The following is a 56,851-nucleotide window of genomic DNA, read 5'->3' as shown; positions in this document are numbered from 1 at the left end:
CGGCGGAGGCCGCCGCGGGCACCACGACACCCTCGCCGCTGCGCCAGCCGTGGCGACGCAGATAGTTGGCCACGCTGCCAATACCATCCACCGGGTTATTCCAGATATCAATGCGGCCATCAGCGTCAAAGTCAATGGCGTAACTCCGATAGCTGCTGGGCATGAACTGCCCGTAACCCATCGCGCCGGCATAGGAGCCCTGCATCGCCAGCGGGTCCAGCTGCTGTTCGGCGGTCAGGATCAGATAGTTCTTCAGCTCCTTGCTGAAATACGAGGAGCGACGGGGGTAGTCGAAGGCCAATGTGGCAAGCGCATCCAGCACGCGATAACTGCCGGTGATGCGGCCATAGGACGTTTCAACACCGAGGATGGCCAGCACAATCTCGGGCGGAACACCCAGTTCCGCCTGCACGCGGCGGAATGTGGCCTCGTGTGTGCGGTAAAACGCCAGGCCTTCGGTCACCCGCTGTTCGTTCAGGAAAATCTGCCGGTACTCATACCAGGGCTTGACCCGCTCCGCAGGCCTCGACATGGCCTCCAGGATGCGTTCCTGGCGCTCTGCGCTGGCCATCACCTGAAGCAGGTGATCGCGATCCAGGCCGCGCTCTTCCACCAGCTCGTCCACCAGTGCCCGCGCGGCCGGGAGGTCCCCGTAGCCCGCGCTGGCAGCTGCCGCCTGCCACCCACACCAAAGGGCCAGCAGCCGAACGGCCATCGCTTTCGTCATGCGCTGATTCTCACCAATACACTGCCTTGTCATCGCCGGCCCGAATCGCTGGTAGCCACGGCCATCAGCACGCCAAAACCGGCCATCAGTGTGACCACGGACGTCCCTCCGGCGCTGACCAGGGGAAGCGGCACACCCACCACCGGCAGCAGGCCGGCGACCATGCCCATGTTAACAAAGATGTAGACGAAAAACGTCAGGGTGATGCTGCCCGCAACCATACAGCCGAAATTGCTCTTCGCGTTCACGGCAATCCAGAAACCGCGCAGGACGATCAGCAGATACAGCGCGATCAGTACCAGCACGCCGCGCATGCCGAACTCTTCCGCAAGCACCGCAATGATGAAATCGGTATGGCTTTCCGGCAGAAAGTCGAGTTGGGACTGGGTGCCGTTGAGCCACCCCTTGCCCTCCCAGCCACCGGAACCTATGGCGGTTTTCGACTGGATAATATTCCAGCCAGCGCCCAGCTTGTCGCTCTCCGGGTTGAGCAGGGTGAGGATGCGCTGTTTCTGGTAGTCCTTCAGCACATACATCCACACCGGCCATGCGGAGAGACAGGCCAGGACGAAGGCCCCCACGATGTAAGCCCAGCCTATGCCCGCCATGAACAGCACAAAAAGCCCGCTGGCGGCTATCAGCAGGGCGGTGCCGAGATCCGGCTGCAGCAGGATCAGCACCGAGGGCAGGGCCACCAGCAACAGGCAGGCCAGCACGTACTTGAAACGCGGCGGTAACGCGCGGGATGACAGGTACCAGGCCACGGTCAGCGGCATCACCAGCTTGAGGATTTCCGAGGGCTGAAAACGGAATCCACCCACCGACAGCCAGCGCTGGGCTCCCTTGGCCCCCACGCCAAAAAATATCACCCCCACCAGCAACAGCACACCCAACAGATAAAACCAGGGGGACCAGCGCTGGTAGCGCTTGAGGTCGATCTGCGCCGCCGCGAACATGACACAGTAGGCGAGCAGGAAGTACTGCCCCTGGCGGATAAGCGCCGGCATTTTCTGGCCCGACGCACTGTAGAGCACAAACAGGCCGAAGCCGGTGAGCAGCGCCAGCAACAGCAACAGCGGCAGGTCCAGGTGCAGGCGCAGGGCCAGGGGCTGTCTGCGTGAGAAATCAGAACTCTCACCCGGGAGCTGTAGCTGGCGGACGTAATCACCCATCGGTCTGCTCCTCTGCCACCCCGTCGACTGGCTCGGGGTCATCGACCAGCCAGGCGTCCAGCACGGCCCGGGCGATGGGCGAGGCCGCGGAGGCCCCGCCGCCATTCTCCACAATCACTGCGACGGCAATGGTGGGCGCCTCGTAGGGCGCGAAGGCGATGAACAGCCCGTGGTTGCGGTGCCGTTCGGCCACATCGGCCTCCACGTAAATCGCATTCTGCGCAATGCCGATGACCTGTGAAGTACCCGTTTTACTGGCCATTTCGTAGCGTATACCCTCGCCGATCTTGCGCGCCGTGCCCCGGGCACTGTGCACGACTGCCCGCATGGATTCGTGCACCGCCTCCCAGTAGGCCGGGGGGGCCGATAGTGTCTCGACAGGTTCATTCGGCAGTTCCTGGCCCGCCACGCTGCGCAGCAGGCGCGGCGTGCGCCACTGCCCACGGGTGGCGAGAACACTGGTCGCCGCCGCCAGTTGCATGGGTGTCGCCAGCATGTAGCCCTGACCGATCCCGGCACTCAGGGTTTCTCCCGGGTACCAGGGCTGGTTCATGGCGTCACGCTTCCAGCGGGTGGAGGGCAGCACACCGGGGCGCTCGTTGGTTGTGTCCACCTGGGTGCGCTTGCCGAGGCCATAACCAGAGAGGTACTCGTGCATGCGGTCTATCGTGAGACGCCGGGCGAGGTCGTAAAAGTAGACGTCGCAGGACTCTGCAACGGCCATGTGCATGTCCACACGGGGGGCATGCCCTGTGCCACGGATCTTCAGGATCCAGTCGCGATAGCGGCGGGAGTCTCCCGGGAGGCTGTACCAGCCGGGGTCCGGGACGGTGGTTTCCGGCGTCACCAGCCCCGCCTGCAGCCCTGCCATGGCCATCATTGGCTTCACCGTGGAGCCCGGCGGGTACTGGCCCTGTATGGCGCGGTTGAACAGGGGCACGTCCGGGGAATTGCGCAGCGCCTGGTAATCCGCAGAACTGATGCCGTTGACGAACAGGTTGGTATCGAAGCCCGGGGTGGAAACCAGTGCCAGCACGCCGCCGGTCCAGGGATCGATGGCGACCACGGCGCCGCGTTGTTCACCCAGCGCCTCCAGCGCGGTCTGCTGCAGCTCAAAGTCCAGGTGCAGCGTGATATCCGCACCCGGTACCGGGTCGAAGCGCTCCAGCACCCTCAGCACACGTCCATGCGCATTGGTCTCCACATTCTGATACCCCACCTCCCCGTGCAGCAGGTCTTCGTAGAATTTCTCCACGCCCACCTTGCCCACATGAAAGGTGCCGCGGTAGTCGCGCTCATCCAGGCTTTGCGCCTCCTGCTCATTGATCCGCCCGACATACCCCACCGCATGGGAGAACAGGGGGCCATGCGGATAGTGCCGCACCAGCTGCGCATCCACTGTGACACCCGGCATGCGGTGCCGGTTCACCGCCAACAGGGCGCGCTCTTCCTCGGTCAGCCGAAAACGCAGGGGCACCGCCTCGTAGGGACGACGACGCTGCAGCTTCTGCTGGAAGTTTTCGAGGTCGGACTCCGAAATGGGCAGCAGCGCCTGCAACTCCGCCAGCGTGGCATCGAGATCCTCCACGCGCTCGCGGACGATGGACAGGATATGGCTGGGCCGGTTGTCGGCCAGCAGCACGCCGTTGCGGTCGTAGATCAGGCCGCGTTTGGGGGGCAGGGGCTGCAATTGCACCCGGTTGCGGTCGGACTGGGTACGATAGATCTCGTAATCATTGATTTGCAGGTCGTAGTACCGCGCCAGTATCACGCCCAGCAAGGCCAGCACCAGCAGCACTGAAAACAGGATCCGGGTAATGAACAGGCGGGCTTCACCGCCGGGGTCCTTAAGAGGAATGTGCTGTGGCATGTCGTGCAGGGCCCGCGAGGTGGCTGGCTGGTGCGTCAGGCGCGATGATACGGGTGCCCGGCAGTGATTGTCCAAGCCCGGTACAGCTGTTCTGCAAGCACCACGCGCACCAGAGGGTGCGGCAGGGTGAGCGCGCTCAGTGACCAGCGCTGCTGAGCGCGCTGCAGGCAGTCCTGCGACAGACCGTCTGGACCACCAATCAGCAGGCTGACATGGGTCCCCGCCATCTGCCAGTCACTGAGTTCCTCTGCGAGTTGCTCAGTGCTCCACGCGGCGCCACGCACATCGAGTGCAATGACCCGGTCGCCCTCGGGCAGCGCCTTGAGAATCTGTTCGCCCTCGCGCAGCCGGAGCTGCTCCGGGCTGGTATCGCGTCCACGCCGGGCCAGGGGCAACTCACGCCACTCCAGGCGAATCTCCCGAGGCAGCCTGCGGCTGTAGTCCGCGACACCTTCGTTGACCCAGGCAGGCATTTTGCCGCCCACGGTAATGACCGTCAGACGCATCAACCACTCTGCCCGGTATCGACCCAGAGCCGCTCAAGGTCATAGAAATCGCGGGTCGCGGGCAGCATCACATGCACCACCACATCACCGAAATCCACCAGAACCCATTCGCCCGGGTTTTCGCCCTCAACCCCCAGCGGGCGGATGCCTTCTTTTTTGGCTTCCATGCAGACATTATCCGCGAGGGACTTGACGTGCCGGTTGGAGGTGCCACTGGCGATGACCAGGTAATCCATGACGTCAGTCAGGTCTCTCACATCCAGGGTGACGGTGTTGACCGCCTTCAGCTCATCCAGGGCATTGATGACGAGTTCTTTCAGGTTTTCGGCTTGCATCCGGTGTTGTTCTCTCCAGTTCAGAAATCGATGCCAGCCGCGTACAGCTGGTGCTTTTCAATATAGTCCAGTACCGGCTCAGGGAGCAGGTAACGCGGGGAACGCCCCGCAGCGCACAGGGCACGAATCTCGGTTGAGGAAATGTCCAGGGGCCGCAGTTCCAGCACCAGCACCGCTCCGGCAGGGTGTTGCTGCACTGCCGAGGGCTCCGCCGCCCTGTGCCGCGTCAGCCAGTCTGCCACCGCACCCTGCTCGGGCAACTGCCAGCCGGGCCGCGCGATCACCACAATATGCGCAAAGTCGAGCAGCGCCTGCCAGCGATGCCAGCGGTCCAGGCCGAGCAGTGCATCGCAGCCCAGCACCAGGCTCAGGCTGCGCTGTGGCCCGTATTCGGCACGCAGTTCCTGCAGGCTGTCGACCGTCCATGAGGGCCCGCTGCGCGCCAGCTCACGACGGTCACAAAACAGGCGGGGTTCGCCCAGAATCGCCAGCTCCACCATGTCGGCGCGGCGCGTCGCCGGGCAATCCGGCGCATCGCGATGCGGCGGTGTGGCACAGGGCATCAGGTGCAGCCGGCCAAAGCCGAGGCGCTCAACCAGCTCCAGCGCAGAGCGCAGGTGCCCGTTGTGTATCGGGTTGAAAGTCCCGCCAAGGATGGCAACCGGAGCGACACTGGCCTCGGGCAGCGTCAACAGCGAACCTGCCCCTCGCCAAATACCACGTACTTGCGCGATGTCAGGCCTTCCAGGCCGACCGGCCCGCGGGCGTGCAGCTTGTCGGTGGAGATGCCGATCTCCGCACCCAGCCCGTATTCGAATCCATCGGCAAAGCGCGTTGAAGCGTTGATCATGACCGAGCTGGAATCCACTTCACGCAGGAACCGCATGGCGCGTCCGTGGTGCTGCGTGACGATGCTGTCGGTGTGCTGCGAACCGTAATGATTGATGTGCGCAATGGCGTCATCAAGCCCGTCAACGATGCGCAGGGCAAGCACGGGCGCCAGGTATTCCTCAAACCAGTCCTGTTCGGTGGCCGCCTGCACGCCCGGCAGGAGGGCGCAGCTGCGGGCACAGCCCCGCAGTTCGACACCTTTGGCGGCGAAGGCCTCGGCCAGGCGCGGCAGCAAGACCGGCGCCTCTCCCGCCGCGACAAGCAACGTTTCCATGGTGTTGCAGGTGCCGTAGCGGTGGGTCTTGGCATTCAGGGCAATGGCCACCGCCATGTCGTGGTCTGCGCCGGCATCGATGTACACATGGCAGACGCCGTCGAGGTGCTTGATCACCGGCACACGGGCGTCGCGGCTGATGCGCTCAATCAGGCTCTTGCCGCCGCGGGGGATGATCACATCCACGTACTCGGGCATGCCGATCAGCGCACCCACCGCAGCCCGGTCGGCGGTTTCCACGACCTGCACCGCGGCAGCCGGCAGACCCGCCTGCCCGAGCCCCGTGGCGATACAGGCGGCGATCGCCCGGTTGGAGGCCAGCGACTCGGACCCGCCCCGCAGGATGGTGGCATTGGCCGACTTCAGGCAGAGGCTGGCCGCCTCCACAGTGACGTTGGGACGCGACTCGTAGATGATGCCGATCACCCCCAGCGGTACCCGCATGCGGCCCACCTGGATGCCGCTCGGCATGCGGTTGACGTCACTGATGCTGCCCACCGGATCGGCGAGCGCGGCCACCTGCTGCAAACCCTGCAGCATGGCGTCGATACGCGCCGGGGTCAGCTCCAGACGATCCAGCAGCGGCGCATCGAGCCCGCGCTCGCGACCGCGGGCGAGGTCTTCGGCATTGGCTTGCGCCAGGCTGTCGCGGGCGGCATCCAGCGCCTCGCAGGTCGCCAGCAGGGCGGCATTGCGCTGCGCCGTACTCGACGCCGCCAGCTGCCGCGAGGCGGCGCGCGCCGCGCCCCCCAGCTCCTGCATGTAATGCTCAATGCTCATTCCGCTTCCCGTGCCTGTTTCGCCGCCGATTATACCTGAAGCCCGGGGCGGGTGTGCTAATCTGCTGACAGACCGCACAGGAGCCCCCATGAACGACCTGCCCACTCTCGAATGCTTCTACGACTGTTCCAGTCCCTGGACCTATCTCGCCTTCCACCGCCTGCAACCCCTGTGCCGCGGCCTGGGCGTCGCGATCGACTGGCGCCCGATCCTTGTCGGCGGGGTGTTCAATGCGGTCAACCAGGGGTTGTATGCGGCCCGTGAAAGCATGTTCAACAATCCCCGCCGCCTGGGCCACTACCAGAAAGACCTCGCGGACTGGGCGGAGTATTGTGGCCTCACCATCCGTCACCCGGACGTTTTCCCGGTGAACTCGGCGGGTGCCATGCGCGGCGCCCTGTTCGCTGCCGAACAGGGGCTGCTGGTACCCTGGTCAGAGGCCGTATTCGCCGCCTACTGGAGCGATAACCGGGACATCTCGCAGCAGGACGTGCTCGCGCAACTGGCTGCGGATGTGGGCCTGGACCCGGAGGCAACACTGGCTGCCACCCGCGACCCCCACTACAAGGCGCTGCTGCGCGCCAACACCGATGAGCTGGTGGAACGGGGTGGCTACGGCTCGCCGACGCTGTTCATCAACGGGTCGGACATGTATTTCGGGAACGACCGCCTGCCACTGGTGGAGTACCGCCTCAGGCAGTGCCTCGCCGGTGACGGACGCTGAGGCCCGGGGGCCGGGCCGCGCGCGGCGTCAGCTGGCGCTCTGGGCGGCAGCGGCTTCCTTGACCAGCGCCAGCAGTTCACCGCTGGCGTGCATCTCGGTGACGATATCGCAACCACCGATGAGTTCGCCGTTGATCCACAACTGCGGGAAGGTCGGCCAGTTCGCGTACTTGGGCAGGTTGGCGCGAATATCGGGGTTGGACAGTACATCCACGTAGGCGAAGCGCTCACCGCAGGCCATCAGGGCCTGTACGGTCTGCGCGGAAAACCCGCACTGCGGCTGGTTGGGGGAGCCCTTCATGTACAGCAGAATGCTGTTGCTCTGAATCTGCTCCTTGATCGTGTCGAGAATATCCATAGTGTTCCATGCCTGTGTTGGGGGTGCGTGTTGGACCCGTTGCGAGGGCGGAAGTTTACCCGATTCGGGGAGAAAACGCAGGCATGATGCGGGCAGCTTGCACAGGCCGCGGGAGGCTGACCGTGTCGCGGCAAGGCAATTGCCAAGCTCTCGCAATGCCGCTAATATCAGAGGTCTGACAGGCAGCTAGCGCTGCCTTTTTGCGTTTCTGGGCCCCTGGGTGGGCCCTGCCATTGGGGAGAAAAGCCGGTGTCCGCGTTGATGCAAACCTATGCAAGGCTGCCCGTGACCTTCAGTCACGGCGAAGGTGTCTACCTGGTGGACACCGATGGCCGACGCTACCTGGATGCATTGTCCGGCATCAGCGTCACCAACCTGGGGCATGCACATCCCGCCGTGACCGAGGCCGTCCAGCGCCAGGCGGGGCGCCTGCTGCACACCTCGAACCTCTACCGCATTGCTGCGCAGGAGGCGTTGGCCGACGCCCTGACGGCCGTCTCCGGCATGGAGACCGCCTTCTTCTGCAATTCCGGCGCGGAAGCCAATGAAGCCGCCATCAAGCTGGCCCGGCTGTACGGCCACCAGCGCGGGGTGGAGAAGCCGGCAGTCATCGTGTTCGAGAACGCCTTCCACGGCCGCACCCTCGCCACCCTCAGCGCCACCGGCAACCGCAAGATCCAGGCGGGCTTTGAACCGTTGGTGTCGGGCTTTATACGGGCACCCCTGAACGACCTGGCGGCCGTACAGCAAATCGCCGCCAACAACCCGGACGTGGTAGCGATACTGGTGGAGCCGATTCAGGGCGAAGGCGGTATCAGGGTGGCGGACACGGCGTTCATGCAGGGCCTGCGCGCACTCTGCGACGCTCGGGGCTGGCTGTTGATGCTCGACGAGGTGCAGTGCGGCAACGGCCGTGCCGGCCACTATTTCGCCTGCCAGGGCATGGGCGTGGTGCCGGATGTGATCACCACCGCCAAGGGGCTGGGCAATGGCGTGCCCATCGGCGCCTGTCTGGCCCACGGCCCGGCGGCAACCGTGTTCAGGGCAGGCCACCACGGCTCCACTTACGGCGGCAACCCGCTGGCCTGCGCGGCCGGGCTTGCCGTGGTGAATACGGTGGTCAATGAAGGGCTCGCAGAACGGGCCACCGCGGCGGGCACACACCTGCGGCAGCGGCTGGAAACGGCGCTGCAGGGTTGCGACAACCTGGTCGAGATACGCGGTCGCGGCCTGATGATCGGCGTGCAGCTGCGCCGTGAATGTGGCGACCTGGTGCAACGTGCGCTGGCAGCGGGGCTGCTCATCAACGTCACAGCGGGCGACACCATCCGCCTGCTGCCGCCGCTGATCTGCAGCGACGCACAGCTGGACGAACTGGCCGCTGGCCTCAATACATTGATCCGGGACTTCGATTGAAGCCCGGACCAGCGCTTTAGCAGGAAACTCTCATGGCGTCACCCCGGCACTTCCTCACCCTGCTCGATTTCAGCCCCGACGAGCTGCAGTCACTGATCAATCGCGCCAGCGAATTGAAACAGGGGCACCGCGCGGGCGCCGACCAGCGTCGCTTCCCGGGCAAGGTGCTGGCGATGATCTTTGCCAAGTCCTCGACCCGCACCCGCGTCTCCTTCGAGGCCGGTATGGCGCAGCTCGGCGGGCATGCCATGTTCCTCTCGCCCCAGGATACCCAGCTGGGTCGCGGCGAACCGGTGGAGGACAGCGCACGGGTCATCTCCTCCATGGTGGATGTGGTGATGATCCGCACCTTCGGTCACGACATTGTCGAACGCTTTGCAGCCCACTCCTCGGTGCCGGTGATCAATGCGCTCACCGACGACTTCCACCCCTGCCAGCTGCTGGCGGACATGCAGACCTGGCAGGAGCACCGGGGCCCCATGGCGGGCAAGACCGCGGCCTGGGTCGGCGACGGCAACAATATGTGCCAGTCCTATATCAACGCCGCCCGGCAGTTCGATTTCAAACTGCGCATCGCCTGCCCCCCCGGATTTGAACCCCGCGCCGACCTGCTGCGCGACAACCGCAACCGGGTGGAGCTCAGTCATGACCCGGTTACGGCAGTGCGCGGCGCCGACCTCGTGGTGACGGATGTCTGGGCCTCGATGGGCCAGGAAAAAGAACAGCAGACGCGCGCACGCCAGTTCGCACCCTACCAGGTGAACGAAGCCCTGATGGCGCACGCCGCCAGCGATGCCCTCTACCTGCACTGTCTGCCGGCCCATCGCGGTGAGGAGATCAGCGCGGGGCTCATGGATGCGCCGGATACGGTGATCTGGGACGAGGCGGAAAACCGCCTGCACGCCCAGAAGGCCCTGCTGGAGTTTCTGCTGCAGGGGGCCTAATAACCGGGGCGCCTAAACGCTAAAATTCTTAGAAGAATTTAATTGCCAGTGCCCCTGAACCGCACTGCCGCCCACTGCGCAGGGACAACTTCAAGCTCATTGCGGCCTGCGGGGTAAGTGGGTACAGACCTACCGCTTCACCCACAACTTATCCACAACATAAACCCAGCCTTGCGGCCTTGCAATGACGGCAGGGTCGCTTTATCTTGTGCTTTATCCCCCCGGATACCCCAACATGTGGGGCCTCGACAACAAAATAAGGCTGCTCGCCCCGCGCCGTACGGAGACGCTATGCACACCGAAACCACCCTCACCAGCACCACCGGCACCCAGACCGGTGCCGAGACCACCCCGGTTCCTGCCAGTATCGCGGCCACCGCCCCGGGCCAGCTGCGCGTCATCAAGCGCAACGGCATGGTGGTGTCGTTCGAGGAGAGCAAGATCTCCGTCGCCATCACCAAGGCCTTTCTCGCCGTTGAGGGCGGCACTGCGGCGGCGTCCAGCCGCATCCACGAAACCGTGGCGAAGCTGACTGACCAGGTGGCGGCCACGTTCCGCCGCCGTATGCCCTCCGGCGGCACCGTGCACATCGAGGACATTCAGGATCAGGTGGAACTGGCGCTGATGCGGGCCGGAGAGCACAAGATCGCGCGCGACTACGTCATTTACCGCGAAGAGCAGGCGCGCAAGCGGGCCGCGCGCAAGGCACTGTCGCCGGCGGCCCAGGAAGCGGCCGGGAATATCACCGTAATCCAGGCCGACGGCAGCCGTGCTCCGCTGGATCTGGAGCGTCTGCACACGGTGGTCACCGAGGCCTGCAGCAACCTGACCGACGTCAGCAGCACACAGATCATTGATGAGGCGCTGCGCAACCTGTACGACGGCGTCACCGCTGCGGAACTGGCCACGTCCCTGGTGATTACTGCCCGCACCATGATCGAGAAGGAGCCCAACTACACGTATGTCGCCGCGCGCCTGCTCTGCGACAACCTGCGCGCCGAAGCCCTCAATTTCCTCGGCGTTGCACAGTCTGCGACCCAGGGCGACATGAACCAGCTCTACGCCCGGGCACTACCCGCCTACATTCAACGCGGGGTGGACTTGGAACTGCTGGACCCGAAGCTTGCCCAGTTCGATCTGGAGCGCCTCGGTCAGGCCCTGTTGCCGGAGCGCGACCTGCAGTTTACCTATCTCGGCCTGCAAACCCTCTACGACCGCTACTTCATACACAGCAACGATGTGCGTATCGAACTGCCCCAGGTGTTCTTCATGCGCGTTGCCATGGGACTCGCCGTTGCCGAGGCCGACCGGGAGGCACGGGCCATCGAGTTCTACCAGTTGCTGTCATCCTTCGACTACATGAGCTCCACCCCGACCCTGTTCAATGCGGGCACATTGCGGCCGCAGCTGTCCTCCTGCTACCTGACCACGGTGCCGGATGACCTGCACGGCATCTTTGGCGCCATCCAGGACAACGCCATGCTGTCCAAATTCGCCGGCGGGCTCGGCAACGACTGGACGCCGGTGCGTGCACTCGGCTCCTACATCAAGGGCACCAACGGCAAAAGCCAGGGCGTGGTGCCGTTCCTGAAAGTGGTGAACGATACGGCGGTGGCGGTCAACCAGGGCGGCAAGCGCAAGGGCGCAGTGTGCGCCTACCTGGAAACCTGGCACCTGGACATCGAGGAGTTCGTCGAGCTGCGCAAGAACACCGGCGACGACCGCCGCCGCACCCACGACATGAATTCCGCCAACTGGATTCCCGACCTGTTCATGAAGCGGGTCTTCGACGATGGCGAGTGGACGCTGTTCTCGCCCAACGATGTGCCAGACCTGCACGACCTGTATGGCCGCGCCTTCGAAGAGCGCTACACGTGGTATGAAGAGCAGGCGCGCGCCGGCAAACTGAAACTGCACAAGACCCTGCGCGCGCAGAACCTGTGGCGCAAGATGCTGGCCATGCTGTTTGAAACCGGCCACCCCTGGATGACCTTCAAAGACCCTTGCAACCTGCGCTCACCGCAGCAACACGTGGGTGTCGTGCACTCGTCCAACCTGTGCACGGAAATCACGCTGAACACCAGCAAGGACGAGATTGCCGTGTGCAACCTCGGCTCCATCAACCTGCCACAGCACGTCGGCGAAAACGGCCTCGACCTCGACAAGCTGCGCAGGACGGTGCGCACCGCCGTTCGCATGCTGGACAACGTGATCGACATCAACTACTACTCGGTGCCGCAGGCGGAACGCTCCAACCTTCGCCACCGCCCGGTGGGCCTGGGCCTGATGGGCTTCCAGGATGCACTCTACCGCCAGCATATCGCCTATGGTTCCGAGCAGGCCGTCACCTTTGCCGACCGGTCCATGGAAGCCATCAGCTACTACGCCATCGAGGCCTCCAGTGAGCTGGCGGCCGAGCGCGGTGCCTACTCCAGCTATGAGGGCTCGCTCTGGAGCCAGGGCATTTTCCCCATTGACTCCCTGGATATCCTCATTGAACAGCGCGGCGCCGATTACATACAGGTCGACCGCAGCACATCCCTCGACTGGGACAGCCTGCGTGCAGCGGTGAAGGAGCGCGGCATGCGCAACTCCAATGTGATGGCCATCGCACCCACCGCGACCATCGCCAACATCACCGGCGTGTCGCAATCCATTGAGCCCACGTACCAGAACCTGTACGTCAAATCCAACCTGTCCGGCGAGTTCACCGTGGTCAATCCCTACCTGGTAAACGACCTGAAAGCACGCGGACTCTGGGATGGCGTCATGGTGAATGACCTCAAGTACTACGACGGCAGCGTGCAGGCCATCGATCGCGTACCGGCGGACCTGAAAGCCATTTACGCCACCGCGTTCGAGGTGGAGCCTCGCTGGCTGGTGGATGCGGCCAGCCGCCGCCAGAAGTGGATCGACCAGGCCCAGTCGCTGAACCTGTACATCAACAACGCCAGTGGCAAGAAGCTCGACGTCACTTACCGCATGGCGTGGTACAGCGGCCTGAAGACCACCTATTATCTGCGTTCGCTGGCGGCCACGGGGACCGAGAAGTCCACCATCAGCACCGGCAACCTGAACAAGGTGTCCTCCGGCAGCCAGACCGTGCAGGCGGCACCCGCCGCGGTGCCCACGGCGTGCTCCCTGGACGACCCGGACTGTGAAGCCTGCCAGTAGGCAGGGCCCGCAGATATCCTGAAACAACAGAGACGGCAAAAGGACAACAGTACATGCTGAGTTGGGACGACTACCACCAGGACGAGACGCAAACTGCACCGGCACCGGCCAAGGCACCACCACCGCCGCCGGCGCTGGAGGCCACGCCCGTCGCCGCTGTGGAGGACACGGCACCTGTCGTGGCGCCGACGGCCGCGGCCAACGTGGCCGCCGCCGCGCGCGCCGTGGAGGCGCTGGACGTCGCACCCGGGCTGGAAGAGCTTGAGATGGGTGCAGCGCGGGTGTCAGTCGATGAGAAGGCCATGATCAACTGCCGAGCGGACCTCAACCAGCTGGTGCCCTTCAAGTACGACTGGGCCTGGCAGAAGTACATCGACGGCTGCGCCAACCACTGGATGCCCCAAGAGATCAACATGACGGCGGATGTCTCCACCTGGAAGAGCGCCGACGGTCTGTCCGAAGACGAGCGTCGCATCGTCAAACGCAGCCTCGGCTACTTCTCCACGGCCGATTCGCTGGTCGCCAATAACCTGGTGCTCGGCATCTACCGACTGATCACCAACCCGGAGTGCCGTCAGTACCTGCTGCGCCAGGCCTTTGAGGAAGCGATCCATACCCACGCCTACCAGTACTGCATCGAGTCACTGGGCATGGACGAGGGCGAGGTGTTCAACATGTACCGCGAGGTCCCCTCCGTGGCCAAGAAAGCCACCTGGAGCCTCAGTCACACACATCACCTGTCGGACCCCAGTTTCAAGACCGGCACCGTGGAGAACGACCAGACCCTGTTGCGCAACCTGATCGGGTTCTACGCCGTCACTGAAGGCATCTTCTTCTACTGCGGTTTCACCCAGATCCTGTCGATGGGCCGGCGCAACAAGATGACCGGCGTGGCGGAGCAGTTCCAGTACATCCTGCGCGACGAGTCCATGCACCTGAACTTCGGCATTGACGTGATCAACCAGATCAAGCTCGAGAACCCCCATCTGTGGACCGAAGCCTTCCAGCAGGAAGTGATGCAGATGATCCTGGAAGGCACGCAGCTGGAAATCGAATACGCGCGGGACACCATGCCGCGCGGCGTGCTGGGCATGAACGCGGCCATGATGGAAGAGTACCTGCACTTTATCGCCAACCGGCGCCTCTCGCAGCTTGGCCTGCCAGAGCAGTTCCCGGGGGTGCAGAATCCCTTCCCGTGGATGAGTGAAATCATGGACCTGCGCAAAGAGAAGAACTTCTTTGAAACCCGTGTGATCGAGTACCAGACCGGCGGCGCGCTGAACTGGGATTGATCACCCCGGGGGCGGCCCGCCTGCGACTCGCCCCTGTACCCGAGGACTGCCAATGGACCAGCAAGACGAAGCACAGCGCGACAGCGAAAAAGTCCTCATGGCACTGGATCAGATCAGCCAGACCATTGATGTGATGAGCAGTGTCGTGACCCGGCTGCGCAAATACGTACAACAGCAGTCAACGGCCAAGCAGGGCGAGTTGCAGGCCGAGATGCGCCCGGATCGGGTGCTGCACTGACGTCAGGCGGCATCGGGCAGCCACTCGCCAGACGCCCTAACGCATGGCGCGCCGGCGCAGGATCTCCAGCTGCTCGTCATCGTGGCGGAAACAGGGCACGCACTCCGGGGGCCCTTCCAGGGTGACGATATCGGCCACTTCACCCAGCACCACCTCGGTAATCAGCGGCAGGTCCAGGCTGCAGGCCTGCTCCAGGTCGATCCACTGTAATTCTGACAACTCGTCAGAGGCGCGTGAAAAATCGTCCGGGTCACCTACAACGGCGCTGGCATCAACCAGAAAAAAACGGGCATCAAACCGCCGGGGCGCGCCCGGCGGGGTAATTGCCCGAAACACGTAACGGAAGTTGCCGGCACAGGGCAGATGCGCCCTGGCACTGAAGTCGGCCCAGTCCGGGGGCACTGTGCCCTGCCAGTCACCGGGCGCGCCCAGCAGCAGGCCGGATTCCTCCCACACTTCCCGCACGGCAGCAGCCTGCAGGGCGTGCACCCGCTCCGGCGGTGCAGCCTCGGCCAACCGGCGTGCGCACACCGGCCCCACCCGGCCCGCCATGGGCACACGGGCATCGGCGGGGTCCACGGCACCGCCCGGGAACACGAATTTGCTTGGCATGAAAACGGCGCGGGAGCCTCGCTTGCCCATCAAAACCCGCGGCTGTGACAGGCGATCACGCACCAGAATCACGGTGGCCGCATCGCGTATGGGCACCTGTGGCTTGCCCGCTGCAGGCTGCCCTTCTGGCATTCTCGTCAATTCACTGGTCTCCTGTAAGCCTCGCCCCTCGAGTATAAACGCTTGCTCACGCCGGGTCTGCCGCGGCGGACCCTGAAGTCGCCCCGCAGAGGGAAGCACACACTCTCCTTACCCGGGCGGCGGTTTTTGCCTATACTCAGAGCGGAATTCATCCCGCTAAGGATACGACATGCTGACTTCACGATTGCTTGTACTGTTGCAGATTACCGCGTTTCTGGTGGCAAGCACGGTGGGAACGGCGCAGGCCGCCATCATCGGTACGGCAGAACACCTGGCCGACCAGAGCCGGAGCGAGCAGCTGGCGCAGATCAGCGCCACGCTGGCCAGCGACACCGTTCAACAGCATATGCTGGAGATGGGCGTGAGCCCCGCAGACACCCTTGCGCGCATCAACGCCCTGTCCGATGCCGAATTGCAGCAGCTGGCGCAGCAGCTGGACGCGCTGCCCGCCGGCAGCGGTGCGCTGGGCGTGCTCGGTGCCCTCTTCCTGGTGCTGCTGGTATTGGAACTGATCGGGGTCACCAACGTCTTCAGCAAGCTTTGATTCGCGGTGCGGCGCTCGCGCTGGCAACCCTGCTCAGCGCCTGCGCCACGATCACCACCCAACCGCCAGACGAGGCTGCGAGCGAACTCACCACGGTGCCGTTCTTTCCCCAGGAAACGTATCAGTGCGGTCCGGCTGCACTGGCCACCCTGCTGGTGCACAGCGGTGTGGCCATCACCCCGGAAGCCCTGGTCCCGCAGGTCTATCTGCCCGGCCGCGAGGGTAGCCTGCAAGTGGAACTGCTGGCCGCTACGCGCCGTTCCGGGCGTATCCCCTTCATCCTGCGGGGAGGGGCCGAGGCTCTGTTCGAGGAGCTCGAGGCCGGCAACCCGGTACTGGTGCTACAGAATCTTGGGCGGGCATGGCTGCCGCGCTGGCACTACGCGGTGGTCGTCGGCTACCAGCCCGACACCCAACGTGTTTTGCTGCGCTCGGGAACCGAACAGCGCCGGCTGGAGCGCTGGAGCCGGTTCATCGCCAGTTGGGCCCATGCCGAATACTGGGGCCTGGTCATTCCCCGTCCCGGGGAGATTCCGGCCAGCGGCCCCGCCGACGACCTGGCAGGTGAACTTGCCGGGCAGGAGGCGCTGCTCGAGCCGGCGCTGGTCGCGGCCACCTGGGACGCGGCACTGGCACGCTGGCCCGACAATCCGAACCTGCTGTTCGCGGCGGCCAATGCCCGCCGCGCGAACGCAGACACCAAACGCGCTGCGCAGCTCTACCACACACTGCTGATGCAAGCGCCACAGCATATGCCGGCGCGCAACAATTTTGCCGACCTCCTGGTGCAGGCGGGCTGCCCGGTCAGCGCAGAAAGGCTGATCGCCCCGGCACAGCAGGCAACCCCGGCGCTCTCTCCCGCCGTTGCGGAGGCCGTAAGGCAAACCGCGGCGGACATCGCGCGCCAGCGCGCGCAGGTCAGCAACGACCCGGGCCATTGCCGGGCGCTCACACAGGATCCAACGCTGCCATGACTGACGTTCTACGCACGCCCGATCACCGTTTCGACCATCTCCCCGGCTTTCCCTGGGCACCGAATTACCGGATGGTGTCTGATCAGCACCACGGGCAACTGCGCATGCACTACCTGGATGTGGGCCCGCGCGACGGACGCGTCGTGCTCCTGCTGCATGGGGAGCCCAGCTGGTGCTTTCTCTACCGGCACATGATCCACGCACTCAGCAGCCGTGGGCTGCGCTGTATTGCCCCGGACCTGATTGGCTTTGGGCGCTCCGACAAACCGACGGCACGCAGTGCCTACAGCTATGCCGGCCACGTCGCACAGGTTGGTGAGCTGTTGTGTGCGCTGGATATCACCGGCGCGGTATTGGTCTGCCAGGACTGGGGAGGCCCTATCGGGCTGTCCCTGCTGGCGCAAATGCCAGAGCGTTTCTGCGCGGTGGTGGCCGCGAACACCCTGCTACCCGGCTGTGAGCCACCCCCCAACGGGGTCGCACCCTGGCCGGGCGAGATCGTAGAGCAATGGGTTGCAGCCACCCGGGACGCCGATGACCTCGATGTGTCCGGAGTGATAGCCGCCGTCTCCTGTACCCCACTCAGCCCGGACGTGCTGGCGGCCTATGATGCGCCGTTTCCCGACCCGCGCTACAAAGCCGGTGCACTGGTGTTCCCCAGCCTGATACCCACTCACGCCGAGATGGCCGGCGCGCCTGAGAATCGCCAGACCTGGGCTTTCCTCAGCCAGTGGCAGCAGCCCTTCATCACCGCTTTCAGCGACAGCGACCCGGCGACCGCCGCCTGGGCCCCGGTATTCCAGCAGCGAGTGCCCGGCGCCCGCGGCGTCGAGCACCCGGTAATTGCCGGTGCCGGACACTTTCTGCAGGAGGAACAGGGCGAGGCCCTGGCCGCCGTCGTGGCGCAGGCCGTCGACCGCCTGCCTCCCCGGCAACCCGGCGGATGAGCCACGCCTCGCGATGAGCGTCGACCAGGGCCTGATACTGCTGATACTGCTGACCTCGGTGGGCATGTTCCTCTGGGGCCGCTGGCGTCATGACATGGTCGCCCTGGGCAGCCTGCTGGCCTGTGTGCTCGCCGGCCTGGTAACGCCGGATGCGGCATTCAGCGGCTTCGGTCACCCCGCTGTCATCACCGTAGCCTGCGTGCTGGTGCTGAGCCGCGGTCTGCAGGCCACGGGAGCAGTGGACGTCATCGCCCGGCGCGCACTGCCCGCCAGTGCCGGGCCCCTGGCCAGCCTGGCAGCACTGGTCGGGTTGGGTGCGCTGCTTTCCGGGTTCATGAACAACGTGGGCGCCATGGCACTGCTGATGCCCGTCGCCCTGCAGATGGCCCGCCGCCACAACCTGCCACCGGGGCAAACACTGATGCCGCTGGCGTTCGGCACCATACTCGGCGGCATGACCACCATGATTGGCACACCACCCAACCTGATCGTCTCCGGTTTTCGCGCCGAGGCCGGCGGCAACGCCTTTGCCATGTTCGACTTCACACCCGTGGGGTTGGCGGTCGCCCTCTGCGGGTTGGCGTTTATCGTGCTGCTGGGCTGGCGTCTGGTACCGGCACGCAAGCACCAGGCCGCGGGCGATTTCGACACCGGGGCCTACCTCACGGAGGCGCGTGTACCGGAAAGCAGCAAGGCAGTGGGCATGAGCCTGCGGCAGGTGGAAGCGGAGCTCGACGATGCCGGCGCCCAGGTGGTCGGTCTGGTTCGCAATGAGGTGCGCCTGCACACCCCCTACGGCGGCCGGCAAATCCGCGGGAATGACATTCTGGTGCTGGAAACCAACGCCGACACCCTGGGGGAGGTACTGGCGCGGTTGGACCTGAAGCTCGAGGAATCGGTGAAACCGGCAGCCACAGAGTCCACAACCGGTGACAGCGGCGGGCCGGAAGCCGCCGCACCCAGCAGCGAGGCGCAGGAGGACGTTGAGCACGAGGGCGAGCAAGGGGACAGGCGGGAGGAGATTGTACTGACGGAACTCGCCGTCATGCCGGCCGCCGCAGCCGTCGGGCGCTCTGCCAGCGACATACAGTTGCGCACGCGGTACGGCCTCAACCTGCTGGCGGTATCCCGCGAAGGCCACCGCTCGCGGAGTCGGTTGCGCGCCCTGCCCCTGCGCCCGGGCGACCTGCTGTTGATCCAGGGTCCGCTGAACGCCACATCGGAATTCGCCAGTGACTTCGGCTGCGTGCCACTGGCCAAGCGTGACCTGCGCATCCCCAGCCCGCGCAGGGCAATCATGGCAGCGGTCATCATGACGCTCGCCGTGGGCGGCGCAGCCTTCGGGCTGCTGCCCGCGGCCATCTCTTTCGCCCTCGGTGTACTCGCCTCCATGGCGCTGCGCACCGTGCCACCGCGCTCGGTCTACAGTGCCATCGACTGGCCCGTGATTGTGCTGCTGGCGGCCCTCATACCGGTTGCGGGCGCCATGGCCTCGACCGGCACAGCAGACCTGATCGCGCGCTTCCTGCTTACGTCGGTGGCCCAGGGCAACGCCATACTGGTGCTGGGGATCATACTGGTGACCACCATGTTCCTCTCCGACCTGATGAACAATGCGGCCACCGCCGCCGTGATGTGCCCGATTGCGCTGGGCACCGCGGCTGCCCTCGGGGTCAACCCCGACAGCTTCCTGATGGCTGTCGCCATCGGCGCCTCCTGCGCCTTTCTCACGCCCATTGGCCACCAGAACAACACCTTGATTCTGGGTCCGGGCGGCTTTCATTTCGGCGACTACTGGCGCCTGGGGCTACCGCTGGAAGCCCTGGTGGTCGCCGTCAGCCTGCCGCTGCTGCTCATCATCTGGCCGTTGTAGCGCCGCGGGATGCCCGGCAAGCGGCCCCTGCGGGGGCGCGAGAGGCGATGGCTTTTCAGTGTTATCAGCGTTAACATTGCGGTTCACGCCTGCGGCTTTCACCGCTACAATGGCGCCTCGCTTCGACTCTGGCCCGGCGCCGGAAAGGCCCAGCCAGCCCCGTTCATCCCACACAGGACAGCGACATGATCTACCAGAGTGACGCGCTCACCGTGACCCGCCTTGACGGCGACATCGCCGAGCTGCATTTCGACCTGAAGGGCGAGTCTGTCAACAAATTCGACCAGACCACCGTCAACAGCCTGACCGAAGCGCTTGACGCGCTGGAAGCGCAGAGCGGCCTGCGAGGCCTGCTGGTGACCAGCGGCAAACCCGTGTTCATTGTCGGCGCCGACATCACCGAATTCACCGGCATCTTCGGTGCCGGCTCCGAGGAGATCAAGGGCTTCACGGCGGCCAACAACGCCAATTTGAACCGCCTGCAGAACCTGCCCTTCCCAAGCTGTGTGGCCATCAACGGGTTTGCGCTGGGGGGCGGCTTCGAAATCTGCCTGGCCTGCGACTTCCGGGTCATGAGCACGGCCGCCAAGGTCGGCCTGCCGGAAACCAAACTGGGTATCCTGCCCGGCTGGGGTGGCACCGTGCGCCTGCCGCGCATCATCGGCGTCGACGAAGCGGCCACCTGGATTGCCGGCGCGACTGAACAGCGCGCGGACAAGGCGCTGAAGGCGGGCGCCGTCGATGCGGTCGCCGCACCCGAGGAACTGCGTGCGGTGGCACTGTCCACGCTGAACCACGCCATCGCCGGCAAGCTGGACTATGCCGGTCGCCGACAGGCGAAAAGCAGCCCACTGCCACTCAACGACACCGAGGCCATGATGGCCTTCTTCACCATGAAATCCCTGGTGCAGCAGCAGGCGGGCAAGAATTACCCGGCGCCGGTCAAGGCCGTTGATGTGATCGAAAAAGCCCGCGGTATGGGCCTGGAAGACGCACTGAAGGTCGAGGCCGAAGGCTTTGCCGAGCTCGCCGTGACACCGGTAGCCGCCGCGCTGGTGGGCGTATTCCTCTCTGACCAGCTGCTGGGCAAGAAAGCCCGCGACTGGGAAAAACAGGCCGACCGCAAAGTGCAGCGTGCCGCGGTACTGGGTGCCGGCATCATGGGCGGCGGCATTGCCTACCAGTCCGCCTACCGCGGTGTCCCCATCCTGATGAAGGACATCAATCAGGCCGGCCTCGATCTGGGCCTGTCGGAAGCCAACAAGCTGCTGTCCAAGCGCGTGGAGCGTGGACAGATGACGCCGGCGCAGATGGGCGACGTGCTCAACAGCATCGACCCCACGCTGACCTACACCGGTTTCGACGCGGTCGACATCGTGGTGGAGGCGGTGGTGGAGAATGCCAAGGTAAAACACGCCGTGCTGGCCGAGACCGAAAAACAGATCGGCGAAGACACCATTCTGGCGTCCAACACCTCGACCATTTCCATTACCCACCTCGCAGAAGCGCTACAGCGGCCCGAGAACTTCTGCGGCATGCACTTCTTCAATCCGGTACACGCCATGCCACTGGTGGAGGTGATTCGCGGCGAGAAAACCTCGGACCGGGCGGTCGCCCGCACCGTTGCCTACGCCAACAAGATGGGCAAGAAAGCCGTCGTGGTGAAGGATTGTCCCGGCTTCCTCGTCAACCGGGTGCTGTTCCCCTATTTCGATGGCTTCTCCAAGCTGGTGCGCGACGGCGCCGACTTCCAGGCCGTGGACAAGGTCATGGAGCGCTGGGGCTGGCCCATGGGGCCCGCCTACCTGATGGATGTCGTCGGCATCGATACCGGCGTGCACGCTGCGGCAGTGATGGCAGAAGGTTTCCCCGACCGCATGCAGCTGGACTTCAAAACCGCCACCGAAGTGATGTTCGAGAACGAACGTTTCGGCCAGAAGAACGGCAAGGGCTTTTATGACTATGTGCCGGACAAGCGCGGCAAACCGAAAAAGACCGCCAGCGAGGAGGTCTATCGCCTGATCGCGCCTGTGGAAGGCGAGCGCACTGAATTCTCACGCGAAGACATTGTGGCGCGCATGATGCTGCCCATGGCCACGGAGATGGCGCGCTGCCTGGAGGAAGGCATCGTCGGCACGCCCGCAGAGGCGGACCTCGCGCTGCTGTACGGCCTGGGCTTCCCTCCCTTCCGCGGCGGCATCTTCCGCTGGATGGATACGGTGGGCCTTGCCTTCATCGCCGAAGCCTCGAAGCAATTTGCCCATCTGGGCAAGTCCTACGAACTCACCGACGGCATGCAGGCCATGCTGGCCGATGGCAAAACCTACTATTGAGCCCCGGGTGAAAACAGGAGAATTATCGTGAGTCTGAATCCAAGAGACGCCGTTATCGTCGACTTCGCCCGCAGCGCCATGGGCCGCTCCAAGAATGGCTGCTTCCGCAACGTGCGCGCGGATGACCTGTCTGTCGCTGTTATTCGCGGCCTGCTGGCCCGCAACCCCAAGCTGGACGTCACCGAAATCGACGACCTGATCTGGGGCTGCGTGCTGCAGCGTGGCGAACAGGGCATGAACCTGGCACGCAATATCGTCCTGCGTGCGCAACTGCCGTTCACCATCCCCGCACAGACCGTCAACCGGCTCTGCGGCTCTTCCATGTCGGCCCTGCACACGGCTGCGGCCAACATCATGGCCGGCATTGGCGATGTGTACCTGGTGGGGGGGGTGGAACACCTCGGTCACCTGCCCATGATGGACGATGTGGACATCAACCCGAAGCTGGGCCTGAACGTGGCCAAGGCGGCGGGCATGATGGGCATGACCGCCGAATACCTGGCCATGATGCACGGCATCGGGCGCGAGGCCCAGGACAAGCTCGGCCTGCGCTCACACCAGCTGGCCCACAAGGCCACGGTAGAGGGCAAGTTTGCCCGGGAAATCATTCCCGTTGAGGGGCACGATGCCACAGGCGCGCTGACCCTGATCGAGCAGGATGAAACCATCCGTCCCGAAACCACGCTGGAGGGGCTGGCCAGCCTGCCGCCTGCCTTCAACCCCCAGGGGGGCACCGTCACCGCGGGCACCTCGTCGCAGATCTCCGATGGTGCATCGGCCATGCTGGTGATGTCCGCCGAGCGTGCGCAGGCGCTGGGCCTGGAGCCGGTGGCACGCATCCGCGCCATGACCCTCGCCGGGGTCGACCCGTCCATCATGGGCTATGGCCCGGTACCCTCCACGCAGAAAGCCCTGAAAAAGCTCGGCTTGACCATCAAGGACATCGAGATGGTCGAGCTGAACGAGGCCTTTGCCGCACAGGCGCTACCGGTACTGAAGGATCTCGACCTGCTGGACGACATGGAAGACAAGGTGAACGTGCACGGCGGCGCCATCGCCCTCGGGCACCCCTTCGGCTGCTCCGGTACACGCATCACCGGCTCACTGCTGACGGTGATGCAGGACCGTGACCTGACGCTGGGCGTGTCCACCATGTGCATCGGTCTGGGCCAGGGCATCACCACGGTGGTGGAGCGGGTCTAGCCTCGTCGGCACTCGAGGTGGCCGTCGCCTGCCGCGGGCGACGGCCACTTCCGGTACGGATCAGAACGCGAGGATAACGTCGGTGGAGAATACCCAGCCGTTGCCACCGAGGGCCATCGGCACGCTGCTGTAACCGACCGGGGAATCGTTCAGGCGCAGGGCCTGCACACCCAGGCGCAGCTCACGCCGCGACATCGGGAAGTAGTTCAGGCCCAGGCTGACGTCCGAGGGGTTACCGTATTCCCCGTCAATGTAGGAGTACGCCGCATAACCCTGAAGCATTTTGGGAATCAGCATGGCTGAACCCTGCAGCTGGAAACCCTGGTCTTCCAGCTCGGTGACCGGTATCTCGCCAATCACGACGAAGTCATCCACCTTGCGGTAGTAGTATTCGCCCTCCAGCGACAGGCCTCGGTACTTGAAGCCCGCGTTCAAGGCCAGCATTTCATAGGTCGCCTTGCGCACGTTGCCCCCCGTGAGGAAAGGATCCTCACTGAAAATCCGTGTGCCATCCGAGAGGCGAATCTGGGAATTCTCGAAGCCCTCGACCTCGGACTGCCCCTGGGCATCCTCGCGGCTGTGGGTGAAGTGCACACCAAACAGCGTCGCGACCTCTTCGTGGTACTCGTAATCCCCGAACCCCTGGCCGGGACCGTATTCACCGGTCGTCGGCATCCACCAAAGGGCGCCGGAGAAGGTGTTGAGCTCGTTGTCCAGCTGCACGGCGTTAACGCCCAACTGGCTCAGGTTGTTGCCGATCATTGCGCGGTAACCCACGGTGGGTGACAGCGCACCGGAAGCCCACAGGCCGGTGGTGTAGGAGCCGCGGAAGAACTCATCGGCGATGGTGCGGTGATCGTTCTTCAACCAGTTGGGAAAGGTGTAGTTGGTCGAACGCGTGGAGGGCAGCGCACCGATACCGGCATACAGCGAAAACGCCTCGTCAAACTGATAACCGAGATTACCCGCGACAACCACCTGGGCACCGTCTCCCTGGCTGGTATTCGCCGTCCAGGTGTAGAACAGGTAGCGGAACTTCGGGTCGAACAACCAGCCCTTGAAGTTCATGGTCAGCTTCTGGAACTGGATGTCGTTGCGTAAGTCCAGCGTAGTGGTGCGACCGAAGGCATCGGTGTAGGTACTGTCCAGTCCCTTCTGGTTGAGGTAGCGCGCGTAGGTGAACGCGCTGAAATCCAGCTCACCCATGTCGGTGCGGGCCAGCACAAAACCCTTGCCGGGTTCGTAGCGGCCCCAGGTCTCGGGCGCTGTCTCCTTGGCGATATCCGCAACTGCCGGCGTTTCCTCGGGGACGGATGCCAGTGCCGGCACTACGGTGACCGACTGCTGCGCTGCATCAGCGCCCTCACCCGATGTGTCCTGCAGGCGCGCCTCCAACGCCTCAATGCGCTGATCGAACTCCCGTGTCTTGCGCTCCAGCTCGTTGCGCAATGCCTGCAACTGTCGAATTTCTTCCTCGACGCTCAGCTGCGATTCCCCGGCCGACGATGCGGGTGAGGCCAACCCCGCGAGGCCGAGCGAACAGGCCAGGGCAACGCCCCACAACGGTGTATTCATAGTGGCATGTCCTTGCTAAAGCAGGTCAAATTCGTAATTCAGGATAATGCGGAAATCGAAAAAGTCGTCGCCGCCCAGGTCTTCATCCTGGTCGATGTAGGCACCACGTACGCGTACCCACAAGCCCTCTGCCCAGCGCTCGCGCAGGCGATAATCCAGCGTCAGATCGTACTCGGTTTCATCCGGGCTGGCGCTGCTCCCCGAGTCTGGCGTGTCACCCGACACCACATTGGCAAACAGGCTGAGGTCGCCCGCGCCGACACGCTGGAAGTCATAGGACAGGCCCGCCAGCCAGGCCTCCTCACCGGCGCGGTCGAAATCGTCAACGATCACCGACAGGTAGTTGGCTGGGTTGCCGTAGGGTTTCTGTATACCCTTTTCATCATCCGTACTGCTGGCCGCCAGTCGCCAGGCCCACAGCCCGCGCCGCAGCTCCAGCTTTGCTGACACCATGGAAGTGTCGAAGTCACCGATCAGGGCATCACCGTGGCTGCCCTGGTCAGTGTATTGCAGGAAGGCCTTCAACGTCGTGTCGTCATCCAGCACGAACGGATACTCTGCCGTGGCATAGAGGGTGCTGAAGGTTTCAAAGGAGTGCTGGTAGATCGCTCCGAGGTTTGCCCCGGCGGCGGTCTTGTAGCGGGCGCCGGCAAAGCCGAGACCCTCGTCGCTCCCCACCGCGCCGGCCGCCTCGGACATGCTGACGAAGTCGTCGTCGTTCTTGCGCTTGATGCGGTCGACGTAGCCCGCCATATAGGCGAGGCCGGTATCCGCCACATTGCCGATGGCCAGTGCCTCGAAGGTATTCGGCACCATGCGGATGTCGTGGCTGCCGAGGTAGGGCAGCTCAAGGCGCTGGCGGCCGAGCCGGATGCCTGTATCTTCCGCGAGGCGCAGCGTCACGTTCGCCTCGCCCAGCACGGAGAACGATTCCTGGCCGGGCTTGAACAGCAGGGTACCGTCCTTGTCGCTGGGCCCGTAGAGCTTCTGCGAGGTGTAGCCCGTCGCCGCAAAGCGCAGCCGGTCCAGCCACCAGCCAGACTGGTAGGCCAGCGCACCGCCGAGGGCGAGGCCGACACTGTCGTTGCCGGAGTCGCGGTTTCGGTCCAGCAGATAACTGCGCGGACGGAGCACCAGCTTGCTGCCTTCCAGGAACGACGAGCGCTCACGGTGCTCCTCGATTACCGGCACCACGCCACTCTGCTGGTTGGGTTCATCGTCCGGGCGCCCATGTTCGGGTTGCGCAGACAGGCCCGGTGCCGCAACAAGCAGCGCACCGCAGCACAGGGCCCTGGCAGCGCGGGCGCGCGGCCCGCAACCGGCTGACAACTTACTCACTCGCCGCGCACACCATGGGAGCGTGGTAATCGAGCTTCATCAGGCGAAAGTAGTTCTCACCCAGCGCGATATTGCGGAACGCCGTGTCGTCGAGCGCGCGCAGGGCACGGCTGGTGACCTCGAGCTCCTTCGCATAATTGGCATACTCCTTGGCATCCGCCGCCACGAAGTCGGAGCCGGGGAGGATACGGCTGGAGTAGGCATTGAAGAAATCAACGAAGATATCACCCCACTGGTGGTAGGCGTTGAACAGCACGTCCCAGGAAATATCCAGCATCAGGTTCGGGTAGGCGTCCAGCCGCTCCTTCATCAGCGCCACATGCCGGTTGGGATCCATCGTGGTCAGTTCCTTGGACAAGCCCATGTGCGCCCACACGATCGGGTTCTCCGGGTAGGTTTCCAGGATATGGTCCATCAGGTAGAGGAACTCCGTCGGATTCGCATCGTTGCCCAGGTCCGAGTGCAGCGTTACGGGGATATTGCGCTCCTGCAGGATCGCCATGAACGGCGCCCAGGCATCAATGGACTCGAGCGTGGCCGGCTCGTGCAGGTTGCCCAGCAGCGCCTGCTTGACCACGTTGAGCTCTCCGGCCCAGCCGAACATGCCCGGGTATTCCCGGTCGTAAAGCTCGATGGTCTCCACCACGTTCTCGGGATGCGCGAGATCCATGAAGGTCATCGACAGGACGATATTCAGGTTGTCGTTGGGGTAGGCGACAGCTTCCATGCCGTTGACGAAGTCGTTCTTGATGCTGGGCATCGCTCGCACACCGGGGCAGTCCAGGTAATAGGTACACCCGGAGTCCATCTCCAGAATCTGGCCGATGCCAAAATAGTTGACGAAGCGAACACCCAGCTGGTCAAAGTAGCCGAACAGCTCCTGCGGGGGAATGGCCGGACCACCGAAGGGCCGGGGGTGGAAGTGTGCATCGACCACCGGCGTGTAGGTCTCGCTGCTGCGATCAAAACAGGCCTGCTGCTCGGGCGGCAGGGCGAACGAGGCGAGGTCCCGCTGCGGCTTGGGCAGGGCCGCCACGGGATCGTCGGTAGCTTCCTGCAGGGCCGCACAGCCCGCCAGCAGGGTGAGCAGCGAACCGGCGGCCAGCGCCCTGGCCACGGGGCGCAGGGAGGACTGATGGGGGGGTTTCAGGCGTGCGGTCATGGTGTCGAACTCCGGGGTCATTGCCGTTCTGGGGCGGGATGCGTTGCCGCCATCACCGTCACCCTGACCTGCGGGTGCCACGCGAACGACCGGAACGCTCTGCAACTGAGCATAAACAAGGCTGTTACAAAAGCAAACACTGCGTGCTTGCACTGACAGACAGAATCTGGACAACCTCCACAGAGCAGCGCGGGACGCGCCTACTCCACGGTCAGCAGTGCATCCACGCGTGCGAGGGTCTCCAGCAAGCCCGCCGTGGCCAGCGATGAGCCGCGAAAAAACTCCTCCGCCATGGGCGTGATGGCGCAGCGCTCGGGCAGGGCCTCACCCTGCTCGAGCATCCGATACAGGGTCGGCAGGAAAATGAACTGCAGCCACTGGGGCAGCGTGAGCGTGTCGACGGCGAAGGGTTCTGTGGAGGCCAGCGCAGAAGCCGGTGGCGGCACCGCCTCCCAGAGGGCCAGTTGCCGCAGCTGGGCCTCGATATCAATCAGGACTTCGGCGACTTCCGTGCGCATGGGCTCTCCCGGATACTCCACGGCCGCTGCTAGAACTTCTCCGGGCGCAGCACATCCACATCGCAGGTGTAGAGGATCATCGCGTAGTTGTCGTAGTAGTGCTCGCGCAGGCCGGCGGCAATGCGATCCGCCGTGGCGTCATCACACACCACCTCAATGCGCAGGTTGCGGTTCGCCTCCCAGTTACCCTCGCGCACACCGCGGGCCCCTTTGCCACGGGCCTCGGTGATGGTGTAGCCGTGCGCGCCCCAGCGTTCGATATGCCGCAGCAGGTGCGACTCGATAGAGGACTCGGTCACGATAGTGAGCAGGCGTCGCGGGTGTTGTTCCATGGTCAGGCGGCTCCGATCAGTGCATACAATTGGCCAGCCAGCCAATGGTACAGCGGAATGCCGACCAGTACATTAAACGGGAACGTCACACCCAGCGATGCCGCCAGCGACAGCGCAGGGTTGGCCTCGGGAACCGAAATACGCATCGCGGCGGGCACGGCGATATACGATGCACTCGCCGCGAGGGTAGCCAGCACCACCGCTCCGCCAACGGACAGGCCCAGCAGCCAGCCCAGCCCGAGGCCGATCAGTGCCGAGAACACCGGGGTCAGCACACCGAATGCCAGCAGGAAGAAGCCGTAGCGCCGGAGGGTGCCGATCTGGCTCGCGGTCACCAGGCCCATTTCCAGCAGGAACAGGGCGAGCAGACCCTGGAAGGGGTCGAAGAACAGCGGGGCGAGCTTGGCCAGGCCGTCGGCGCCGGCAATCCAGCCGATCAGCAGGCCGCCCACCAGCAGGACGATGCTCTTGCCCAGCAGCACCTCATGTGCCGACTCGCGCAGCCGCTCACCGCCGACCAGCCCCTTGGCGAGGACAATGCCCACCAGGATGGCGGGAATTTCCAGCAGCACCACAAACAGCGGCATATACGCTTCGAAATCGATGTCCCGCGAACCCAGATAGGCGACGACCACCGCGAAGGTGCCAACGCTGACCGAGCCGTAGTGCGCGGCGATAGAAGCCGCGTCCGCCCGCGGCAGGCGACCGAACCGGAGCAGCACGGGGAAGCTGAGCAGGGGCAGGATGAATCCCATGGCGACCACCGCAACCATCTGTCCCAGCAGCTCCAGAAAGGGCTGTCGGGCCAGTTCGATGCCGCCTTTCATGCCAATGGCGAGCAGCAGCAGGATACTCAGCAGTTCATAGACCTGCACCGGCAGCCGCAGCTCTGAACGCAGGATCCCGGCGGTGACGCCCAGCAGGAAAAAGAGAACAACGGGATCCATGCTACGCGGTACCCTCCACGCCCACCAGGCGCAGGAGCTCGGCGGTACGCTGGCGCAGCGCCGTGGCGTCCTGGTCGACCAGGGTAATGTGGCCCAGTTTGCGGCCCGGCGCGGGCGACTTGCCGTAGTCGTGCAGGTGCGCGCCGGCGACCGCCAGAATATCCCGTGCGGCGGGCCACTCGCCGATAACGTTGACCATCACGCTGGGCGCTACGGCGGCAGTGACCCCGAGGGGCAGGCCGGCAATGGCCCGCAGGTGATTCTCGAACTGGGAGGTCACCGCGCCCTCGATAGTCCAGTGGCCACTGTTGTGGACGCGCGGTGCATACTCGTTCACCAGCAGCTGGTCGCCACACTGGAACAGCTCCAGCGCCAGCACACCGACGTAATCCAGCGCGTTGAGCAAGCGCTCACAGTAGTCGCGGGCGGGGCCTTCCATGGGGTCGTTCGCGAGGGAGCGCGAGACACGCAGAATGCCGTCCTCGTGGCGGTTTTCGCTGAGGGGCCAGGTACGGCACTCACCGTCACGACCCCGCACGGCAATCACCGAGAGCTCGCGATCAAAAGGCACGCGGGCTTCGAGGATGCAGGGTACGCGGCCCAGGGCTTCCCAGGCCGGCAGCAAATCCCCAGCCGCAGCCACGGACGCCTGGCCCTTGCCGTCGTAGCCCATGCGCCGGGTTTTCAGGATCGCGGGAGTGCCCGTCTGGGCCAGCGCTGCGGCCAGGTCCGCCTCGGAATCAATGGCAGCGTAGCGCGCGGTGGGCAGGCCCAGGCGCGTGAACAAGGACTTTTCCTGCAGCCGCTCCTGGGAGAGGAGAATCGCCTGGCTGCAGGGGGCCAGCAGTCCGCGCTGTTCCAGTGCATCGAGCGCAACCGGCGCAATATGCTCGAACTCCGCGGTGGCCACATCGATGCGCTCTGCAAAGGACGCCAGTGCAGCGGCATCTTCATAGCCACCGCGAAGATGTTCTCCCAGGGGTGCGGCGCAGGGCATCTCCTCGGGCGCCAGGAAGGTACAGCGCAACCCCAGCGGGTAGCCCGCCAGCGCCAGCATCTGCGCCAGCTGGCCTGCACCCAGGATACCGATGTTCACGGTGCAGGGATCCGGGGGTCGGGGTGCGCCGCCACGTTGGCGGTCTGGCGCTCGCGGTAGGCGCGCAGACGCTCGCGCAGGGCGCTGTCCTGATTGGCCAGCATCGCCGCGGCCAGCAGCGCTGCATTCACGGCCCCTGCGCGGCCTATCGCCAGCGTGCCGACCGGAATGCCCGCCGGCATCTGCGCGATGGAAAGCAACGAGTCCATGCCGTTGAGGGCACGGGATTGCACCGGCACACCCAACACCGGCACCAGGGTTTTCGCCGCCAGCATGCCCGGCAGGTGCGCTGCACCCCCGGCGCCAGCGATGATCACCTGCAGACCGCTGGCTTCAGCCGCCTCGGCGTAACTGAACAGGCGGTCCGGCGTGCGATGCGCGGACACCACTTCAACGGTGTGGGGCACCTCCAGCTCGGCCAGGGTGTCTGCGGCGCCTTGCATGGTCTCCCAGTCGGAGCGGGAGCCCATGACAATACCGACGAGTTCATTCATTGTGAGTCTTTCCCCTTGAGTCCTGCCATTGCGGCCAGTGGGCACTTCTGTACCCGGACATGAATCCTTGTGGCGGGGGCCGGCGGGATAGAAAGCGCACGAATCCTACACAAGACGCCAGCCATGATATATTCGATTTTTATAAATAATCAATTCGACTATTTCTGAGATGACGCCCCTCAACTACAACCACCTGTACTATTTCTTCCATGTTGCCACTGACGGCAGCATCACGCGCGCCAGCAAGCGCCTGAATCTGACCCCGCAAACCATCAGTGGGCAGATTGCGGCATTTGAGGAACAGCTTGGTGTGAAGCTGTTCCGCCGCGAGGGAAGGCGGCTGCGGCTCTCCGAACAGGGCCGACAGATTTATGCCCACGCCGATGAAATTTTCCAGCTCGGGCGGGAAATCCGCCAGATGCTGCAGAACGAGAGCGCCCATACCGAGACGTTCCGCGTCGGCATCACCGATTCGATCCCCAAGATTCTCGCCAACCGGTTGCTACAACCGGCGCTGAAGGCCGTCGACAACCTGCGCCTGCAGTGCCACGAGGGCGACCAGGAGACGCTGCTGGCGGAACTGGCGGTGAGCCGCCTCGACTGCATCATCACCGACCAGCCCCTGCCCTCCGGCAGCCACATCAAGGCCTGGAACTACCGCATTCTGGAGTCCGGCTTTACCTTCTTTGCCGTCCCGGAGCTCGCCGAGACCTGCCGCAGCCAGTTCCCGGCGAGCCTGAGCGGCAAGCCCTTCCTGGCCCCGGGGCGCAAGGCGGGAAGCCGCTCCTTTCTCAAGGCCTGGTTTGAAAAGCACCGGATCACCCCCGAAATCGTGGCGGAATTTGACGACAGCGCGCTTCTGAAGTCCTTCGGCCAGACCGGGCTGGGCATCTTTGCCGCGCCGACCATCATCGAAGCGTATGTGATCTCCCAGTATGGCGTTGCGGTGATTGGCCGCACCCGGGAATTCGTCGATGTGTTTTATGCGATATCCCCGGAGCGCCGCCTGCAGCATCCGGCCACGCTGGAGATCGTCAATACGCCGCTGGGCGGGGAGGCGGAGGGCTAACGCCCCAGCTCCCGGGTAAACGGCGGCAGGGAATCCAGTATTGCCTGACCGTAGCGCCGCGTGAGCAAACGCCGATCCATCAGCGTGACCCGACCGCTGTCGCTTTCCGTGCGCAACAGGCGGCCGCTGGCCTGCACCAGCCGCAGCGCCGCATCCGGCACGCTGATTTCCATAAAGGCGTTGCGGCCCTGGGCTTCCACCCATTCCGCCAGCGCCGCCTCGATAGGGCTATCGGGTACCGCGAAAGGTATCTTCGCAATCACCACGTGGCGACAGTAGGCGCCGGGAAGATCCACACCTTCGGCGAAGCTGGCCAGCCCAAAGAGGATGCTGCCGCGTCCGGCATCGACCGCTTCCCGATGCTGGCGCAGGATTTCCTGCTTGCTGCCTTCACCCTGCATCAGCAGCAGGTCGCCAAAGGTCGCGCTGACGCCCGCATGGACATCCTGCATCTGTCGTCGCGAGGAAAACAGCACCAGGCTGGCCTCGGCGGGGTCCAGCAATCCGGGCAGCTGCTCGATCAGCGCCGCGGTGTGTGCCTCGGCGTCACCGGGGTCGCAGGACATGGCGGGCACATGCAGGGTGGCCCGGGAATAATCGAAGGGGCTGGCCACGACCTTGAAGACGCCCTCGGCCGGAGCGCCGGAATGCAGCCTGAAGCGATCGAAGGAGCGCAGCGCGGTGATGGTCGCCGAGGTGACCACGACGCCGGCGGCGCGTGACCACAGGTACTCCTGCAGAATATCCGCCGCGAGAATGGGGCTGCAGCGCAGGTCAAAGCCGGCCTGCCCGCCCCCGTCCAGCAAGGTCACCCAGCGCGCCATGGGCGGCACCTCGCCCTCGCCACTGACGGCATAGGCCTGCCACAAGGCCAGGGTGGACTCCGCGCGGCTCAGCAAACCACCCAGGCTCAGATGCCAGGTCTCGACATCGCTCTTGTGCAGGCCGCAGTCTTCCTCTTCCAACGCCTCCGACAGACGGGCCTCAATCTTCGCCAGAGCGGTGCTGATCTGCTGGAACTGGTTGGCCAGGCCTGCAGCCAGCGGCTGCAATTGCGCGGGCACCCGGCCATGGGCGAAGCGCAGCTGCTGCTCGTCACTGCGCCCGCTCCCGGGCACACGCTCTGCAAACAGGGCGGCCACCGCCTGCTCCGCCACCTGCAGCGCGCCCTGGGCCTCCTCCATCAGCCCCGGCAGCGCAGCCAGCGGTCGCGCCAGGTCAGTCAGCGGCGCCAGTGCCGAAGCCGCCTGCAGCAGCAGCTTGCGATTGTCCTGCAACCACTGGCCGGTCGTGTGCAGGCGACAGAAACTGGAGAAGTGCCCCAGCGCCTTGTCCGGCAGGTGGTGGCCCTCGTCAAACACATAAATGCTGTCTTCCGGCGGCGACAGGATGGCACCGCCGCCAAGCGCCAGGTCAGCGAGCACCAGGTCGTGGTTGGCCACGACCACGTCGGCGTACTGGAGAGCGTCCCGCGCGCGAAAAAAACTGCACTGGCTGATGTTGGGGCAGCGGCGGCCGCTGCACTGGCTGTGGTCAGTGGTGGCACCGAACCAGATGGCGTCGGGTATCTGTCCCGGCCAATTGTCCCGGTCGCCGTCCCAGTCCCCGCGGCCCAGGGCCTCCAGCATGGCGCTGTACACGGGCAGCGCCTCGGCGTTGTCTGGCGCCTGGAATTCGTCCGGGTACAGCGGCAGTACGTCCCCCGCGCCGCTGCCGCCGAGATGGTGGTCCAGCCTGGACAGGCATACATACCGACGACGCCCCTTGGCCAGGGTATAGCTGAACTCCAGGCCACTGTGTTCGCGAATATCCGGGAGATCCTTGTTGACGAACTGCTCTTGCAGGGCGACCGTTGCGGTCGCCACGACCAGCCGCTTGCCCAGGGCCTGGGCCAGGGGGATCGCCGTCACCGCATAGGCAATGGTCTTGCCCGTTCCGGTGCCCGCCTCGATCACGCACACCGCCGGGGAATCCGGGCTTGCCCGGCCGGTTTCCGGTTTGATGCGGGCCAGGGCGTTGGCGATTTCGGCGATCATCTGCCGCTGTCCCCAGCGCGGCTTCAACCCTTTGGCGGCCGTGATGGCGGCGTAGGCCTCGCGAATCTGGTCCTTCAGCGCTTCGTTCAGCAAGAGGCCTGGGGCTCCGCCGCCGCACGCAACGCCAGTTTACTGGCCACCGCATTGGCGTAGGTCGCCAGCGCAAAACTGCGCTGCTCTTCGGGCAGGCTTTCAATCCGGGCACGAAACTGCGCGTCCGAACAGCTCCCCGCCTCGCGGGTCAGCGTTTCGGGCACGGCCGCGCCTGGCCCGTGCAGCATCTCCCAGGCCTGCAAGTTGGTGGGGTGCAGGCAGTAGAGCGAGATGATCTGTCGATCGATTTCCGCAGCGACAGCGTCCGGGCCATCGAACTCGCCCGCCAGCGGCGTGCCAAACGCCACATGCACCCGGCCCTTCTGGCCGGAAATGCCGCGCGCGATCGAGGCGACATCCTCCTGTTCAGCCTTGGCGTAGGTTCCCGTCGTGCTGCGCAGGTGCATTTCACGCGCCTTCATGCCATCGCAGGGATCCAGCTCGTAGGCAATGGAGACCGGAACGATGCCGAGGGCGTTGATCAGGTCGCTGAAGCTTTCGGTCTGCTTGTCACGGCTCATGGCGAGCATCTTGATGACGGCGGGCTCGGTGCGATCGATGCCGTCTTTGGCCCGGCCCTCGCGCTGGGCAATCCAGACCGGTGAGCGCTCTTCCTGCAGAGACAGGCGAATGTAGCTGGACAGATGCCGGGATGCGGCCAGCAGCGCCCGCCCACTGCTCACCGAGCGCTTGACGATAAAGCTCTTGTTCAGTCGCATCAGGTCGGACACCCAGGGCTTGGTCAGCAGGTTGTCACCGATGGCGATGCGCACAGTCTGGTGGCCACTGCGATGCAGGGCGTAGTTGGTGAATGCCGGGTCCATCACAATGTCGCGGTGGTTGCTCATGAACAGCCAGGGGCGCGACACATCCAGCTGCTCCAGACCCGAGACACTGAACCCGGCGGTGGTGTCGTCGATGACCTTCTCGACGTAGTGCTTGATCACCATCTGCATGCCGTGCACATCGCGCACTCCGCGCAGCTGACGGCCGAGGTACCAGCGCACGGCGGGGCGCGCGAGCCCGGGCAGGGCCCGCGCCAAACGGCCCAGGCTCAGCCTGGCAATTGCATCGAGCATTTCCCGGTCTGCGAGCAACCGACCCAGAACCTCGGGCACCTCGTCATCGCGGTACGGGCGGATGTCCGCAAAGGGGTCACTCAAAGCAATATCCTCACGAAAAACAGCGCCACACGATACCCAAATTCCCCCGACACGTCATCCGCCAGATCCCGCCACAGGCAGCGCGATCCAGGCACCCTGCGCGCTGACACGGCCCCGCGCTTCTGCTAATCTGCAGCCCGCTCCACCGGAGCCATGTGCCTATTGGGAGGAACCATGGAAGCCACGTCTGCATCACTACTCACCTTCGGCCTCGCCACGCTGTTTCTCAGCTGGGTGCTGCTGCTGATCCAATCCTGGAAAGAAGACTATGCATGGGGCCTGTGCACCCTGATTCTTCCCCCGTTCGCCTACCTCTATGCCCTGTTCCGGCTGGACAAGGCCGGACAGTCGGTGTTGCTCGCGGTTGCCGGTCTCGTGATGATCGGGCTGGCCTGACGTTGTTACCCCGGGCCCGCCCCATTAAACATTTGTAACCTTTTGGCGCCTGCATGACGGGCGCCCTCCTCTCTCAATATTATCCTTATAAAACAGTCGCTTATCTAAATCGGACAAGCGCGACACGGAATGCCTGTTACTTTTTCGTGCTCAGAGTTACCAATCTGTAACTGTTTTACACACGTATTCAGGTCGTATACTGAACGCATCCTGCCGGCGGTCAAACACCGTTACAGGCTGAACACTGACTTCTACCGTCCGTTGAGGAACTACTATGCAACTCGTCAAAATCGCCACCGTTTCCGCCCTGCTGGCCCTGTCATCCGCTGCCTTCGCCGCCAAGCCGACCAGCATCGTCTTCCAGGGCAACCATGAGTCCAACACCGGCGCCGCCTACTCCGAGTACCTCGTGAAGTGCTCCAATGGCAAAACGGCGACCCTCACTGCCTGGGAAAACCGTCGCAAGTGGTGCGCAGGCAACGAGCTGAACGACAGCTGCGAGCGCAAGCAGATCAAAGCCGCGAAGGCCGCTTGTAACGCGCTCTGATCAGCCCTCGAGATAGCGCCGGCGCAACTCCTCGCGCTCGGCGCTCCCTACCCCCAGCTCCCGGGTCAGGTAGGTGTCGACATCGCCGTAATCGGCAATCGCCTGCAGCGCCCGTTGCAGGTACGCTTCGTGCACTTCCAGCATCGGCATGATGGCCTCGTCTTCTACTGACTGGAAACCGTACTTGATGCGCAGGCGGTCGATCTCCTGCCGCGGGTCGAAGAAGCGACGCGTCAACAGGTAATCTGCCATCACCTGATCCACCGACACCCCCAACGCCATCAGAATGATGGCGGCAGCGAAGCCTGTGCGGTCCTTGCCTGCCGCGCAGTGCACCAGAAAGCGGGCATCATCCTCGGCGAGTATCTCGGCGAACATGCGCCGATACATGGGGCTCTGCGCCTCGACAAAATCCCGGTTGATATCCACCATGAAGTTGAACATCGGCTGGCGCCCTCCGCGGTCGAGCTGCCCGTTGGCGAAGGCCGCATCGTTGCTGCCCGGCGTAATCGGCAGGCTGGCGACGCGTGGCGCCCGCTCCCGCGGCAGCCGGTTCGGGCTGGCACTCTGCTCCTCTTCGCGGCGAAAGTCGCACAACAGATCCAGCTGCAGATACGCCAGCAGCGCCAGATCACGCTCCGTCAAACCCGAGAGCTGCCCCGAACGGTACAGGTAACCCCAGCGCACACGCCGGCCATCTGCCGTGCGATAGCCGCCGAAATCGCGGAAGTTGGGCGTGCCCTGCATGCCGAGGCGACGCTCCATCGCAACCAGTTCATTGCCGTGCTGGTCGTGCAGCCGAAAGGTGTGGCGGCGGTCGGCTGGCAAGCCAGAGATACGCAGTCGCGACACCGCGTCCTCGTAGTGCACTTGCAGATCCGGCGACGCAGCGTCCAGCGGACTGACGGTGACCCGGGTCTGGGGGTGGGAGGCCTCCCACTCCACATGATAGTCGCCCTCGGGGGCGCGCCAGATGTGTACTGTGTCAGCCAGCAGCGGCATGTGAGCTCCGAATCAGGCTGGTGCGGCAGTGGGGGTTGCGATCACCGCCTGCACCAGGGTTTTTATCAGGGTGAGCTGGCGCTCCAGCGCTTCCTCGCTGAACGGGTCCTGGCCGAGCAGGTCGCGGTACATCGGCGCCATCGTCACGTAGGACATGATGAGGTTGTTGAAGGCCATCACGGCCCAGGGGCGCAGACCGGCATTGCCCAGAGCGCGCAGACCGGGCTGCAGCAGACCGTCATCGTCGTGAAACATGGGCCGGAAAAAGCGCTCGATCAGGTCGTTGGTGCCGGGGCCACCGGACAGCGCCGCGTGCTGCAGCAGGCGGGCGAGGTTGGGATTGGCGTGATGCTTGCGCACTATCGCTTCCAGCCACTGATACAGGCGCTCATCGGTGATCGGCGCCGTGTGCAGCTCCTCCATGGGCGCGGCGAACTCATCCAGCAAGCGGCCCAACACCGCCCGGTAGAGGGCTTCCTTGTTGCGAAAGTGATTGTAGAGGCTGGGGGAGCGGATACCCACGCGCTCTGCCACCTCGCCCAGCGAAGCGCCCTTGTAACCTTTCTTGGCGAACAGGTCCTCGGCGGCATCGAGGATGCGCTCGGCGGTACCACCCGCGAGTTCGGCTCTGTGTACCTGGGTCGCAACCATGGCGTGTATTTCCGGCACTGACAGGTTAAACAGGCAGTATACCGCAGCTTCGCCGCATGACGCAGCAAGCCCCCGGGAACCGGGCTGGCAGTTGACAACTCATGGGCTTATGTGAATAATCTCGCCTCCTGAATTTTGCCAACCCACGAGGACATCATTGTGGCCAACTCCCCACAAGCCAGAAAGCGCGCCCGCCAGGCGGAAAAGCGTCGCGCCCACAACGCCAGCCTGCGTTCACTGGTTCGCACCAACATCAAGAAAGTCATTGCCGCGATCGCAACGGGCGATGCCGAGCAGGCGAAGGCTGCCTACGCCAGCGCCGTTCCTGTTATCGACCGCATGGCCGACAAGGGCATCATCCACAAGAACAAGGCCGCCCGGCACAAGAGCCGCCTGAACACCCAGATCAAGGCACTCGCCTCCGCCTGAGCCGGGGTACTGACTTCCACAAAAAAGCCGGCTCTGAGCCGGCTTTTTTGTGGCGGACGATACGCCGTCAGCTCGCCTTGCGCGGCTCTTCCGGAGCATCCTGCAGCTTGTGGAACTCCGCCAGCATACTCTGCTCGTAACCCTGCGCCTCGTTGGTGTCCAGCGGACGCTCGAGCAGCGCCCAGTCGATATCGCCGTCCGTCGCCAGATTCTCGAACTCGAGGATTCCCAGCGCCTCGAACTTCGGCCGGATCTTGTCGGTCAACAGGCCGATGCGCTTCAGGTTGGGGATCACGCGCTGGAACAGCAGGTTGCGGAAGGTGGACATGACAAAGCCTTCCAGCACCTGCAACCGCGCCTCTTCCACGTCCCAGCCAAAGTGCGCGAAGACGTCCGTGGCCACCAGCCGCTCCCGACTGACCACGCAGGCCTCATAGGCAAACTGCGCGCGCTCTTCACGCTCCTCGTCGGAGAGGGTTTTGACAAACTCTTCCAGGTAGTTGACCCCGAAGGTGACGTGCCGCGCCTCGTCGCGCGTCACGAGGTACACCACGTCCTTGAGCACCGGGTCCGGCGTGGTTTCGCGGGTCGTGTTGAACGCCGAAAGGGCCAGCCCCTCGATCACCAGCTGCATGCCGATAAATTTCATGTCCCAGCGTGCATCGGTGAGGATCTTGTCGATAATTGCCTTCAGGTGCGTATTGATCGGGTACATCACCCCAATGCGCTTCTGCAGGTATTTGTTGAAAACCTCCACGTGGCGCGCTTCGTCAAAGGTCTGTGACGCGGCGTACAGCTTGGCATTCAGGGTGGGCGCACAGGAACACAGCTGAGAGGCCACCAGCAGCGCACCCTGCTCTCCGTGCAGGAATTGCGACAGGCTCCAGGCGTTCATGTGCAGCCAGAACTCCTTGCGGGTCGGCTCGTCCATGTCGAGATAGGGCTGATAGGTATGCAGGTTCATCAACTCGGGCATACGCTCTTCATCGGGCCAGGGACGATCCCAGTTGATATCCATCTCCGGGTCCCAGTTCAGCTGCTTGCCCAGGTCGTACAGCTTCTTGATGCGATCGTCCTGTACCTTGTAATCCCAGTTGTAGGACCCGGTCAGCGGCGTGTTGAAAATCTCTGCAATGTGGTCAACATCGCCGGCTGTCAGCAGATCTTCCAGATCCGGGTTTTCACGGGGGTAGTCGGCGTTGGCGAAGCGCTGGATCTTGCGCGGGGTGGAACTCCACTCTACTTTCATAACCGTACTCCTGACATCGACATTACACCAGCCTGTACTATGTGCGAGCCATACGCGGCTCACAAGGTGAAGTCTTGTCAAAATGAGGTTATTTGTGGCCAAATGAAGCCATGCCCCGAGTCAGCTCGCCAGCACAGTACATCCTGATCCTGATCGACATGGTCGAGAGCTGGGGCTTTGACCGTGAGGACATGCTGGTCGGCACCTCCCTCGCCGACTCCGGGCTCGCCGGCATCGGTGCGCGCGTCAGTGAAGACGACTTTTCCCGACTGGTCGCCAACGCCCTGGCCATCACGGGCAACACGGCGCTGGGCCTGCATCTTGGCATGCGCCTGAACCTGAGCGCGCACGCCATCCTCGGCCAGGCCTTCATGACCTGTCGCGACCTGCGCCAGGTGATGGATCTGTTCATGCGCTACTACCACCTGCTGTCCTCGCCCACGCTGCAGCTGGAATTCACCGAAACCGATGGCCGCTGCGTGCTGACCACCGTTGCCGCACCCGCGGACAATCCACCCGAGTTCGGCACCGAGCTGATGTATGCTGCCATGCTCAATACGCTCCGCGGCCTGCTCAACCGGCAGGATCTCGTTGTGCGCGTGGAACTCCCCTACCCGCCGCCGCCGCATGCCGACACCTACCGCGAGGTGTTTGGCGAGGACGTGCACTTTGACAGTGCACTGGGGCGCATCTCGTTTGACGCCCGCCTGCTGGATGTGGCCCTGCCGCTGTCCAATCCTGCACTGCGTTCACTGTACGAGAACGAGTGTGCACGCCTGCTCGCAGACCTGGAGGAGCACGATTCCGTGTCGGAGCAAACCCTGCGCCTGCTGCGCAAGCTGGAGGGCCAGTATCCGCAGATGCCCCAGGTGGCCAACATGCTCAACCTGAGCCCCCGCACCTATCGTCGGCGCCTGGAACATGAAGGTACCGCGTACCAGCAGCTGCTGGACAAGGTCCGGGCGGAGCATGCCACTCGCTACCTGAAAAGCGGTCGCCTGCCCCTGTCCACCATTGCCTACCTGGTGGGCTTCAACGACGCCTCCAATTTCCGCCGCGCCTACCAGAAATGGACCGGTCGCACACCGCGGGAGGTGCGCTCTGAGCGCTGAACAGGCACTGTCGGTTTACCTCGGGCGTCGCGCGGCCGGGGTGCTGCGCGACCAGGGCTGGCACCCGGATCACTTCAGCCTGCTTCTGGGTGCCTCCGGGGGGCCCAAGTGGCTGGTACTGGGCCAGCTCGACCGCGTGTTGTTCGGCGACTTCCTGCAGCGCGGGGAGGAACCGATGTCGCTGCTGGGATCCTCCATCGGTTCCTGGCGACACGCCTGCCTGGCGCAGGCGGACCCTGTGGCGGCACTGGACCGTTTCCAGAGCGCCTATCTTGAGCAGGCCTACAGCGCGCGTCCACCACCCAGCGAAATCAGCGCCGCCAGCGCACACATCCTCGCCCAGCTGCTCGGCGCCGAGGGCGCCGCCGCACTGAGCGATCACCCTCGCTGGCGCACCCACATTGTGACCGCACGCGGCAGAGGGCCTGCGGGCGCGCGGCAACCGGCCCTGCTCGGCGCCGCCATGGGCGCGGCGGCCCTCGGCAACACCGTCCACCGCCGATTGCTCGGTGCCGGCTTCCAGCGGGTGGTTTTCCACAGCGGCGAGCGCCCGGCTCCGCAGCTCTCGATGACTGACTTCAGGACCGCCTACACGCGTCTGCGGCCGCCGACAGTGCCCCTCGCGTTGCAGGCCAGCGGCTCAATACCCTTCGTGCTGGCCGGCGAACGCAACATTGGCGGCGCGCCACCGGGACACTACTGGGATGGTGGCATCATCGACTATCACTTCGACCTGAGACAGTACCGCGGCGAGGGACTGGTACTGTACCCGCACTTCCGCCCTGACCTCACCGCGGGCTGGTTCGACAAATTCCTGCCCTGGCGCAGATCCGGCCTGGAGAATCTCGACGACCTGGTGCTGCTGTGCCCCAGCCCGCAGTTCGTCGCCACACTGCCCGGGGGGAAAATCCCGGACCGCAGGGATTTCACCCGCTTGAGCACCGCTCAGAGGGTGGCGGTCTGGCGCGAGTGTGTGGCGCGCAGCGAGGCGCTGGCGGAAGCGTTCCAGGCATTGATCGATGGCCCCGACCCGCTGGCGGGAGCCACCCTGCTCAGCTGATCATCTCATCGAGGTAGCGCTGCACTTCGGCACGCAGCGGCCCCTGGAACGCCGAGGCCAGCAGGCCCAGGCGCACCGACACGTCCACCAGCCCGTCGTGAAACGACAGCTTGCCGTCGATACCGCCGCCCTTCATGCGCACGCTGTCACCCTCCCAGCGCGAGCGCACGCCGTGTTCGCGCTCCAACTGGTCCGCAAGGCGCTGCGCCGCCTGGCGCAGGTCCTCTTTGGGCATGGTGTAAGGTTTGGTCAGCCGGAATCCCGCCATGGTCGAATGCCTGTATTTTTGTGCCCAAGATTACGCCGTGCCGCGGCGCATGACCAGCCAGTTACCCGCCAGCACCAGGGCAAAGCCGAGCAGACCCAGCAGTGTCCAGTGATAGCCTTCGAACACGGTCGAGATCAACAGCGCCACCACCGGGAACAGCAGTGAGCTGTATGCCGCCCGGCCCGGGCCGATATTGCCGATGAGCGTGACATAGGCCCAGAACGCCACCACCGAGCCGAACACCGCGAGATACAGCAGGGAACTCAGGTAACTGAACTGCCAGTCGACCGTAATAGGCGTGCCCAGCAGCAGCGCGGCGGTATACAGTGCAAGCGCGCCGTAGAGCATACCCCAGGCGTTGCAGACCAGCACCGGCAAGCCATCGCGACTGTTGCGCGCTGCGAAAATATTGCCAAAGGACGCGCAGCAGGTGCCGGCAAAACACAGCAGCAGGGCGCGAAAGCCAGCGTCATCGAAGGTAAAGCTCTCGAGCTGGGGCATGAACACACCGACCATCCCGACCAGCCCTATGCCGGCGCCCAGCGCCACCATGCCGCTGATGGGAAGCCGCAGGAAAATAGCGCCGTTGACCATGTTCAGCACGACCTGGGTAGAGAACACCACCGCCACCAGGCCGCTGGCCAGATGCTCGCTGGCGGGATAAATGAACAGGTAATTGCCGCTGAACAGGCACAGTCCCTGGAAGAAGACCATCAGGTGGTCGCGTCGCGAGAGCGGCGTCAGGCGACGCCGCAACACCAGATAGAGAAAAATCAGCAACGCGGCAAGCATGGAGCGATGGGCAATCGACACCATGGGCGCCACCGTCCCCAGCTGGAATTTGATGGCGATCCAGGTGGAACCCCAGATCACCACCGTGATGGCATACAACAGCAGGTTGTTCATGGCGCGGGCCGACGAAAAGCGCGCACTTTAGCGCATCCGCCGGCTCGCGCCTACGGGCCCGCTGACTGTGCTCAGCGCTGGATAAACTCGCTGGCGTACCAGTTCAGCATGGCGATCTTCTCGTCCAGGGGCTTGTCTTCCTCCATCTCGTAGACGTTGCGGAAGCCAATCACCACATCGGTCACGCCAATGCTTTCCAGTTTCTCGATACCTTCGCGGGTGAAGGCGTCCTGGCCGGTGGTGAAGATTCGGAAGGGACGGTCGCTGGTACCGTGCTCATCGCGCAGTTCGTGCAGGCGACGTATGTAGCCCTCCAGCTGCTGCATGTCCGCACCCGCGCACATCCAGCCATCGCCGACCTTGGCCGCGCGGCGCAGCGCCGGCTCGGCGTGACCACCCACGAGTATGGGCGTGGGCGCGGTGGGCTTGGGGGTCATCTTGATCGCCGGCAGGTTGTGTATCTCGCCCTTGTAGCCGAAGAACTCGCCGCTCTCCAGGCCACGGATGATGTCAATCTGCTCGTCGAGGCGCAGTCCGCGCTTTTCCCACGGCACATCGCACACTGCAAAGTCCTCTTCCCAGGGGCTGATACCCACCCCGAAGTCGAAGCGGTTGTTGGACAGCGCCTGGATGCTCTGCACCTGCTTGGCAACGATCGCCGCCTGGCGCACCGCCACCTTATAGACGAAGGTGGCGAAGCGGATCTTCTCGGTGACGGTCGCCATGCCTGCCACGGCGATCAGGCTTTCCAGAAACGGGACGCTCTCCAGGAATTCGCGGCTGCCATCCTTGTTGTAAGGATATTTGGAGCTGGCCTCCTGGGGATAACAGATGCTGTCGGGAATGGTCAGGCCGTCGTAACCGGCCTGCTCCGCGGCCTTCGCCAGCGGGACATAGTGATCGGCCTCGCACATACCGATCTGGTAGCTGAATCTCATTATGCTGCTCCTGTTTGTTATAGCGCGGCCACCACCGCAGCCACATGAGAACTACGTCCACTGTACTCCGGCGGATGACCCGGGTCACCGTAACCATTAAAATAGATGGGAGCGGCCTCAAATGCTAAACCTTGCCAACCGAAGCACCCGTACGCCGGCGCACCGCCGGAGCGGAACATGGATGACAGCACCCTCATGACCGACACAGCAGATACCCGGGACGCGGGCACCGACTATAGCCGACGCTTTCTCTTTGACGACGCTGACATCCGTGGCGAACTGGTGCAATTGGACCACACGCTGGCGGACATGCTGGCCGTTCACCAATACGCGCCGGGAGTGTGCCGGTTACTGGGTGAATTCCTGGCCGCTGCCACCCTGCTCAGCACCACCCTGAAGTTCGAGGGGCGACTGGTACTGCAGGCACGCAGCGAGGGCGAGATTCCCCTGCTGATGGCCGAGTGCAGCGACCAGCTGCTGGTGCGGGGTATTGCACGCGGCGCCCAGCATGCCACCTCCGAAGCCTTTACCCAGCTTCTGGCAGACGGCGTACTGGCGATCACTGTGGAGCCCCTGCGGGGCAAGCCGTATCAGGGTATTGTGCCGCTGTCAGAGCATTCACTCGCCGCCAGCCTGGATGCCTATTTCGAGCAGTCGGAACAGCTGCAGACCCGCCTCTGGCTGGCCAGCGACGGGCACCAGGCCGCCGGGCTCCTGCTGCAGCAACTGCCGGCCCAACTGCAGCGCAGTGCGGATGTGCGAGCCCGGCAATGGCAACATGCAAGCACGCTCGCCGCGACCGTGAGCAGCGACGAGTTGCTGCAGCTGCCTGCGGAAACCCTGCTGCACCGCCTCTACCATGAAGACCCCGTGCGCCTGTTCGACCCGCGTTCGGTGCGCTTCCATTGCAGCTGCTCAGAGCAGCGCAGCCGCAGCGCACTGGCCGCGCTGCCGCCTCACGAACTGGAGGAGATTCTCGCCGAGCAGGGCCACATCGCCGTGGACTGCGAGTTCTGCAACCAGCAGTACCGTTTCGAGCGCGAGGCGCTGTATGACCTGCTGTCGGAAGGCCGCGGCGGCACCGTGCATTGAGGCTCGCCGACGATCGCCGAAATTTTGCATAATCCGGTTCGCATACCCGGGGGATTCTGACATAATGGCGCCCCCTGAAAGACCCCTAGAGGCAACTCCGCTCTGCGTGGCGGGCTGCACTGAGCAGCAGGAACACAGGACTCACCATGACCCTTGAAAGCAACACTCCCCGGGAATACGTCGACCTGGGTACGGCACAGCTGGTTGAAGAGGCACTCAAACGCGGAGAAGGCATTCTTGCCGACACCGGCGCTCTCCTGGTTACCACGGGCAAGCGCACCGGCCGTTCTCCCGCCGACCGCTTCATCGTGCGTGAACCCAGCACCGAGGACAGCATAGACTGGGGCCCTGTTAACCGCCCCTTCGACGCCGAGCGCTTCGACGCCCTCTGGGACGAGGTCGAAGCCTATCTCGACGAGCGCGACCGCTTTGTCTCCAACCTCCATGTTGGCGAGCACAGCGACCACTACCTGCCGGTGCGGGTTGTCACGGAAACCGCGTGGCAGAACCTGTTCGGCCGCAACATGTTCATCCGCCCCAAGCAATACAATATCGGCCGCAAGCCCGAGTGGACGGTGATGAACGCACCGGGCTTTGTCTGCGATCCGGCGCGCCACGGCAGCAACTCCGACGGCATCGTGATCCTCAACTTTGCCCGGCGCAAAATTCTGCTCGCGGGCATGCGCTACGCCGGTGAAATGAAGAAAGCCATGTTTTCGGTGCAGAACTTCCTGCTGCCGGAAAAAGACGTCATGTCCATGCACTGCTCGGCCAACGTCGGTGAAGACGGCGATACAACCCTGTTCTTCGGCCTCTCCGGCACCGGCAAAACCACCCTGTCAGCGGATCCCGATCGCTACCTGATCGGCGACGATGAGCACGGCTGGGCCAAGGGCTCCGTGTTCAATATCGAAGGCGGCTGCTACGCCAAGACCATCGATCTGAGCCAGAAGAATGAGCCGGTGATCTGGGACGCCATCAGCTTTGGCGCCATCATCGAAAACGTGGTCCTCGACACCCAGCGCCACGCCGACTACAGCGACACCAGCCTGACCGAGAACGGTCGTTGCTGCTACCCGCTGGAGCACGTTGCCAAGCGCACCGAGGCCAACGCCGGCGGCGAACCCAAGTGCGTCATTTTCCTCACCTGCGACGTATCCGGCGTACTGCCCCCCGTGTCCATACTGTCCAAGGAAGCGGCAGCGTTCCACTTCCTGAGCGGCTACACGGCACGGGTTGGCTCTACCGAACTGGGTGCCGAAGCGGGCATTCACCCCACCTTCTCCACCTGTTTCGGCGCCCCTTTCATGCCGCGGCCGGCAAGTGACTACGCCGAGTTGCTGATGAAGCGCATCGAAGACTTCGGCAGCCAGGTCTACCTGATCAACACCGGTTGGACCGGCGGCTCCGGCGCCCCCGGCGGCACCGGCTCACGCTTCCCGATCCCGGTTACCCGCGCCGTCGTTGCAGCGGCTCAGAGCGGCGCACTGCTGAACGCGCCCCGTGAGCACCTGGGCATCCTCAACCTGGATTTCCCGACGGCCATCCCCGGCGTCGACGCCAAGTACACCAACCCCCGCAACAGCTGGGGTGATACGGCCGCGTATGACGAACAGGCGCGCACCCTCGCCACCCTGTTCCAGGAAAACATCAAGAAGTTCGACGTGTCACCGGCCATTGTTGCCGCCGGGCCAAAGCCGAACTGAGTCTGCGTGCCGGTACGTGGTGTACCGGCGAGCTTTCCCCCCCTACGCGGGATCGATCAGGTCCTGCAGCCGCTGGCGCCGGTGCAGGATTCTGGCGCCTACCTGCTCACCCGCAAGGTAGAGGCAGGGCACCAGCAGCAAGGTCACGCCCGTGGCAAACAACACGCCGAATGCCAGTGAGGTCACCATCGGGATGAGGAACTGCGCCTGCACGCTGGTTTCCGCCATGATCGGCAGCAGACCGACGAAGGTGGTCAGCGAGGTGAGGATGATGGGGCGAAAACGGTCCTCGCCCGCCTGTAGCAGGGCCTTGAGCACCGGGTGCCCCACCGCACGCAGCTGGTTGATGCGATCAATCAGCACCAGGTTGTCGTTCACCACCACGCCCGCACAGGCGATCACACCAAGGAACGAGAACATGCTCACCTCCCAGTTCAGGATAAAGTGCCCGAATATCGCCCCCATCACCCCAAAGGGCACGGCGGTCAGCACCAGTAGCGGCTGGAAATAGGAGCGGAACGGCACCGCCATCAGGGCGTAGATAACCAACATGGCCAGTACCAGGTACTTCAGCATGGCATCCATGAAGGCCGATTCTTCCTGCAACTCGCCGTCCAGCGACAGGGTCAGCCCCGGAAACTGCCGCTTCCATTCCGGCAGGTGGTCATTGAGGATGGCATTGACCACGGCGCGCGGCACCACACTGCCCGGCACCACCTCCGCCGACACCTCCAGCGTGCGTTTGCGGTTGAGGCGTTCAATGGTCAGATAGCCGGGCTCGTACTGCACCTCGGCTACTGTGGCAAACGGCACCTCGCCTCCGGCCGGGGTGCGTACCCGCATTTCCTGCAGATTATCCACGGACAGACGCTCTGACTCCGGGTAGCGCACCATCACGCGTACGTCCTCACGGGTGCGGGGAATACGCTGCACTTCAGCGCCGTAGAAGGCCTCACGCACCTGCCTCGCCAGGTCAGCCAGCGTAATCCCCAGGTTCTCCGCCGCCGGTTTCAGCCCCAGCACGATCTCTTCCTGGGGATCCTGCAAGGTGTCGTTGATGTTGTAGACCCCCTCATAGGACTGCAACACCTCCCGCAACGCCAGCGAGACCGCCTTGAGATCGTCCAGCGAGGTCGCGGTGGCCACCAGGCGGATGGGCTTGCCGGTTTCGTTGATGGTGTAGTCCATGCGGAAGTCCTGCACCGGCCCCAGTTCGCCGATGGCTTCGCGCCAGCGCTCGGAAAGCTCTCCGGTATCCACCTCATCCGACACGGTCTCGATGATCACCTCAATCGCGTTGGCGTTACCGCTGGAGTCTATGTGGCCAATGGCCGGGCCGAGCACGTTGTAGCGCGGATCCTCATTGTATTCACGCTTGATCTGCAGCGCCGCCGACTCGACCTGGCGCAATACCTTCAGCGTATCCTCAAAGGCGCCGCCTTCCGGCAGCTCGATCTCGGCGACGACGTAGTCGGAGTTTATGGAGGGGAAGAAGGCGGAGCGCAGCCAGCCACCACCATAGAGGGCCAGGCTGACCACGAGCATGACGAAAAACACTGCCATAATCAGCAGGTTATGGCGCAGGCACAGCGCCAGGAAGGGCCGGTAGCGCTGCCGCGCAATGCGCGTCATGCCGTCTGCAAAGCGCAATCGCTGCTGTTCGAGCCGGCGCAGCAAGGCAAACCGGCTGGGTTTCACCGGCGGCATATGGGCCAGGTGCGGCGGCAGGATCAGCAGGCACTCCACCAGCGACAGGGCCAGCGCCAGAATCACCACGGAGGGAATGGCGATTGCCGCCTGGGCCATGTCGCCGGGCATGAAAAACATCGGCACAAAGAAAATCATCGTGCTGATCACCGCGTACATCACCGGCTTGATGACGGCCTGGGTGCCATTGATGGCACCGGCAATGCCCCGCTCCCCAGCCGCCTGCCGGGCGTGCACCGACTCTCCGACGATGATTGCATCGTCCACCACAATGCCCAGTATCAGCAGGAAAGCGAACAGCGAAATCATGTTCAGGCTGGTGTTGGTGTATTGCAGCAGGAACAGCGTACCGATAAAGGCCACCCCAATGCCCACGCAGACCCACATCGCCAGCCGCGGGCGCAGGAACAGCACCAGTACCATGAACACGAGTATCAACCCACCAATCCCGTTCTTCAGCAGCGTATCAACACGACCCTTGAACGGCACTGAGGAGTCGCGCCACACCGACAGTTCAACACCCGGAGGCAGCCCCGGCCGGGTCTCCTCCACCCAGCGGTGAACGGTCTCGCTGGTTTTCAGCGTGTCGGGGTTGGAGGTAACAAAGACATGCAGGGTGTGGGAAGGCTTGTCGTTGAAGCGGGTGCGTACGTCCACGTCCTCAAAGCCGTCAACGACTGTGGCGACGTCACGCAGCAGAACCTGCGTGCCGTCCCTGCCCGTCACCACGGGAATCCGCTCGAATTCGAAGCGGTCGTAGGCCTGGCCGCGGGTCTGCAGCCGGATGTCGCCACCGGCGTCCTTGATCGCGCCCGCCGGCAGGTTGAGCGACGACCCCCGTATCGCCGCCACCACATCGGCGAAGGTCAGTCCGTAGCGACGCAGGGTGTACTCGGACACCTCCACTGAAACCTCATAAGGTCGCGGGGTATCCAGCTCCACGACCGACACGTGCGGCTGCGCCGCGAGGTCGTCACGCAACCGCTCGCCGAGGCGCTTGAGATCCCGCTCTCCGAGATTGCCCGCCAGTGACACTGCGGCCATGTAGTGTCGAAAGGCGAGTTCTGTGACGATGGGGCGCTCCGCCTCCACCGGAAAGGTATTGATGGCATCCACCCGGGTCTTGATTTCCGCGGACAGGCGCTGCATGTCGTAGTCGGGTTCAGCCTCGACCAGCACGGTCCCCATGCCTTCTCGCGCGGTGCAGCGTATCTCCCGAACGCCGCTGAGGTCGTGTACGGCTTCCTCCACCCGCACACAGATCTGCTCCTCCACTTCGCGTGGGCCCGCGCCCGGGTAAACCAGTGAGATACTGACCCGGTTGAGTTCGATCTGCGGGAAAAACTGCTTGTCCAGCGCCGGCACACTGAGCAAACCGCCGACCACCAGAAAAAGCATCAGCAGGTTGGCCGCAATGGGGTTGTGGATAAACCAGCGAACCGGACCGCCCACGATCAGTTTCCCGCACCGGCGATGCGCGCCACTTCATTGACCTCGACACGCATACCCGCGACGGTTGCCGCGGGCTCTCGCACAACCACCCGGTCGCCGCGCTCGAGCCCCTGCACCCAGACCTGCCCGCCCTCGCTTTGCAGCACGGACACCGCTCTCGGCGCCAGCTGTTGCCCCGCATCCACCAGCATCACCGTGTCATCACTGCGCAGTGCCGACCGCGGCAGGCCGACCACAGACGGCAGGCTGCGCCCTTCTATCGTTGCGTGGACAAACAGTCCGGGCACCAGGGGCGGGCGCTCACCCGAGGGCCCCGGGGCAAATGCTTCGGTGACTTCGGCCACCGCATAGACCACTCGCGTGTTCTCATCCACGCTGGCGTCGGTGCGCACAATGCGGCCCTGCCACGTCCAATCCCGTCCGCCGAAGGTCGCACGCAGGCTCACCGCCGGCATCTCCGAGCTGGCGTCACCGGCACGGTAGTGCAACGGCAGATCGATAAGCGCGACCTGACGGTCGGTCAGGGGCAGGCGCACTTCCATGGAACGGGTGGCATAAACGCGTGCAATGCGAGCACCGGGTGTGACGTACTGCCCCGCGTCGACAAACTTTTCACTGATGCGCCCGTCGAAGGGCGCTGTAATCTGCGTGCGCTCGAGGTCCAGCAGCGCCGCCGCCAGCTCCGCCTCCGCCGCGCGCAATGCGGCCTGCGCCGAGGCGAGCTGCGGCTCGCGCAGGAACAGCGCATTGGCCTGGGAATTGCCCAGATCCCGCCACTCCCGCTGCGCCTGCAATGCCCGACCTTCCTCTTCGGCGACGCGCTGTCGCGCAGCGGCCACCTGGGACTCCATGCGAGCGATCATGAGCTCGTAATCAACATCCTCGATGGCCACCAGCAGGCTGCCCTCACGAAAAAAGCTGCCCGCCGCAAAGTCCTGCGCCACGCGCTCCACCTGACCGGCCACTCTGCTGACCAGGTCGATTTCCCGCTGCGGCTGGACCGTACCCTGCGTGGTCACCGACAGCGCGGCCGGTGCCGGATCAACGGTAACGACATCGACCATCGGCACTGCCCGGGGCGGCAGATCCTGTGGCTCCGGCGCCGGCTTCCCGGTAAGCAGTAGCCAGGACAGCGCCAGGCCGCCGGCGAGCACACCGCCCGGAGCGAGCATTGAGCGAGTTTTTTTCCAATCCATGAATCACCTGAGGGCTGGCTGGGCGACTGTGGGGCCACCGAAAAGAAGACGTTCTCTGGACACTACAATGGTACTCCTGTTCCGCGATTTACGCAGAAGATCAGCCCGCGGATGCGGAAAATGGGAATTTGCCACTTCTAGTAGGATCATTCTAATTTTGTTCGGTACCTTCCGTTCTGTCCGGTGCGGGCAGCAAGCGCACCCCAAACGTGAGGAGTAGAGACATGGCTGACGAAACCACCAACACCACGACCAACACGGCGGCAGACACGCAGGCTGCAGCGCCCAAGCGCACGACTGCCAAGCGCAAGGCTGCCCCCAGGAAGGCTGCCACGGCCGGCAAAACCACCACTAAGCGCCGCGCAACGAGCAAGAGCACTGTCGCCAAGGCCGAAGCCAAGGTGCGCACTTACAAGCGTCGCGCCACCAAAGCCACCAAGGAAACGGAAAAAACGGCCGCACGCCTCGGCGAGCGCGCCCGCACGGTGAGCCGCAACGCCTTCCTCGCCAGCCTCGGCTTCTACGGCAAGGCGTTTGACGAAGTGCAGGAACGCCTCGACAAGCTGCAGGCCCGCCTGGATGCGCGCGGCAAAGCCGCTGAAGTCGCTTACGCCGAGCTGGTCAAGCGCGGCACGAAGGTCGAAAAAGACGCCAAAGACATGCTGGGTGATATCGAACTGCCCAAGCTGGAGCTCGATGCCCTGAAGGATCGCAAGAAGCTGGAAGCACGTATCGAGAAGGCCCGCAGCCGCTTCGCAGAACTGCGCGGTTCAGTAGGCTTCCGCACAGCGGCCTGAAGATTGTTCCCTACTCCCTGCCTGACAGGGAGCTTTTCGGGCCACACTGTGGCCCTTTTTTTTGCCCGATAATCAGGCCGGAGGGCTGCGGTGCTGCAGGGCGGCCCTCCGGCGTGACAGGTTACCAGTTGTAGGTTGCTGAAAACATGTAGGTCCTCGGGTCCTGCCAGGCGCCGTTCAGGAACATGCTGAAATCGATACCCTGGATCTGCTTGTCCTCGTCCGTCAGGTTGCGCACGAAGAACGAGAAGTCCATGGTACCGTCACCCACCGGCACGTCAGCCAGTTGCAGCCGGGCGTTCAGGTTCTGGGTGTCCGGCACTTCATCAATGCCCTGCACATAGCTGCCACCCGCATTCGGCGCGGTCAGGCTCTTGTTGACCGCGTACAGATACACCTTGTCGGTGTAGGTGTAATCCAGCAGGAAGCGCAGTTCACCGAAACCAAACTGTGCCAGGGTGCCCTCCAGCTGCAGGGCCGCGGTATTTTCAGGCGCGTAAGGTGCCAGACGGTTCGAGGCGGTGTCGATAATCGGGCGACCGGGGGCGAAAGAGTTATCCAGATACTTGTCAAACCCCGCATCCAGGTACCCGTAGTTTCCGGAAATCCGCCAGTTGTCCGTGATCTGGTAGGCCATTTCCAGTTCGAACCCCTGATATGTGGCCTCCCCCGCGTTGGTGAGCAGCGACTGGGTCGTGCCCGGCAACAGCTGGGTAATGTGCAGGTCATCAATCGCGTTGTGGAACAGGGCGACGTTCAAACGCAGCGCGCCGTCCAGCCAGAGTGACTTCATGCCCACTTCCGTGGACAGCGAGGTCTGGGGTTCGAAAGGTGTGCTCACCGCCGGGTCGGCCACTTCGGAGCTGAAACCGCCGCTCTTGAAGCCATTGGCCACGCGCAGATAGAAATTCAGGTCGGGCGAGAGCTCGTAGGACAGGGCCGCCATGGGCGACGTGTCATCGAAGGTTTCGCTGTAGCTGATGAACGGCAACAGTCCCGGGCCCACGTCGGTGATGAACGAGCCGCCAAAACCGTCCGTCGTGTAACGGTGGGAGAAACCGGAGCGCTTCTCCTCCGTGTAGCGTGCACCCACCGTTGCGGTCCAGCGGTCGGCAAAGCGCCAGTCCATTTGCCCGAACAGGGCCCAGGCCTCGGTATCAGCCCCGTAGTTGACCTGCTGCGGTACGTTGCCGAACAGCGTGAACAGCTGGCTCCCCAGCGTTTCCCCCTCATCCTCGAAATAGTAGGCGCCCAACACCCAGTTGAAGTTGTCGCGATCGGCAATCCACTGGAATTCGTGGGAAATCTGCTCGTAGTCGGTCAGGCGATTGAAGTTCGCAGACATGCCCCAGGACAGCGCACCGGGGATGACCACAATGGAATCCAGCGGCATGCCGTCGATATCCTGGCTGTCGTTGTAGTCCATAGTCCGCAGCGCGCCGATGTACTTCAACTGGTCCCTGGAGGTCAGGTCGTATTCCAGCGTGAGCGCGTGTGCTCGCGTGCGGCTGCGCTCGAACAAACCCGGCTGCCCGGGAACGGTATTGGTGGAGACGGTGTCCGGGCGACCGGACACGACAAAGGGCGCCGCCGCACTTTCAATGGCGCTGCCCAGGAAGGGACCAAACACACTGGGGAAGGTGCCGGCCCAGCCCTCCAGCGACACCAGCGACGAGGGTGCTGGCGTCTGGTCGGTGTAGGAGTAATCAAAGTCGTAGATGGCCACCAGCTGCTCGCTGGGCTCCAGCATGATCGACGCGCGGAAGGCCTCGTTATCCACAGAGCCGAGATCGGGCCCGGTGAGGTTGTCTGCCCAGCCGTCGGCGCGCTCCTTGCGCATCCCCACGCTGGCAGAGGCGATTCCCATCTGCGGCAGATCCACCTGCAGGCGACCGACGCGCCGGTCGTAGTTACCCACCTCGGCCAGGGCCGAGCCACTGAATTCGCCGGTGGGGCGCCGCGTTACGAAGTTGATCGCACCGCCCTCGGTGTTGCGGCCGAACAGTGTGCCCTGGGGGCCGCGCAGTACCTCAACGCGCTCGATGTCTACCACATCGAATACGGAGCCCTGGGATTTGCCGAGGTAGATACCGTTCAGGTAAAGCCCGACGGGGGCATCAATCCAGATCGCCGGTTGCCCGGTCACACTGCCGCGAATGGATACCACCGAAACCAGGCGCGCTCCGGGGTTCTGGCGGAACATCACGTTGGGCGCGACCGCGTTGAGGTCAGCCAGACTCTCCATACCGCGCATTTCGAGTTCCGCTGAGGACAACGCGGAAATCGCCAGGGGGACCGACTGCAGGTTTTCCTCGCGCTTCTGGGCGGTAACAATCACTTCTTCGAGGGCCGCGCGCTCTGCTGCGTAGAGCCCCGCCGAGGCGGTCGTGCCAAGGGCCAGACACAGCGCGCTGACCAGATACTTTTGCTGTTTCATGCACCAATTCCTCTTTATAGTTATAGTCGCCAAGGTGTCGCTGACGCCAACCGTGGCCGGGCTGACGGAAATACACTACCCCGGTAAAAAAATAATATCCATGCATTTTTGCACAGATTCCCGGGCGCGGCGCAGCTGTCTGTACCGCGGCCCGCCCGTTCATTCCACCGCCCCCGGCCAGCGGCATCCATGTACCGCCCCACCGCTGGCACACGGCGCCCGCTTTCTGCTTAAATGAGCGCCCCGATGGCCCAATGCGCCCTGCGCAATGGAGGACGATGTGAGCGATGACAAGAGCGATAAGAACAAGGTCACCGACAAGGCGGGGGAAATAGCCCGCAACATCTGGCTCGCCGGCGTGGGTGCCTACGGGCGCGCCGTGGACGAGGCCCAGGACCGCATGGAGAAGGCCGGCGTGGAAACACCCAAGCTGTTCCGTGACCTGGTAAAGGCCGGCGCCGCGCTGGAAGACGAGGCGCGCAAGGGCCTGCGCAGCGGCCGCAGTGCACGCAATTCCGTTGAGGAACGCATTCACCGCGTGCGTGAGAGCTTTCAGATGCAGCTGCCTGCCCGCGGCGAGGACCTGCTCGCGCTGCACGAGAAAATCGACCGCCTGACCCGCAAGGTGGATGATCTCAGCGCCGCACTGGCCGCCCAGGGCAAACCCGCGAGAAAACCCGCCGCGCGCAAGAAAGCCGCCACGCGCCGAGCCGCCGTGAAGGGCAAGCCCGCCACCGGCCGCAAGCCCGCCTGACGCTGTAGCCGACGGCGGCGAGGTGAAGACGCGGGACCGCATACTGGTGACCAGTCTGGCCCTGTTCAACGAGGAGGGCGAGGCGCACACCACCACCATTGATATCGCCAACGAGTTGGATATCAGCCCCGGCAACCTGTATTACCACTTCAAGGGCAAGGACGAAATCATCGGCGAGCTGTTCCAGCAATACGAGCTGGCTCTCAGCGACACCCTCGCAGCGCCGCTTGAAGGGCCGCTGGGCACGGACCCCAGCCAGGTGGAGGACAACTGGTTCTACCTGTACGTGGTGCTGGAGGAAATGTGGCAGTATCGCTTCCTCTACCACAACCTGGACGACCTGCAGCAGCGCTATCCGGCCATCCGCAAGGGCTTCCGCCGCCTGCTGCAACTGCAGCGTTCGGCACTGCTCGCCATCTGCCACAAGCTGCTGGAACAGGCGGTTATCGATACCGACGACGACCAGCTACTCAGCCTGGTGGACAACATGACATTGGTGCTGACCTTCTGGCTGAGCTACGACCAACTGCTACATGCACCACGCTCACCCCATATCGTGATCCATCAGGGTGTGCTGCAGCTGCTGACCATGGTGGCGCCGTACCTGGGTGACGCCCAGCTGACCTTTTACCGCGATTGCCAGGCCATCTTCGAAGGCATGATTGCGTCGCCGGAAAAACCTGAGCCACAACACTAGCCGCGGGGGCCGACCGGTTTCCGCAGCAGAATCACATCCGTGCCCTCGAATACCGGCCGGCTGCCGCGAGTCTGCGCCCACCACTGCCAGGTGCTGCGGCTGAAGAAACACACATGGGTGGGGTCGTTCTTGTAGTGCCAGCCGGCGAACGCTTCCGCATCCGTCACCAGCTTGGTCATGATGCCCAGGACACCTCCCGGAACCAGCAACTGCCAGAGCCGGTCGAGCTCGCCAGCGGGTGCCCGCAAGTGCTCCACCACCTCGGTGGCGGTGATGAAGTCATACCCCGGGCGGAGGACCGCCTCTGCAGGGGCATAGAAGGGATCGTACAGGCTCATCCGGTGCCCTGCTTCACGCAGCATGGCGGCCAGCGCGGGACCGGGGCCGCAGCCGAAGTCCAGCCCCTGCGAGCCCGGCGCCAGCCCCGCCAGCAGCGGTGTGGCAAGACGAGCCAGGAAGGCGCGGTAGTGCGGGTCATCCACACGGTTCTGATGCAGGTCGTACTCGGCTTTCTCGTCGTCCAGCGACAGGTGGAATTGAGGGGGCACGAAGACCAGCAAACAGCGCTCACAGCGACCGTAGTGACGCCTGCGATCCTCATGGAAGAGGTAACCGCCGGCGCCACAGAGAGGGCAGTGCAAGTGGCCGTGCATCTGGTATGATCCCCGCTTCATGGCACACCCGTTCGGGACAAGGAGAGTAACATGACCATCAAGGTTGGCGACAAAATCCCCTCAGCAACCCTCAAGACCATGGGCGAGAAAGGCCCGGTCGATATCAGCACCGATGAGCTGTTTGCCGGCAAGAAAGTGCTGCTGTTCGCCGTGCCCGGTGCATTCACCCCCGGCTGCACCCTGACCCACCTGCCAGGCTACGTGGTCAACGCCGACAAGATCAAGGCCAAGGGTGTGGACACCATCGCCTGCATGGCGGTGAACGATGCCTTCGTCATGGATGCCTGGGGCAAGTCACAGAATGCAGAAGAGTTGCTGATGCTGGGGGATGGCAACGGTGACTTCACCGCGGCACTGGGTCTGGAACTCGACGGCAGCGGCTTCGGGCTGGGCAAACGCAGCCAGCGCTTTGCCATGCTGGTAGACGACGGCAAGGTCACGCACCTGAATGTAGAGCCGGGCCCGGGCGTTGATGTCAGCTCTGCCGAGAGCATGATGGCCCTGCTGTAAACGCCGGCGCCTGTGGCAGAGACACGTCGCAGGCGCTAGCTCACAAGCACGTAGCACAGGCTGCTGATGACCACCGCTCCGAGCAGGTTCAGCAGCAGTCCCTCACGCGCCATTTGAGCGG

Annotated in this window: 54 protein-coding genes (2 of these 54 only partly in view); 24 read left to right on the top strand and 30 right to left on the bottom strand. The window is 64.0% G+C overall.

Annotation, left to right across the window (positions count from 1 at the left end):
* The 7 genes in view from mltB to AACZ17_RS10360 are tightly spaced (at most 35 nt apart) and all read right to left on the bottom strand, a layout consistent with a single transcriptional unit that may run on beyond the window.
* Positions 1–727: the 5' portion of a lytic murein transglycosylase B gene (mltB, locus tag AACZ17_RS10390; protein WP_290742130.1), read on the bottom strand. The gene continues 260 nt to the left of window position 1, outside the view; the window shows 727 of its 987 coding nt (coding positions 1–727); its start codon is at positions 725–727; its stop codon lies off the left edge, out of view.
* A gap of 29 nt (positions 728–756) precedes the next feature.
* Complete coding sequence (rodA, locus tag AACZ17_RS10385) at positions 757–1,899, bottom strand: rod shape-determining protein RodA (RefSeq protein WP_290742133.1); 1,143 nt, start codon at positions 1,897–1,899, stop codon at positions 757–759.
* Complete coding sequence (gene mrdA, locus AACZ17_RS10380) at positions 1,892–3,769, bottom strand: penicillin-binding protein 2 (protein ID WP_290742136.1); 1,878 nt, start codon at positions 3,767–3,769, stop codon at positions 1,892–1,894. The genes rodA and mrdA overlap by 8 nt, the downstream gene beginning before the upstream one ends.
* A gap of 35 nt (positions 3,770–3,804) precedes the next feature.
* A complete protein-coding gene (rlmH, locus tag AACZ17_RS10375) occupies positions 3,805–4,275 on the bottom strand; it encodes a 23S rRNA (pseudouridine(1915)-N(3))-methyltransferase RlmH (protein ID WP_290742139.1) in 471 nt (156 codons plus the stop codon).
* Complete coding sequence (gene rsfS, locus AACZ17_RS10370; protein ID WP_290742142.1) at positions 4,275–4,610, bottom strand: ribosome silencing factor; 336 nt, start codon at positions 4,608–4,610, stop codon at positions 4,275–4,277. The genes rlmH and rsfS overlap by 1 nt, the downstream gene beginning before the upstream one ends.
* Before the next feature lie 20 nt (positions 4,611–4,630).
* Positions 4,631–5,302 carry a nicotinate-nucleotide adenylyltransferase gene (gene nadD / locus AACZ17_RS10365; protein WP_290742145.1) on the bottom strand — a complete coding sequence of 224 codons (672 nt, stop codon included), beginning with the start codon at positions 5,300–5,302 and terminating at the stop codon, positions 4,631–4,633.
* Entirely contained in the window at positions 5,299–6,555 is a 1,257-nt protein-coding gene (locus AACZ17_RS10360) for a glutamate-5-semialdehyde dehydrogenase (protein WP_290742147.1), read from the bottom strand. Before AACZ17_RS10360 ends, nadD begins: the two co-directional genes overlap by 4 nt.
* Before the next feature lie 88 nt (positions 6,556–6,643).
* On the opposite strand from AACZ17_RS10360, the gene AACZ17_RS10355 reads away from it, so the two are divergent.
* Positions 6,644–7,279 (top strand): 2-hydroxychromene-2-carboxylate isomerase, encoded by a 636-nt coding sequence (locus AACZ17_RS10355; RefSeq protein ID WP_290742149.1) that lies wholly within the window; start codon positions 6,644–6,646, stop codon positions 7,277–7,279.
* A gap of 27 nt (positions 7,280–7,306) precedes the next feature.
* Here the strand turns inward: AACZ17_RS10355 and grxD are convergent, their stop codons facing one another.
* The gene (grxD, locus tag AACZ17_RS10350) at positions 7,307–7,636 is read right to left on the bottom strand and encodes a Grx4 family monothiol glutaredoxin (RefSeq protein WP_290742152.1); all 330 of its coding nucleotides are present in this window, start codon (positions 7,634–7,636) and stop codon (positions 7,307–7,309) included.
* A gap of 249 nt (positions 7,637–7,885) precedes the next feature.
* On the opposite strand from grxD, the gene AACZ17_RS10345 reads away from it, so the two are divergent.
* The 5 genes from AACZ17_RS10345 (at position 7,886) to AACZ17_RS10325 (ending at position 14,700) form a co-directional block, all read left to right on the top strand.
* The gene (locus AACZ17_RS10345) at positions 7,886–9,052 is read left to right on the top strand and encodes an aspartate aminotransferase family protein (RefSeq protein WP_290742154.1); all 1,167 of its coding nucleotides are present in this window, start codon (positions 7,886–7,888) and stop codon (positions 9,050–9,052) included.
* Between the two features lie 32 nt (positions 9,053–9,084).
* Positions 9,085–9,996 carry an ornithine carbamoyltransferase gene (gene argF / locus AACZ17_RS10340; RefSeq protein WP_290742157.1) on the top strand — a complete coding sequence of 304 codons (912 nt, stop codon included), beginning with the start codon at positions 9,085–9,087 and terminating at the stop codon, positions 9,994–9,996.
* Positions 9,997–10,287: 291 nt separating this feature from the next.
* A complete protein-coding gene (locus AACZ17_RS10335; RefSeq protein WP_290742160.1) occupies positions 10,288–13,170 on the top strand; it encodes a ribonucleoside-diphosphate reductase subunit alpha in 2,883 nt (960 codons plus the stop codon).
* 53 nt (positions 13,171–13,223) lie between these two features.
* A complete protein-coding gene (locus AACZ17_RS10330) occupies positions 13,224–14,462 on the top strand; it encodes a ribonucleotide-diphosphate reductase subunit beta (RefSeq protein ID WP_290742163.1) in 1,239 nt (412 codons plus the stop codon).
* A gap of 52 nt (positions 14,463–14,514) precedes the next feature.
* Entirely contained in the window at positions 14,515–14,700 is a 186-nt protein-coding gene (locus AACZ17_RS10325; protein ID WP_290742166.1) for a hypothetical protein, read from the top strand.
* 36 nt (positions 14,701–14,736) lie between these two features.
* On the opposite strand, the gene AACZ17_RS10320 is transcribed toward AACZ17_RS10325, so the two are convergent.
* The gene (locus AACZ17_RS10320; RefSeq protein WP_339638246.1) at positions 14,737–15,453 is read right to left on the bottom strand and encodes an NUDIX hydrolase; all 717 of its coding nucleotides are present in this window, start codon (positions 15,451–15,453) and stop codon (positions 14,737–14,739) included.
* Between the two features lie 169 nt (positions 15,454–15,622).
* On the opposite strand from AACZ17_RS10320, the gene AACZ17_RS10315 reads away from it, so the two are divergent.
* From AACZ17_RS10315 to fadA, 6 genes are all read left to right on the top strand, one after another.
* On the top strand, positions 15,623–15,997 hold the full coding sequence (locus tag AACZ17_RS10315; RefSeq protein WP_290742169.1) for a PA2779 family protein: 375 nt from the start codon (positions 15,623–15,625) through the stop codon (positions 15,995–15,997).
* Positions 15,994–16,971 carry a PA2778 family cysteine peptidase gene (locus AACZ17_RS10310; RefSeq protein ID WP_290742172.1) on the top strand — a complete coding sequence of 326 codons (978 nt, stop codon included), beginning with the start codon at positions 15,994–15,996 and terminating at the stop codon, positions 16,969–16,971. The genes AACZ17_RS10315 and AACZ17_RS10310 overlap by 4 nt, the downstream gene beginning before the upstream one ends.
* Positions 16,968–17,918, top strand: a complete 951-nt coding sequence (locus AACZ17_RS10305; protein ID WP_290742175.1) for a haloalkane dehalogenase — start codon at positions 16,968–16,970, stop codon at positions 17,916–17,918. The genes AACZ17_RS10310 and AACZ17_RS10305 overlap by 4 nt, the downstream gene beginning before the upstream one ends.
* Positions 17,919–17,931: 13 nt before the next feature.
* Positions 17,932–19,791 (top strand): SLC13 family permease, encoded by a 1,860-nt coding sequence (locus tag AACZ17_RS10300; protein WP_290742178.1) that lies wholly within the window; start codon positions 17,932–17,934, stop codon positions 19,789–19,791.
* Positions 19,792–19,976: 185 nt separating this feature from the next.
* The gene (gene fadB / locus AACZ17_RS10295; protein WP_290742181.1) at positions 19,977–22,124 is read left to right on the top strand and encodes a fatty acid oxidation complex subunit alpha FadB; all 2,148 of its coding nucleotides are present in this window, start codon (positions 19,977–19,979) and stop codon (positions 22,122–22,124) included.
* Between the two features lie 27 nt (positions 22,125–22,151).
* On the top strand, positions 22,152–23,327 hold the full coding sequence (gene fadA / locus AACZ17_RS10290) for an acetyl-CoA C-acyltransferase FadA (RefSeq protein ID WP_339638245.1): 1,176 nt from the start codon (positions 22,152–22,154) through the stop codon (positions 23,325–23,327).
* Positions 23,328–23,387: 60 nt separating this feature from the next.
* Here the strand turns inward: fadA and AACZ17_RS10285 are convergent, their stop codons facing one another.
* The 8 genes from AACZ17_RS10285 to purE form a co-directional block, all read right to left on the bottom strand.
* On the bottom strand, positions 23,388–24,902 hold the full coding sequence (locus AACZ17_RS10285; protein ID WP_290742187.1) for a hypothetical protein: 1,515 nt from the start codon (positions 24,900–24,902) through the stop codon (positions 23,388–23,390).
* Positions 24,903–24,917: 15 nt separating this feature from the next.
* On the bottom strand, positions 24,918–26,240 hold the full coding sequence (locus tag AACZ17_RS10280; RefSeq protein WP_290742190.1) for an OprD family outer membrane porin: 1,323 nt from the start codon (positions 26,238–26,240) through the stop codon (positions 24,918–24,920).
* Positions 26,233–27,483, bottom strand: a complete 1,251-nt coding sequence (locus AACZ17_RS10275) for an amidohydrolase family protein (protein ID WP_290742193.1) — start codon at positions 27,481–27,483, stop codon at positions 26,233–26,235. Before AACZ17_RS10275 ends, AACZ17_RS10280 begins: the two co-directional genes overlap by 8 nt.
* Before the next feature lie 119 nt (positions 27,484–27,602).
* Positions 27,603–27,920: a YqcC family protein gene (locus AACZ17_RS10270; RefSeq protein ID WP_290742197.1), complete on the bottom strand. Its 318-nt coding sequence runs from the start codon at positions 27,918–27,920 to the stop codon at positions 27,603–27,605.
* 29 nt (positions 27,921–27,949) lie between these two features.
* Complete coding sequence (locus AACZ17_RS10265; protein WP_290742200.1) at positions 27,950–28,252, bottom strand: transcriptional regulator; 303 nt, start codon at positions 28,250–28,252, stop codon at positions 27,950–27,952.
* A 2-nt stretch (positions 28,253–28,254) separates the two neighbouring features.
* Complete coding sequence (locus tag AACZ17_RS10260) at positions 28,255–29,199, bottom strand: sodium-dependent bicarbonate transport family permease (protein ID WP_290742203.1); 945 nt, start codon at positions 29,197–29,199, stop codon at positions 28,255–28,257.
* A 1-nt stretch (position 29,200) separates the two neighbouring features.
* A complete protein-coding gene (locus AACZ17_RS10255) occupies positions 29,201–30,295 on the bottom strand; it encodes a 5-(carboxyamino)imidazole ribonucleotide synthase (RefSeq protein WP_290742205.1) in 1,095 nt (364 codons plus the stop codon).
* Complete coding sequence (gene purE, locus AACZ17_RS10250) at positions 30,292–30,789, bottom strand: 5-(carboxyamino)imidazole ribonucleotide mutase (protein WP_290742208.1); 498 nt, start codon at positions 30,787–30,789, stop codon at positions 30,292–30,294. The genes AACZ17_RS10255 and purE overlap by 4 nt, the downstream gene beginning before the upstream one ends.
* 169 nt (positions 30,790–30,958) lie before the next feature.
* Between purE and nhaR the strand changes: the two genes are divergently transcribed.
* Complete coding sequence (gene nhaR / locus AACZ17_RS10245; protein WP_290742211.1) at positions 30,959–31,858, top strand: transcriptional activator NhaR; 900 nt, start codon at positions 30,959–30,961, stop codon at positions 31,856–31,858.
* On the opposite strand, the gene dinG is transcribed toward nhaR, so the two are convergent.
* Positions 31,855–33,987: an ATP-dependent DNA helicase DinG gene (gene dinG, locus AACZ17_RS10240; protein ID WP_290742214.1), complete on the bottom strand. Its 2,133-nt coding sequence runs from the start codon at positions 33,985–33,987 to the stop codon at positions 31,855–31,857. The two genes, nhaR and dinG, sit on opposite strands and share 4 nt — an antisense overlap.
* Entirely contained in the window at positions 33,981–35,150 is a 1,170-nt protein-coding gene (locus AACZ17_RS10235) for a 1-acyl-sn-glycerol-3-phosphate acyltransferase (RefSeq protein ID WP_290742216.1), read from the bottom strand. Before AACZ17_RS10235 ends, dinG begins: the two co-directional genes overlap by 7 nt.
* 174 nt (positions 35,151–35,324) lie before the next feature.
* Between AACZ17_RS10235 and AACZ17_RS10230 the strand changes: the two genes are divergently transcribed.
* Together AACZ17_RS10230 and AACZ17_RS10225 are read left to right on the top strand one after the other, a co-directional pair.
* Positions 35,325–35,546 carry a hypothetical protein gene (locus AACZ17_RS10230; protein ID WP_290742219.1) on the top strand — a complete coding sequence of 74 codons (222 nt, stop codon included), beginning with the start codon at positions 35,325–35,327 and terminating at the stop codon, positions 35,544–35,546.
* Between the two features lie 274 nt (positions 35,547–35,820).
* On the top strand, positions 35,821–36,093 hold the full coding sequence (locus AACZ17_RS10225; protein WP_290742222.1) for a hypothetical protein: 273 nt from the start codon (positions 35,821–35,823) through the stop codon (positions 36,091–36,093).
* Here AACZ17_RS10225 and AACZ17_RS10220 read toward each other — a convergent pair whose 3' ends face one another.
* Both AACZ17_RS10220 and AACZ17_RS10215 read right to left on the bottom strand, forming a co-directional pair.
* Entirely contained in the window at positions 36,094–37,095 is a 1,002-nt protein-coding gene (locus AACZ17_RS10220) for a tyrosine-protein phosphatase (RefSeq protein WP_290742224.1), read from the bottom strand. It abuts the gene before it with no gap.
* Between the two features lie 12 nt (positions 37,096–37,107).
* Positions 37,108–37,746, bottom strand: a complete 639-nt coding sequence (locus tag AACZ17_RS10215; RefSeq protein WP_290742227.1) for a TetR/AcrR family transcriptional regulator — start codon at positions 37,744–37,746, stop codon at positions 37,108–37,110.
* Between the two features lie 159 nt (positions 37,747–37,905).
* Here AACZ17_RS10215 and rpsT point away from each other — a divergent pair, with 159 nt between their 5' ends.
* Positions 37,906–38,175, top strand: coding sequence for a 30S ribosomal protein S20 (gene rpsT, locus AACZ17_RS10210; protein WP_290742230.1), 270 nt, complete (start codon positions 37,906–37,908; stop codon positions 38,173–38,175).
* A 67-nt stretch (positions 38,176–38,242) separates the two neighbouring features.
* On the opposite strand, the gene AACZ17_RS10205 is transcribed toward rpsT, so the two are convergent.
* Positions 38,243–39,424, bottom strand: coding sequence for a ferritin-like domain-containing protein (locus AACZ17_RS10205; RefSeq protein WP_290742234.1), 1,182 nt, complete (start codon positions 39,422–39,424; stop codon positions 38,243–38,245).
* Between the two features lie 110 nt (positions 39,425–39,534).
* On the opposite strand from AACZ17_RS10205, the gene AACZ17_RS10200 reads away from it, so the two are divergent.
* Positions 39,535–40,536, top strand: a complete 1,002-nt coding sequence (locus AACZ17_RS10200; RefSeq protein ID WP_290742237.1) for an AraC family transcriptional regulator — start codon at positions 39,535–39,537, stop codon at positions 40,534–40,536.
* Between the two features lie 40 nt (positions 40,537–40,576).
* Entirely contained in the window at positions 40,577–41,596 is a 1,020-nt protein-coding gene (locus tag AACZ17_RS10195) for a patatin-like phospholipase family protein (RefSeq protein WP_290742241.1), read from the top strand.
* Here the strand turns inward: AACZ17_RS10195 and AACZ17_RS10190 are convergent.
* From AACZ17_RS10190 to AACZ17_RS10180, 3 genes are all read right to left on the bottom strand, one after another.
* Positions 41,589–41,864 carry a polyhydroxyalkanoic acid system family protein gene (locus AACZ17_RS10190; RefSeq protein ID WP_290742245.1) on the bottom strand — a complete coding sequence of 92 codons (276 nt, stop codon included), beginning with the start codon at positions 41,862–41,864 and terminating at the stop codon, positions 41,589–41,591. The genes AACZ17_RS10195 and AACZ17_RS10190 overlap by 8 nt on opposite strands.
* Before the next feature lie 30 nt (positions 41,865–41,894).
* Positions 41,895–42,770: an EamA family transporter gene (locus tag AACZ17_RS10185; protein WP_290742248.1), complete on the bottom strand. Its 876-nt coding sequence runs from the start codon at positions 42,768–42,770 to the stop codon at positions 41,895–41,897.
* 71 nt (positions 42,771–42,841) lie between these two features.
* Entirely contained in the window at positions 42,842–43,708 is an 867-nt protein-coding gene (locus AACZ17_RS10180) for a TIGR03619 family F420-dependent LLM class oxidoreductase (RefSeq protein WP_290742251.1), read from the bottom strand.
* 177 nt (positions 43,709–43,885) lie between these two features.
* On the opposite strand from AACZ17_RS10180, the gene hslO reads away from it, so the two are divergent.
* Both hslO and AACZ17_RS10170 read left to right on the top strand, forming a co-directional pair.
* Positions 43,886–44,800, top strand: a complete 915-nt coding sequence (gene hslO / locus AACZ17_RS10175) for an Hsp33 family molecular chaperone HslO (RefSeq protein WP_290742254.1) — start codon at positions 43,886–43,888, stop codon at positions 44,798–44,800.
* 146 nt (positions 44,801–44,946) lie between these two features.
* Positions 44,947–46,506: a phosphoenolpyruvate carboxykinase gene (locus AACZ17_RS10170; RefSeq protein ID WP_290742257.1), complete on the top strand. Its 1,560-nt coding sequence runs from the start codon at positions 44,947–44,949 to the stop codon at positions 46,504–46,506.
* 42 nt (positions 46,507–46,548) lie between these two features.
* On the opposite strand, the gene AACZ17_RS10165 is transcribed toward AACZ17_RS10170, so the two are convergent.
* Both AACZ17_RS10165 and AACZ17_RS10160 read right to left on the bottom strand, forming a co-directional pair.
* Positions 46,549–49,665 (bottom strand): efflux RND transporter permease subunit, encoded by a 3,117-nt coding sequence (locus AACZ17_RS10165; protein ID WP_339638243.1) that lies wholly within the window; start codon positions 49,663–49,665, stop codon positions 46,549–46,551.
* A 2-nt stretch (positions 49,666–49,667) separates the two neighbouring features.
* Positions 49,668–50,861, bottom strand: a complete 1,194-nt coding sequence (locus AACZ17_RS10160; RefSeq protein ID WP_290742260.1) for an efflux RND transporter periplasmic adaptor subunit — start codon at positions 50,859–50,861, stop codon at positions 49,668–49,670.
* A gap of 224 nt (positions 50,862–51,085) precedes the next feature.
* Here AACZ17_RS10160 and AACZ17_RS10155 point away from each other — a divergent pair, with 224 nt between their 5' ends.
* A complete protein-coding gene (locus AACZ17_RS10155; protein ID WP_339638242.1) occupies positions 51,086–51,658 on the top strand; it encodes a hypothetical protein in 573 nt (190 codons plus the stop codon).
* A 121-nt stretch (positions 51,659–51,779) separates the two neighbouring features.
* Here the strand turns inward: AACZ17_RS10155 and AACZ17_RS10150 are convergent, their stop codons facing one another.
* Entirely contained in the window at positions 51,780–54,095 is a 2,316-nt protein-coding gene (locus tag AACZ17_RS10150; RefSeq protein ID WP_339638241.1) for a TonB-dependent receptor, read from the bottom strand.
* Positions 54,096–54,375: 280 nt separating this feature from the next.
* Here AACZ17_RS10150 and AACZ17_RS10145 point away from each other — a divergent pair, with 280 nt between their 5' ends.
* The gene (locus tag AACZ17_RS10145) at positions 54,376–54,849 is read left to right on the top strand and encodes a phasin family protein (RefSeq protein WP_290742270.1); all 474 of its coding nucleotides are present in this window, start codon (positions 54,376–54,378) and stop codon (positions 54,847–54,849) included.
* A 22-nt stretch (positions 54,850–54,871) separates the two neighbouring features.
* Positions 54,872–55,546 carry a TetR/AcrR family transcriptional regulator gene (locus AACZ17_RS10140; protein WP_290742273.1) on the top strand — a complete coding sequence of 225 codons (675 nt, stop codon included), beginning with the start codon at positions 54,872–54,874 and terminating at the stop codon, positions 55,544–55,546.
* On the opposite strand, the gene AACZ17_RS10135 is transcribed toward AACZ17_RS10140, so the two are convergent.
* The gene (locus AACZ17_RS10135) at positions 55,543–56,220 is read right to left on the bottom strand and encodes a class I SAM-dependent methyltransferase (RefSeq protein ID WP_290742276.1); all 678 of its coding nucleotides are present in this window, start codon (positions 56,218–56,220) and stop codon (positions 55,543–55,545) included. The genes AACZ17_RS10140 and AACZ17_RS10135 overlap by 4 nt on opposite strands.
* Before the next feature lie 30 nt (positions 56,221–56,250).
* Between AACZ17_RS10135 and AACZ17_RS10130 the strand changes: the two genes are divergently transcribed.
* Complete coding sequence (locus tag AACZ17_RS10130) at positions 56,251–56,730, top strand: peroxiredoxin (protein WP_290742279.1); 480 nt, start codon at positions 56,251–56,253, stop codon at positions 56,728–56,730.
* Positions 56,731–56,765: 35 nt separating this feature from the next.
* Here the strand turns inward: AACZ17_RS10130 and AACZ17_RS10125 are convergent, their stop codons facing one another.
* Positions 56,766–56,851, bottom strand: partial view of an SLC13 family permease gene (locus AACZ17_RS10125; RefSeq protein ID WP_290742282.1) — the end only. It continues 1,294 nt past the right edge of the window; the window shows 86 of its 1,380 coding nt (coding positions 1,295–1,380); its start codon lies off the right edge, out of view; the stop codon is at positions 56,766–56,768.

It is taken from the genome of uncultured Haliea sp. (genome assembly GCF_963973825.1).
Classification (GTDB): Bacteria; Pseudomonadota; Gammaproteobacteria; order Pseudomonadales; family Halieaceae; genus Haliea.
The sequence above is the reverse complement of the archived record's forward strand: the minus strand, read 5'-3'. Positions and strand labels throughout refer to the sequence as shown.

Excerpts from the sequence above, each read along its gene's own strand:
- purE (WP_290742208.1), bottom strand. The coding sequence starts at position 30,789 with ATGAATGAACTCGTCGGTATTGTCATGGGCTCCCGCTCCGACTGGGAG.
- AACZ17_RS10180 (WP_290742251.1), bottom strand. The coding sequence starts at position 43,708 with ATGAGATTCAGCTACCAGATCGGTATGTGCGAGGCCGATCACTATGTC.
- AACZ17_RS10325 (WP_290742166.1), top strand. The coding sequence starts at position 14,515 with ATGGACCAGCAAGACGAAGCACAGCGCGACAGCGAAAAAGTCCTCATG.
- AACZ17_RS10230 (WP_290742219.1), top strand. The coding sequence starts at position 35,325 with ATGGAAGCCACGTCTGCATCACTACTCACCTTCGGCCTCGCCACGCTG.
- AACZ17_RS10330 (WP_290742163.1), top strand. The coding sequence starts at position 13,224 with ATGCTGAGTTGGGACGACTACCACCAGGACGAGACGCAAACTGCACCG.
- rodA (WP_290742133.1), bottom strand. The coding sequence starts at position 1,899 with ATGGGTGATTACGTCCGCCAGCTACAGCTCCCGGGTGAGAGTTCTGAT.
- AACZ17_RS10185 (WP_290742248.1), bottom strand. The coding sequence starts at position 42,770 with ATGAACAACCTGCTGTTGTATGCCATCACGGTGGTGATCTGGGGTTCC.
- AACZ17_RS10285 (WP_290742187.1), bottom strand. The coding sequence starts at position 24,902 with ATGAATACACCGTTGTGGGGCGTTGCCCTGGCCTGTTCGCTCGGCCTC.
- AACZ17_RS10265 (WP_290742200.1), bottom strand. The coding sequence starts at position 28,252 with ATGGAACAACACCCGCGACGCCTGCTCACTATCGTGACCGAGTCCTCT.
- hslO (WP_290742254.1), top strand. The coding sequence starts at position 43,886 with ATGGATGACAGCACCCTCATGACCGACACAGCAGATACCCGGGACGCG.
- AACZ17_RS10190 (WP_290742245.1), bottom strand. The coding sequence starts at position 41,864 with ATGGCGGGATTCCGGCTGACCAAACCTTACACCATGCCCAAAGAGGAC.
- AACZ17_RS10200 (WP_290742237.1), top strand. The coding sequence starts at position 39,535 with ATGCCCCGAGTCAGCTCGCCAGCACAGTACATCCTGATCCTGATCGAC.
- mrdA (WP_290742136.1), bottom strand. The coding sequence starts at position 3,769 with ATGCCACAGCACATTCCTCTTAAGGACCCCGGCGGTGAAGCCCGCCTG.
- AACZ17_RS10270 (WP_290742197.1), bottom strand. The coding sequence starts at position 27,920 with ATGCGCACGGAAGTCGCCGAAGTCCTGATTGATATCGAGGCCCAGCTG.
- AACZ17_RS10150 (WP_339638241.1), bottom strand. The coding sequence starts at position 54,095 with ATGAAACAGCAAAAGTATCTGGTCAGCGCGCTGTGTCTGGCCCTTGGC.
- AACZ17_RS10215 (WP_290742227.1), bottom strand. The coding sequence starts at position 37,746 with ATGGTTGCGACCCAGGTACACAGAGCCGAACTCGCGGGTGGTACCGCC.
- AACZ17_RS10300 (WP_290742178.1), top strand. The coding sequence starts at position 17,932 with ATGAGCGTCGACCAGGGCCTGATACTGCTGATACTGCTGACCTCGGTG.
- AACZ17_RS10160 (WP_290742260.1), bottom strand. The coding sequence starts at position 50,861 with ATGGATTGGAAAAAAACTCGCTCAATGCTCGCTCCGGGCGGTGTGCTC.
- AACZ17_RS10305 (WP_290742175.1), top strand. The coding sequence starts at position 16,968 with ATGACTGACGTTCTACGCACGCCCGATCACCGTTTCGACCATCTCCCC.
- grxD (WP_290742152.1), bottom strand. The coding sequence starts at position 7,636 with ATGGATATTCTCGACACGATCAAGGAGCAGATTCAGAGCAACAGCATT.
- AACZ17_RS10355 (WP_290742149.1), top strand. The coding sequence starts at position 6,644 with ATGAACGACCTGCCCACTCTCGAATGCTTCTACGACTGTTCCAGTCCC.
- AACZ17_RS10155 (WP_339638242.1), top strand. The coding sequence starts at position 51,086 with ATGGCTGACGAAACCACCAACACCACGACCAACACGGCGGCAGACACG.
- AACZ17_RS10260 (WP_290742203.1), bottom strand. The coding sequence starts at position 29,199 with ATGGATCCCGTTGTTCTCTTTTTCCTGCTGGGCGTCACCGCCGGGATC.
- rsfS (WP_290742142.1), bottom strand. The coding sequence starts at position 4,610 with ATGCAAGCCGAAAACCTGAAAGAACTCGTCATCAATGCCCTGGATGAG.
- AACZ17_RS10130 (WP_290742279.1), top strand. The coding sequence starts at position 56,251 with ATGACCATCAAGGTTGGCGACAAAATCCCCTCAGCAACCCTCAAGACC.
- AACZ17_RS10360 (WP_290742147.1), bottom strand. The coding sequence starts at position 6,555 with ATGAGCATTGAGCATTACATGCAGGAGCTGGGGGGCGCGGCGCGCGCC.
- AACZ17_RS10135 (WP_290742276.1), bottom strand. The coding sequence starts at position 56,220 with ATGAAGCGGGGATCATACCAGATGCACGGCCACTTGCACTGCCCTCTC.
- nhaR (WP_290742211.1), top strand. The coding sequence starts at position 30,959 with ATGACGCCCCTCAACTACAACCACCTGTACTATTTCTTCCATGTTGCC.
- rlmH (WP_290742139.1), bottom strand. The coding sequence starts at position 4,275 with ATGCGTCTGACGGTCATTACCGTGGGCGGCAAAATGCCTGCCTGGGTC.
- AACZ17_RS10220 (WP_290742224.1), bottom strand. The coding sequence starts at position 37,095 with ATGCCGCTGCTGGCTGACACAGTACACATCTGGCGCGCCCCCGAGGGC.
- AACZ17_RS10225 (WP_290742222.1), top strand. The coding sequence starts at position 35,821 with ATGCAACTCGTCAAAATCGCCACCGTTTCCGCCCTGCTGGCCCTGTCA.
- AACZ17_RS10315 (WP_290742169.1), top strand. The coding sequence starts at position 15,623 with ATGCTGACTTCACGATTGCTTGTACTGTTGCAGATTACCGCGTTTCTG.
- argF (WP_290742157.1), top strand. The coding sequence starts at position 9,085 with ATGGCGTCACCCCGGCACTTCCTCACCCTGCTCGATTTCAGCCCCGAC.
- AACZ17_RS10335 (WP_290742160.1), top strand. The coding sequence starts at position 10,288 with ATGCACACCGAAACCACCCTCACCAGCACCACCGGCACCCAGACCGGT.
- fadB (WP_290742181.1), top strand. The coding sequence starts at position 19,977 with ATGATCTACCAGAGTGACGCGCTCACCGTGACCCGCCTTGACGGCGAC.
- AACZ17_RS10205 (WP_290742234.1), bottom strand. The coding sequence starts at position 39,424 with ATGAAAGTAGAGTGGAGTTCCACCCCGCGCAAGATCCAGCGCTTCGCC.
- AACZ17_RS10170 (WP_290742257.1), top strand. The coding sequence starts at position 44,947 with ATGACCCTTGAAAGCAACACTCCCCGGGAATACGTCGACCTGGGTACG.